The organism is Streptomyces sp. NPDC002403 (assembly GCF_053593015.1).
Genome location: NZ_JBSFBQ010000029.1, coordinates 55,351 through 102,493, shown reverse-complemented (window position 1 = coordinate 102,493; position 47,143 = coordinate 55,351). Strand labels below are relative to the sequence as shown.

The 47,143-nt window shown below is 69.1% G+C and carries 40 protein-coding genes and 5 pseudogenes (1 of these 45 cut by a window edge); 27 read left to right on the top strand and 18 right to left on the bottom strand.

The genetic code is table 11. The features are described from left to right. Positions 1-153: 153 nt before the first annotated feature. Positions 154-1,077 (bottom strand): transposase family protein, encoded by a 924-nt coding sequence (locus tag ACWCPY_RS27675; protein WP_451269372.1) that lies wholly within the window; start codon positions 1,075-1,077, stop codon positions 154-156. A 76-nt stretch (positions 1,078-1,153) separates the two neighbouring features. On the opposite strand from ACWCPY_RS27675, the pseudogene ACWCPY_RS27670 reads away from it, so the two are divergent. The 12 genes and pseudogenes from ACWCPY_RS27670 to ACWCPY_RS27615 form a co-directional block, all read left to right on the top strand. Further along, positions 1,154-1,351 (top strand): annotated as a pseudogene (locus ACWCPY_RS27670) (transposase); the annotation flags it as partial. Positions 1,352-1,444: 93 nt separating this feature from the next. After that, positions 1,445-2,236 carry a class I SAM-dependent methyltransferase gene (locus ACWCPY_RS27665; RefSeq protein ID WP_451269370.1) on the top strand — a complete coding sequence of 264 codons (792 nt, stop codon included), beginning with the start codon at positions 1,445-1,447 and terminating at the stop codon, positions 2,234-2,236. 574 nt (positions 2,237-2,810) lie between these two features. Next, positions 2,811-3,579, top strand: a pseudogene (locus ACWCPY_RS27660) (transposase). Between the two features lie 382 nt (positions 3,580-3,961). Beyond that, positions 3,962-4,366: a hypothetical protein gene (locus ACWCPY_RS27655; RefSeq protein WP_451269368.1), complete on the top strand. Its 405-nt coding sequence runs from the start codon at positions 3,962-3,964 to the stop codon at positions 4,364-4,366. 196 nt (positions 4,367-4,562) lie between these two features. Next, entirely contained in the window at positions 4,563-4,934 is a 372-nt protein-coding gene (locus ACWCPY_RS27650; RefSeq protein WP_451269366.1) for a hypothetical protein, read from the top strand. A 519-nt stretch (positions 4,935-5,453) separates the two neighbouring features. Beyond that, positions 5,454-5,714, top strand: coding sequence for a hypothetical protein (locus ACWCPY_RS27645; RefSeq protein WP_451269364.1), 261 nt, complete (start codon positions 5,454-5,456; stop codon positions 5,712-5,714). Positions 5,715-6,040: 326 nt separating this feature from the next. Further along, positions 6,041-7,216, top strand: coding sequence for a serine hydrolase domain-containing protein (locus ACWCPY_RS27640; RefSeq protein ID WP_451269362.1), 1,176 nt, complete (start codon positions 6,041-6,043; stop codon positions 7,214-7,216). 270 nt (positions 7,217-7,486) lie between these two features. After that, positions 7,487-7,798, top strand: coding sequence for a hypothetical protein (locus tag ACWCPY_RS27635; RefSeq protein ID WP_451269360.1), 312 nt, complete (start codon positions 7,487-7,489; stop codon positions 7,796-7,798). A 210-nt stretch (positions 7,799-8,008) separates the two neighbouring features. Then, entirely contained in the window at positions 8,009-8,509 is a 501-nt protein-coding gene (locus tag ACWCPY_RS27630) for a GNAT family N-acetyltransferase (protein WP_451269358.1), read from the top strand. A 129-nt stretch (positions 8,510-8,638) separates the two neighbouring features. Further along, complete coding sequence (locus ACWCPY_RS27625; RefSeq protein ID WP_451269356.1) at positions 8,639-9,673, top strand: hypothetical protein; 1,035 nt, start codon at positions 8,639-8,641, stop codon at positions 9,671-9,673. 137 nt (positions 9,674-9,810) lie between these two features. Then, positions 9,811-10,618: pseudogene (locus ACWCPY_RS27620) on the top strand (alpha/beta hydrolase family protein). A 280-nt stretch (positions 10,619-10,898) separates the two neighbouring features. Then, entirely contained in the window at positions 10,899-11,852 is a 954-nt protein-coding gene (locus ACWCPY_RS27615) for an SDR family NAD(P)-dependent oxidoreductase (RefSeq protein WP_451269382.1), read from the top strand. Positions 11,853-11,872: 20 nt separating this feature from the next. On the opposite strand, the gene ACWCPY_RS27610 is transcribed toward ACWCPY_RS27615, so the two are convergent. Further along, positions 11,873-12,286 carry a hypothetical protein gene (locus ACWCPY_RS27610; RefSeq protein ID WP_451269354.1) on the bottom strand — a complete coding sequence of 138 codons (414 nt, stop codon included), beginning with the start codon at positions 12,284-12,286 and terminating at the stop codon, positions 11,873-11,875. Between the two features lie 125 nt (positions 12,287-12,411). Here ACWCPY_RS27610 and ACWCPY_RS27605 point away from each other — a divergent pair. Continuing rightward, positions 12,412-12,735: pseudogene (locus ACWCPY_RS27605) on the top strand (NF041680 family putative transposase); the annotation flags it as partial. A gap of 8 nt (positions 12,736-12,743) precedes the next feature. On the opposite strand, the gene ACWCPY_RS27600 reads toward ACWCPY_RS27605, so the two are convergent. Continuing rightward, a complete protein-coding gene (locus ACWCPY_RS27600; RefSeq protein WP_451269352.1) occupies positions 12,744-12,905 on the bottom strand; it encodes a hypothetical protein in 162 nt (53 codons plus the stop codon). Between the two features lie 330 nt (positions 12,906-13,235). Here ACWCPY_RS27600 and ACWCPY_RS27595 point away from each other — a divergent pair, with 330 nt between their 5' ends. Beyond that, positions 13,236-14,285, top strand: coding sequence for a radical SAM protein (locus ACWCPY_RS27595; RefSeq protein WP_451269350.1), 1,050 nt, complete (start codon positions 13,236-13,238; stop codon positions 14,283-14,285). Between the two features lie 506 nt (positions 14,286-14,791). On the opposite strand, the gene ACWCPY_RS27590 is transcribed toward ACWCPY_RS27595, so the two are convergent. The 3 genes from ACWCPY_RS27590 to ACWCPY_RS27580 all read right to left on the bottom strand — a co-directional run bounded on the left by ACWCPY_RS27590 (position 14,792) and on the right by ACWCPY_RS27580 (position 17,870). Continuing rightward, positions 14,792-16,456, bottom strand: coding sequence for an ADP-ribosyltransferase domain-containing protein (locus ACWCPY_RS27590; protein ID WP_451269348.1), 1,665 nt, complete (start codon positions 16,454-16,456; stop codon positions 14,792-14,794). Positions 16,457-16,580: 124 nt separating this feature from the next. Next, entirely contained in the window at positions 16,581-17,249 is a 669-nt protein-coding gene (locus ACWCPY_RS27585) for a macro domain-containing protein (RefSeq protein WP_451269346.1), read from the bottom strand. Positions 17,250-17,453: 204 nt separating this feature from the next. Continuing rightward, the gene (locus tag ACWCPY_RS27580) at positions 17,454-17,870 is read right to left on the bottom strand and encodes a hypothetical protein (protein WP_451269344.1); all 417 of its coding nucleotides are present in this window, start codon (positions 17,868-17,870) and stop codon (positions 17,454-17,456) included. A 559-nt stretch (positions 17,871-18,429) separates the two neighbouring features. Between ACWCPY_RS27580 and ACWCPY_RS27575 the strand changes: the two genes are divergently transcribed. Continuing rightward, complete coding sequence (locus ACWCPY_RS27575) at positions 18,430-19,572, top strand: hypothetical protein (protein ID WP_451269342.1); 1,143 nt, start codon at positions 18,430-18,432, stop codon at positions 19,570-19,572. A gap of 56 nt (positions 19,573-19,628) precedes the next feature. Here ACWCPY_RS27575 and ACWCPY_RS27570 read toward each other — a convergent pair whose 3' ends face one another. After that, a complete protein-coding gene (locus ACWCPY_RS27570) occupies positions 19,629-19,775 on the bottom strand; it encodes a hypothetical protein (RefSeq protein WP_451269340.1) in 147 nt (48 codons plus the stop codon). 129 nt (positions 19,776-19,904) lie between these two features. Between ACWCPY_RS27570 and ACWCPY_RS27565 the strand changes: the two genes are divergently transcribed. Continuing rightward, positions 19,905-20,099, top strand: a complete 195-nt coding sequence (locus ACWCPY_RS27565) for a hypothetical protein (protein WP_451269338.1) — start codon at positions 19,905-19,907, stop codon at positions 20,097-20,099. A 309-nt stretch (positions 20,100-20,408) separates the two neighbouring features. On the opposite strand, the gene ACWCPY_RS27560 is transcribed toward ACWCPY_RS27565, so the two are convergent. Continuing rightward, entirely contained in the window at positions 20,409-21,323 is a 915-nt protein-coding gene (locus ACWCPY_RS27560) for a S1 family peptidase (RefSeq protein WP_451269336.1), read from the bottom strand. A gap of 953 nt (positions 21,324-22,276) precedes the next feature. Continuing rightward, the gene (locus ACWCPY_RS27555) at positions 22,277-23,329 is read right to left on the bottom strand and encodes an alpha/beta hydrolase (RefSeq protein ID WP_451269334.1); all 1,053 of its coding nucleotides are present in this window, start codon (positions 23,327-23,329) and stop codon (positions 22,277-22,279) included. 116 nt (positions 23,330-23,445) lie between these two features. On the opposite strand from ACWCPY_RS27555, the gene ACWCPY_RS27550 reads away from it, so the two are divergent. Then, positions 23,446-24,072 (top strand): TetR/AcrR family transcriptional regulator, encoded by a 627-nt coding sequence (locus ACWCPY_RS27550; protein WP_451269332.1) that lies wholly within the window; start codon positions 23,446-23,448, stop codon positions 24,070-24,072. Between the two features lie 484 nt (positions 24,073-24,556). On the opposite strand, the gene ACWCPY_RS27545 is transcribed toward ACWCPY_RS27550, so the two are convergent. Together ACWCPY_RS27545 and ACWCPY_RS27540 are read right to left on the bottom strand one after the other, a co-directional pair. Next, positions 24,557-24,754: a hypothetical protein gene (locus tag ACWCPY_RS27545; protein ID WP_362453520.1), complete on the bottom strand. Its 198-nt coding sequence runs from the start codon at positions 24,752-24,754 to the stop codon at positions 24,557-24,559. A 335-nt stretch (positions 24,755-25,089) separates the two neighbouring features. Continuing rightward, complete coding sequence (locus ACWCPY_RS27540; RefSeq protein WP_451269330.1) at positions 25,090-25,638, bottom strand: hypothetical protein; 549 nt, start codon at positions 25,636-25,638, stop codon at positions 25,090-25,092. Between the two features lie 641 nt (positions 25,639-26,279). On the opposite strand from ACWCPY_RS27540, the gene ACWCPY_RS27535 reads away from it, so the two are divergent. Continuing rightward, a complete protein-coding gene (locus ACWCPY_RS27535; protein ID WP_451269328.1) occupies positions 26,280-26,864 on the top strand; it encodes a sigma-70 family RNA polymerase sigma factor in 585 nt (194 codons plus the stop codon). After that, positions 26,861-27,625, top strand: coding sequence for an anti-sigma factor (locus tag ACWCPY_RS27530; protein WP_451269326.1), 765 nt, complete (start codon positions 26,861-26,863; stop codon positions 27,623-27,625). Before ACWCPY_RS27535 ends, ACWCPY_RS27530 begins: the two co-directional genes overlap by 4 nt. Before the next feature lie 36 nt (positions 27,626-27,661). On the opposite strand, the gene ACWCPY_RS27525 is transcribed toward ACWCPY_RS27530, so the two are convergent. The 7 genes from ACWCPY_RS27525 to ACWCPY_RS27495 form a co-directional block, all read right to left on the bottom strand. Continuing rightward, on the bottom strand, positions 27,662-28,471 hold the full coding sequence (locus ACWCPY_RS27525; protein WP_451269324.1) for a DUF1295 domain-containing protein: 810 nt from the start codon (positions 28,469-28,471) through the stop codon (positions 27,662-27,664). Beyond that, positions 28,468-29,772 carry a class I SAM-dependent methyltransferase gene (locus ACWCPY_RS27520; protein WP_451269322.1) on the bottom strand — a complete coding sequence of 435 codons (1,305 nt, stop codon included), beginning with the start codon at positions 29,770-29,772 and terminating at the stop codon, positions 28,468-28,470. The genes ACWCPY_RS27525 and ACWCPY_RS27520 overlap by 4 nt, the downstream gene beginning before the upstream one ends. Then, positions 29,769-31,052 carry a class I SAM-dependent methyltransferase gene (locus tag ACWCPY_RS27515; protein WP_451269320.1) on the bottom strand — a complete coding sequence of 428 codons (1,284 nt, stop codon included), beginning with the start codon at positions 31,050-31,052 and terminating at the stop codon, positions 29,769-29,771. The genes ACWCPY_RS27520 and ACWCPY_RS27515 overlap by 4 nt, the downstream gene beginning before the upstream one ends. Beyond that, positions 31,049-31,801, bottom strand: a complete 753-nt coding sequence (locus ACWCPY_RS27510; RefSeq protein WP_451269318.1) for a DUF1365 domain-containing protein — start codon at positions 31,799-31,801, stop codon at positions 31,049-31,051. The genes ACWCPY_RS27515 and ACWCPY_RS27510 overlap by 4 nt, the downstream gene beginning before the upstream one ends. After that, entirely contained in the window at positions 31,798-33,057 is a 1,260-nt protein-coding gene (locus ACWCPY_RS27505; protein ID WP_451269380.1) for an NAD(P)/FAD-dependent oxidoreductase, read from the bottom strand. The genes ACWCPY_RS27510 and ACWCPY_RS27505 overlap by 4 nt, the downstream gene beginning before the upstream one ends. A gap of 187 nt (positions 33,058-33,244) precedes the next feature. Beyond that, entirely contained in the window at positions 33,245-33,895 is a 651-nt protein-coding gene (locus ACWCPY_RS27500) for a fasciclin domain-containing protein (protein ID WP_451269316.1), read from the bottom strand. An 89-nt stretch (positions 33,896-33,984) separates the two neighbouring features. Further along, positions 33,985-35,589 carry a molybdopterin-dependent oxidoreductase gene (locus tag ACWCPY_RS27495; RefSeq protein ID WP_451269314.1) on the bottom strand — a complete coding sequence of 535 codons (1,605 nt, stop codon included), beginning with the start codon at positions 35,587-35,589 and terminating at the stop codon, positions 33,985-33,987. A gap of 508 nt (positions 35,590-36,097) precedes the next feature. Here ACWCPY_RS27495 and ACWCPY_RS27490 point away from each other — a divergent pair. From ACWCPY_RS27490 to ACWCPY_RS27455, 8 genes and pseudogenes are all read left to right on the top strand, one after another. Then, positions 36,098-36,760 (top strand): TetR/AcrR family transcriptional regulator, encoded by a 663-nt coding sequence (locus tag ACWCPY_RS27490; protein ID WP_451269312.1) that lies wholly within the window; start codon positions 36,098-36,100, stop codon positions 36,758-36,760. 537 nt (positions 36,761-37,297) lie between these two features. Beyond that, positions 37,298-38,665 (top strand): GH1 family beta-glucosidase, encoded by a 1,368-nt coding sequence (locus tag ACWCPY_RS27485; protein ID WP_451269310.1) that lies wholly within the window; start codon positions 37,298-37,300, stop codon positions 38,663-38,665. A gap of 14 nt (positions 38,666-38,679) precedes the next feature. After that, the gene (locus ACWCPY_RS27480) at positions 38,680-39,936 is read left to right on the top strand and encodes an MFS transporter (protein WP_451269308.1); all 1,257 of its coding nucleotides are present in this window, start codon (positions 38,680-38,682) and stop codon (positions 39,934-39,936) included. A gap of 207 nt (positions 39,937-40,143) precedes the next feature. Further along, complete coding sequence (locus tag ACWCPY_RS27475) at positions 40,144-42,216, top strand: discoidin domain-containing protein (protein ID WP_451269306.1); 2,073 nt, start codon at positions 40,144-40,146, stop codon at positions 42,214-42,216. A 14-nt stretch (positions 42,217-42,230) separates the two neighbouring features. After that, positions 42,231-42,362 (top strand): hypothetical protein, encoded by a 132-nt coding sequence (locus ACWCPY_RS27470; protein ID WP_451269304.1) that lies wholly within the window; start codon positions 42,231-42,233, stop codon positions 42,360-42,362. 367 nt (positions 42,363-42,729) lie between these two features. Continuing rightward, positions 42,730-42,984, top strand: a pseudogene (locus tag ACWCPY_RS27465) (aminoglycoside phosphotransferase); the annotation flags it as partial. Positions 42,985-43,256: 272 nt separating this feature from the next. After that, the gene (locus tag ACWCPY_RS27460; RefSeq protein WP_451269302.1) at positions 43,257-43,832 is read left to right on the top strand and encodes an N-acetyltransferase family protein; all 576 of its coding nucleotides are present in this window, start codon (positions 43,257-43,259) and stop codon (positions 43,830-43,832) included. 735 nt (positions 43,833-44,567) lie between these two features. Continuing rightward, positions 44,568-47,143: the 5' portion of an aminotransferase gene (locus ACWCPY_RS27455; RefSeq protein ID WP_451269300.1), read on the top strand. It continues 388 nt past the right edge of the window; 2,576 of the gene's 2,964 nt are visible here — the first part of the coding sequence; the start codon lies at positions 44,568-44,570; its stop codon lies beyond the right edge, outside the window.

Genomic DNA, 47,143 nt, shown 5'->3' with positions numbered 1-47,143 from the left:
CGAGGTTCCGCACACCAGCGGACGTGGCGGCCTTCCTCACCCCGGAAGCCGTCCAACGCGAGATCAAATCCGCATGTTGATTCTCTGCACGCCCTAACGAGCTCGTGCACGGTTAGCGGTGGGACGTCGCTGGGTTCGGTGGAGCGTCGGTGCTCACGCCTGCCAAGCTGGGATCCGGTCTGCGGTCTGTTGTTGGGACAGTAGGCTGGCGATTGCTTGGACGGTGTCGTCCATGTGCTCTCGGCGGCCGAGGTGACGGGCCAGCGCCCGCCAGTTCTTCAGGTGGGCGGTGCCGTGTTCGACCCGGATGCGGCGTGATGAGTGGGCCTTGCGCTGGCGTTCGTGCATTTCCTCGTACCAGTCCGGGGCATCCTTCTTGAACTTGCGGTGCGGTGGCGTCACAACGCGTCCGCCGGTCTGCGCTCCGAGTCCTTGATAGCCGGCATCGGCAAGGATCTCGACCCCCGGACCGTCGGCCAGGAACTTGACCAGCCCTAACTCCCGGGCGTGGGTGATGTCCGCGCAGCTGCCTGGTTGGGTCGGGCTGCAGAACAACAGTCGCCCGTCCTCGTCGGTGAGGACCATGGCCTTCACGGCGTTCTGCTTGTTCTTGCCGGAGATGAACTTGTCCCGGTCCTTCCGGCCGACGGCCGGGCGGCGGACACGGATCTCGGTGCCGTCGATGATGCCGGTCTTCCCGGCCTGGCCGAGATGGTCAACGACCTCGGCCCGGGTTCGCAGCCGCACGTCGGGGCTGACCGTGCATCCTCGCTCCGCGAGCAGGGGCCGCACCTCGCCGATGGCCCGGGTGACAGTCGAGCGGTCCATACCGAACCAGCAGACCAGCACGTCATGAGTGACCCCATGGCGAAGGTGCACGAGCGTGGCCAAGAGCCGGTCGACGAAAGCCATGCGGTGCTTCGCACCAGCGCCAACCGCACGCTTCCGCGGCCGGGATACAAGCCTGGCCTGGTGACGTTCATGCAACAACGGCCCCACCTCAGCGACGAGTTCGGCGATCACGGCGGCCGACAAGCCCGTGATCCTCCGGTCGCTGATGATCGCTGTGCGCGTCACGTTCCCCACCACACATCCATGATCAACGATCCAGCGCTCGACGTCCCACCGCTAACCGTGCACGAGCTCGTTAGCCACAACCGTCGAGACATGGTGGCCAGAGATCCTTGCGTTCCTGCACACCGGGATCACCAACGCCGGCTCCGAAGGCGCCAACCGGGTCATCAAGACAATCGCCCGCGACGCCTACGGCTTCCGCAACCCCGGCAACCAGCGCTTACGTACCCGCTGCGCGACCACACGTCGAGCCCGTGGACACCCCGATGTCCGCTAATCCTGTTGAGCCCGCACCCTGCAATCGTGTTGGCTAGAGGCACCGAACTGTCAGTACCGCAGGTGTCCGCTTGGCTGTAGCAGGGAGTTAAACGTGCAGGACATTGCTGTCGACCCGGTTGCCCACAATCGGGCAGCCTGGGACAAGTATGTCCAAGAGGGCAACGAATGGTCGAGGCCGGTGAGTGCTGAGGATGTCGAGCGCGCCCGCACGGGCGACTGGTCGATTGTTCTCATCGGGCGTGAGCCAGTAGACCGCTCCTGGCTGCCGACGGACCTGACCGGCAAGGACGTGTTGTGCCTGGCCTCCGGCGGTGGCCAGCAGGGTCCGATCCTCGCCGCCGCAGGGGCGCGGGTCACCGTATTCGACAACTCACCCCGCCAGCTCGGCCAGGACCAGATGGTGGCGGCGCGCGACGGACTCGAGCTGCGCACCGTCCTAGGCGACATGCGCGACCTCAGCGCTTTCGGCGACGCAACATTCGACATCGTCTTCCATCCGGTCTCCAACCTATTCGTACCAGACTTGGCAGCGGTATGGCGTGAGTGCTTCCGCGCCCTGCGACCGGGCGGAACTCTGCTCGTGGGCTTCCTCAACCCTGATATGTACTTGTTCGACCACGAGGCGCTCGACGAGCGCGGCGAGCTGATCGTCGTGCACAAGCTGCCCTACAGCGATGTCACGCAGTATTCCGCCGAGGAACGCGCCACGAAGTTCGGCGCGGATGCCCCTCTTGAGTACAGCCACACCCTCACCGACCAGATCGGCGGGCAACTCGCCGCTGGGTTCGTCCTCACAGGCTTCGCGGAAGCGCCGCACCAATCCAACGCATCCGCTCAGTACATGTCGAACTATTTTGCGACGCTGGCGGTAAAGCCGGGCTGACCCAGCCGTGGGCGGGCCGAGACGGCCGTGTCTCCGAATGGCCAAGTGGAGTGCTGTGCCAGCCCGCCCCCTCCACTAACTTCGCTGAGCCCGGATGTCGGGATGCCCTGGAGGGGCCCCTGAGTTCGAGGTGGAGGGCCAAGAGTCGCCCGAGCAGACTGCCGAGGGAGATGCCGAGCGCGCCACAGCCCACGAGGTAACGCCACGGAAGAAGGTCCTCCACGCAAAAGGCCACAGCAAAGAAAGCGGCGGCGCGAAAGCGGAAGGGTGCCTGACGCTATCCGAGAACCCCGAGGTCGGTGTCTGGCCGACAGTGCGCTCGCGACCGTGTCCGGCGCCGTAGAGCCCTCGGGCTCGGTGGCCGCGACCGTGTGCCCGTGAGCGGTCCGCTCCCCGCAGCCGTCACCGTCGCAGTGTCGGGCCAAGTCGGCCTCTTCATCCAGCCGTGTGTGGAGGAACGTCACCAGGTCTTGGCTCATGAGGGTCATCCTGGACGATGTGCCAGGCCCGGTCGCCTGATTTCCATGCGGTGGGCCGGACCCAGCCGGCAGGCCGACAGTGGAATGATCTTGCCGTGGCTGGCGTGATCACGGCGTCGGAGCCGTCTTGGATAGCCCCGTTCACCGGGTTGAGCCCCCGTACCTTCAGCAAGTTGGTGACTCAACTGCGGAACGCAGGTGCCGATGTCGGCGGCCGAGGCCGACTGTGGAAGCTGTCGCTGGAAAACCGGGTGCTGCTGGCCGCCTCGTACTGGCGGACCAACCTCACCATGCGACAACTGGCCCCGCTGTTCGGGGGTGTCGAAGTCGGCGGCTGACCGGGTGATCGACCACCTCGGGCCGAAGGTTGCTCTGCAGCTCCGCAAGCAGTTCGCCAAGGACGCTGTGCTGATCGTGGACGGCACCCTGGTGCCCACCCGCGACCACACGATCGCCGAACAGTCCAAGAACTACCGGTACTCCACCAATCACCAGGTCGTCATCGATGCCGACACCCGCCTGGTCGTCGTGGTCGGCAAGGCCCTGCCTGGCAACCGCAACGACTGCAAGGCGTGGGAGGAGTCCGGTGCCAAGGCCGCCGTCGGCAGGACTGTGACGATCGCTGACGGCGGACATCCCGGCACCGGACTGCTGATGCCACACGGCCGCCGGACCGGCGAAGAACTTCCCGACTGGAAACAGGAGCACAATCGGTCACACAAGCAGGTCCGTGCCCGCGTCGAGCACGTCTTTGCTTGCATGAAGACCTGGAAGATCCTCCGGGACTGCCCGTTCAAGGGCGATGGCGTCCACCACGCCATGCTCGGCATCGCCCGCCTGCACAACCTCACCCTCGCCGGGTAGGTGAGCCCGCCCGCCCTGAGTCGAGCACTTCCCGACCAGCCGGAAGATCATTTACGGGACAGCTCCTACGAGCTCGTGCATCGTTGGCGGTGACGATGGCCCTGCCGGCTCGTGGGGCCGTGCGTGGTGGGGATGCAGGCACGTGGGTTGATCAGGTCGGAGCGTCGGGTCACGGGCCTTTCAGCAGCTGTGATTGCTGATCCGGTGGCGGAGTCGGGGCCGGTCCGGCAGGCCCTCAGAGATGCCGCGCTGCTCGACCGACCACGCCGGCGGGCGCTCGGAGCGGGCGCGAAGTGCAAGCTGGTCCTCGTCGACCGGCTCCTGGCCACACTCGTCCATCTGAGGCACGGCGTTGCCCACGACGTGCTGGCCTGCTGGTCGGGTGGACCGGTCGGCCATCACCCGTGCTGTCGGCGAGATCCGGCCCCTGCTCGCCGACCGCAGCTGTCGCATCGAGGGCGGTCTGCGACTGCGCACGCTCGCCGATGTGATCACACATCGCGGCGCCACCGGCCAGGTCGTCACCCCACCGCGCAAACGCCGCGGCAAACACCTCGAACATCTGCAACGGCTCATGGCGCACCACGAAGCCGCACGCTTCGCCCACTCCTCAGCCGGAATCCCCGTCGAACACGGCATCGCCCACCTCAAGAACGGGAGAGCCCTCGCCCGGCACCACACTCGACGAAGCCTGCCCGACACCATCCGAGCCGTCGCCGGACTCCTGACCGACGAACAAGCAACCCACCACACGAAGGAACTCGCACTGGCCACCACACCCGCGTGATCAAAACGCCAACCACAAGATCAACACGCCCTCACCCCAACCATGCACGAGCTCGTTAGTGACCTGAGCCGAAGATTCCCCGCCTGTTCTGGTGAGAATGGACCCCATGGACCATCTTGCTGCAGGGGCTGCTGCGCCAACCTCGTCAAGTACCGTGGCGGCCACTTGAATCGATATGTATCGAGAGGCCGATGCCATGCCCAACGCCAGGTTCTTCTTCGACGCAGGATCAGGCGGCGTCCTTTGGGCGGTCACGCCCGAGGGCAAGGAGGTGTGGGGGTACCCGGTCGAGCTGGACCGACTACCGATCGGTCACGACCTCCGCGACGACCTGCGCAGGTTGATAGATCGCCACGACACGTCGTTGAACTGGGACTACCCCCCGGACCCGGGACCGTGGCGTGAAGCGGAGTGCCACAACTTCAACGAGGCGGTACGCCAAGCGCTCGGCCGCCTTCGCGCTGAGCTGGGCCCGGCATGGCAGATTTACGACGAGTTCGACGCACTCCACGAAGACCCGGACCTCGACCGCTACCTGGCCGACCCAGCCGGTTTCGTTCGCACCTAACTTCGCAGAATGCATATTCGACATCCTGTGAGTTCCTCTGAGCCGCACTGTGTCCCCGGGCGCGTGGCCGGGGGTTCCCCTCCTTCGTGTGCTCTGTTGGCCTGTGACGTAACTTCAGGATTCCTGAAGCATTCTCATACTGTCCGACCGATCCGCAGTCGGGCCGAAGGCGAGGAGGCTCGGGTTCGCGGCGCTGGCAGTCGTACGGGAGCTGCGTGAGCACTGGGCGCCCGCGTCGGCGGAGGAGCTGGAGCGGTTCGAGACCGATGTGGTGTCCGGGTTCGTCCTTGCGGGGGCTTCGACAGGTCTGGCGGAGGGCACCAGCCGCGCTGACGTCGGCCACATGGGTCAGATCAGGTCCGGATTCGGCCGGCCGCTGTGGGACATGGGACCCTCCGATGCGGACGTGTGCTTCGGGAAGGTGCAGCGGCGCTCGCCCGGCGGCAGTCATCACCCAGGCAGCGCGACTCATTCTCGCCCTGGCCGCGGTGCACGCCGCCCGGGTCCGCCCAGATCGGCATGCTCATGCTCGACGACATCGACCTCGGCAACCGACGGCTGACCATCGCCGGACGCGTCCGCCCACTCGACGACCTCACCATGGAACTGCTGCTGGACCGGCTGGAGCACAGGCGAAACCGGTGGCCGAACACCACGAACCCCCACCTGCTGATCAACAATCAGACCGCTGCCAAGACCAGCCGCGCCGGCAACCACTGGATCAGCGCTTCGATGCGCGGGCAGAGCGCGACGCTGGAGCGGCTCCGCGTCGACCGGTAACTCGAAGAGTCCCTGACCCACTGGCCCGATCCGCTCCACCTCGCCGAGGTGTTCGAGCTCGACGAGAAGACCGAGATGCGCTACGCGGCCCGATCCGATCTCGATGCAGCGAGGGAGGCCAACCGGGACCTGACCAGAGTTCTGAACCAATACGGCTGGGCCAAGAGCCGTATCGGAAGGTCTTTCTGCTCTTCAGGAGCATGACCAGACAGGGGAAGCCAGCGGTGGTGCTGGGTGCCGGCCATGATGTCCATCCGGCTGGCACCCGTTCGGGAGGGGGCGCATGCCGGATGGATGGTGACCCTTGCTGTTCCTAGCCTCGGGTCATGATCTTTCGTCGTTTGTGCCTATCAGCTGCGGTGCTGGCCCTGGCCGTCTCATCTCTACCGACCGTCGCGGCTTCGGCCGCGCCACGCCCACCCGGCACGGCGTGGTCCGTGCAGCGTGACGCCGACGTACTGCGGGATGCCGGGGTCACCGGGGTAGCAGTCCGCCTGGAGAGCCCGCGCGGGACGGTCACGGCCCGCTCCGGGGTGGCGGACCTGGTCACCGGCCGCCCGGTACCGGCGGATGGCTACCTGCGTCTGGGCAGTACCACCAAGACATTCGTCGCCACCGTCATGATGCAACTGGTGGGCGAAAAGCGGATCTCCCTCGACCAGACGGTGGAGCAGTTACTGCCCGGGATCGTGTCCGGCGCTGGAAACGACGGCCGGACCATCACTGTCCGCGACCTGCTGCAGCACACCAGTGGCCTGTCCGACTACATCTATGACGTCTTCCCCGACCCCGGTAGCCAGACCTACTTCGCCAACCGGTGGCGTGCCTACAAGCCCGAAGAGCTGGTGGACCTGGCCATGCGCCATGAACCTGACTTCCCGGCCGGCACCCGCTGGGCGTACTCCAACACGAACTACGTGCTCGCCGGAATGATCATTGCGAAGATCACAGGCCGCACCTGGGAGCAACAGGTCCACGAACGCATCCTGCGCCCGCTCGGCCTGCAGCACACCGGCACCCCCGGCACCTGGCCCTTCCTTCCGTATCCGCACACGGCCAACTACCAGCAGTTCACCGTGAACGGCCCGCTGGTCGACACCACGATCCCCTACCGCCCCTTCGACAGCGGGGCCGACGGTACGATGACCGGCACGGCCCGGGACCTCAACCGCTTCTTCGCCGCACTGGTAAGTGGACAGCTGCTGAAGCCCGCCGAACTCGCTGCCATGCAGAACACTGTGCCGGTGCCGCAGGACAGCGGTCACCCGGAAGGCACCCGGGACGGCCTGGGCCTGTTCTTCACACCCCTGTCCTGCGGCGGCGGCTACCTCGGACACGGAGGAAGCGGCTTCGGATATGTCATCCGGGCAGCGACAACCATGGACGGTCAGCACACCATCACCGTCTCCGCGCACAGCCGCGCCGCGGACCCGCAGACCGCGTCCCGCCAGGAAGACGCACTGCGCAACCTCATCGACCACGCCCTATGCCGCACCACCTGAAAATGCACTCGGCACCGCGGTGAAGCTCAGACCGTTCATGCCGGGCCAGGTGACCGCGGCCTACTCTTCGGAGCTGCTACAGCCGCTCCAAACACAAGCAGCGCCACACATGCTGCACACAACAGTGTCGATCACACCGGCGCTGAGCTGCATGGAGTGACCTCCACTCCCCTCACGTCACACGGTCACTGCCAGAGAATTCGGCAGGCTCGGTCGGTGTAGCCGAGCTGATGGCCGTGGAGGTACGCCGCGGCGCGCGGGGAGTCGGGGGTGGACCAGAGCCACGGCGATCACCTCGCCGCCGTTCACTTGCTCGTGAATTTCGATCAGCATGGCGATGGCGTCGGGGTTGTCCGCCAGACCGATTCACTGCCCGAGGGCGGTGGAGTCCGGAACGGCATCGACGCCGGCGTCGAGCACCACGACGCAGTCGGCGTACCTGCCGAGGGCCATCTCCTGCAGAGCCCGGGCCGGTGCGGCGGCCAGGATCTTCAGGGCGTCGACGGTGATCCGAGGCTTCGCCGGGCGGCGTTCGTCGCGCGAGGGGTTCCGGAACTGGCAGGCTCCTGTGAGTCAGCCTGATCCCCACGGAGATGGAGCGCAGCCAGTCGCGGCAGACGCCGGCGCATCTGCTGCGCGTTCCTCGAACGACTCTCCCATGCCCTCGCTGTCCTCCACCTCGGTCGAGGCGCGAGCGTCGGCGTAGGCCCCCATGCCCCAAAGGCGTCCGAGTCACCGTCGCACGTGGCCTCAGCCGCCCCCGGTTCGAGGAGGCGTCGATAGAGTGTCGCCATGCCGTATTCGCCAATGCCGCTCCAACTCGACACCGCTCGGCTGACGTTGCGTCAATGGACCGAGCCCGACATCGACGCCCATCGCGCGCTCGTCGCCGAACGGGGTGGTGGCATGCCGTCGATCGAGGACAACCGGCGGATGATCGATGATCAGCGCGCTGCGGCGGCACTGACAGGGATCGCTCTGCTGCCCGTCATCCGCCGCGAAGTGGGCGACTTCATCGGGTATTGCGGGCTCACAGTCGGTCGGGCTTCCGTTGACGAGCCGGAGATCGCCTACGAGCTGTTCCGGCGCGTGCACGGACAGGGCTATGCCACCGAGGCGGCGTCCGCGGTGCTCGACGCGGCGATCGCGACCGGGCGGAGACGGCTCTGGTCGACGGTGCGTCCCTGGAACGCGCCATCGTTTCGCGTCCTCGAAAAGCTTGGGTTCCAGCGCGACCACGTCTCGGCCGAAGACAGTGGCGAACTGGTTTGGCTCACCCGTTCCCTGCCGTAGGAGACGCGCTGCGGTCAGTTCGAAGTGGCTCCGCCACGTCGGAGGCACCACCGCCGAGCCGGTTCTCCTCGTTCCGGCCCCCTGTCTCAGTTCGGGTTCGGCGGGCAGGATGATCGTCGTGATCCAGCCTTGGACGATGCCCTGTCATTCCACAACCTGTTCGCCACACACCTTCGCCTGACCGATCTGGTCCTGGCGCCCGACGGAACGCGCTTGGTCGCGTCCGTGCAGATCATCAACGACCGGGGGACCAGGCACGTTTCGAGGTTATGGGAGGTGGATACCTCGGGGGAGCGCGAGAGCCGCCCCATGGCCCGGACCGTGCAGGGTGACTTCGCTCCCGCATTCACTTCCGACGGCACACTGCTGTTCCTCTCCGGCCGCGAGAAGACGGATTCCGCAGCTGAAGAGAGCGAGAGCCAGGGTGTGGGACTCTGGGCACTGACGGACTGCGGCGAGGCCAGGCAGATCACCCGCCACCCGGGAGACATATCCGCCTTCGCCGTCGCCAAGGACGCCCGCACGGTCGCCTACACCGCTGATCTGCTGCCTGGCGCGGTGAATGCCGAGGCATACTCCGATCTCCGCCGTGAGCGCGAGAGCGCCATGGTCAACGCGGTTCTGTACGAATCGACCACAACGTGCCCCTTCGGCGCAGGCCTCGGCCCTGACGAACCCCACACCTTCGTCCTGCACGCCGACGGAGCTCCGGTGAGCGCCGGCAGCCAAGGTCTGGCAGGCACAGGAGATATGGCGCTCTCGCCGGACGGAACGCTGGTGGCCTACACGCGGGCCGCGACGGGCCGCGCTCCCGACACGAATGCTGTGGTGGTTGCCGACGCTGCCACTGGCGCCGAGCGGCACACGTTCTCGCTCCCTGGTCAGCAGTACTACCGCCTGGCGTTCACGGCCGATGGCTCGGCGTTGGTCTGCCAGCGCCAGCGAGAGGAGACCTACGACACGGAGTGGCGAGTCACGCTGGTCGCGTTCGATCTGGCTTCGGGTGAGGAGACCGACCTCCTGCCTGGTTCGACAACTGGCCTTGGCCGGGACGGGCCGTCCTCTCGCCGACCCGTGGGGATGCCACGCTGTGGTTCACCGGCGACGAGCGGGGCCACTGCCCGATCTTCCGCCGCGATGCGGACGGCACGATCACCCGCCTGACCGCCTCCGGCGCCTACGCCTCCCTCTGCGTGTCGCCCGATGGGACCACCCTCTATGCACTGCGCAGCACGATCGACAGCCCGCCTCGAGTGGTTCGGCTGGATGCCGTCACAGCCGATCAACACCCCGCCTTCCTCATGGCCCCGGGCGACCTCGACTCGCTTCCCGGCACGCTCACCGAAGTGCACGTCGAGGCGGACGACAGTTTCCCGTTGCGCGCCTGGCTCGCGCTGCCCGAGGGCGCCTCGGCCGGGCGCCCAGCGCCGCTGATCACCGCCCCACACGGTGGACCACAGATGTCCTGGAGCGCCTGGACGTGGTTGTGGAACCCATGGCCGTTCGTGGCGCGCGGCTACGCGGTGCTGCTACCGGATCCGGCGCTGTCCACCGGCTACGGGCAGGGCATGCAGGAGCGCGGCCGGGGCCAGTACGGCGGTCAGCCCTACCGTGATCTCATCGCGCTGACGGACGCGGCACTGGCACGCGATGACCTCGACACGACCAGGACCGGCCTCGTCGGCTGGTCCTACGGCGGCTACCTGGCCAACCGGGCCGCGACCCTCACCGACCGGTTCAAGGCGATAGTCACCCACGCCGGGATGTGGAACCTGGAAGCGTTCCAGATCGACACGGACATGCACGCATACTTCCGGAAGATCTTCGGCGATCCGCGGACGCAGCGCGAACGGTACGAAGCCAACTCGCCCCACTTCCAGGATGCTGATCGTGCACGGCGGCAAGGACCACCGCGTCCCGATGGGCCAGGCGCTGAGCCTGCACAGCGATCTGCAGCGGCTCGGGACGCCCGTCAGCTTCCTGCACTTTCCGGACGAGGGCCACGGTATCGGGGCGCCGAACCATATTCGCCTCATGTACGAGACGGTGCTGAACTTCCTCGACCAGCATGTCCTCGGACAGGAGTGGCGGCGCCCCGGCATGCTCTGACTGATCATTCGAACGCGCCAGAGCCCTTCGCGGGTGGCGTCCCGGTCCTGCATGTCGGCCTGAGCGTCCCAGTTGGCCATTGCGCTTTTCGGTTGGCCAATGTGCCCCTCAGCGGCGCGGTGCGGCGATGGGCAAGCACCGTGTCGGGGGGATGTCGGCCGCCCGGTGGGACTGCCTGTGATCCATAGGCAATGTGTCGGTGGCCGCTGGAACCGTGGGTGTCGAGTTCCCCAAAGGGAACAGCCGCAGCCGCCTTCAACAGCAAGGGAACCCCGTCGCCATGTTGTCCATATCCGCCTCCCCGCCCTGGAATGTCCAAAGCCTGCCCAGTGCCGATGGCCGCGTCTTCCTGGTCACCGGCGGCAATGCCGGCATCGGGTACTTCGTCGCGGAGCAGTTGTCGGCAACCGGAGCCACCGTCGTACTCGGCAGCCGGAATCCCGCCAAGGCCGAAGTCGCCATGGCCTCGATCCGTGCGCGTGTCCCCGATTCGCGGGTGCGAGCCGTACGGCTGGACCTCGCCGACCTCTCGTCGCTCGAAGCAGCGGTGGAAACGCTGGCACTGGAGCGCCTTGACGCGGTAGTCCACAACGCCGGCGTCGCGCTTGACGACCCGCCGCGCAAGGAGACCGGGGACGGTCACGAGCTCATGTTCGGCACGAACCACCTCGGGCACTTCGCCTTGACCCAGTGGCTGATGCCGCTGCTCTCGGCTGCGCCGGCGGCCCGCATTGTCACCATGGGCAGCTTCGCGGCAAAGTCCGAGCGGCTTGACCTGGACGACCTGCAGTCCTGGAAGGAATACCAGCCCAAGCGCACCTACGGCCGCTCCAAGTTGGCACAGATGTACTTCGGCATCGAACTCGACCGCCGCCTGCGCACTGCTGGCAGCACGGTGGCAAGCGTGGTGGTCCATCCCGGCGGCGCGTTGGACTCCCTCACCCCGTCACGGCCACCGGTCCATGTGCGAACTACCGGCGCACGGCTCAGCGCGGCACCTGCGGGCCTCCTCGTCCAGGGCAAGCACGCCGGCGCATGGCCCGCGGTCCGAGCGGTGCTCGACCCGGCCGTGCGTGGAGGCCAGCTGTGGGGACCGCGCGTCTTCGGCCTGCGCGGCGAGCCCCGACGTGAACCGGTCTGGAACCACCTCGCCGATCCCTCCGTCGCGGTGCGGTTGTGGGACGCAAGCTGCGCTCTGACCGGTTTCGCCGACCCCAGCACCATCTCCGGATAGTTCAGGCACGCGCGCGTTGGTCAACAGCCTGGATGCGTGGGCGCGAGCCGTCCAGGTCGAGAATGCCGCGTGCGGCTGCCGGGCCCGTGCAGGCGGTCGCGGATGCCTTCGACCCGGACGGCTGTGGGCGGCGGCCCGTTGTTGAGGGCTGCCGACCACGGGGTCACCTCGACGTCGAAGCCGCTGTGTGCGTCGGGTCCGTGGACGTGGACCGGTCGACCGGACAGATAGACGACGTCGCCGGTGCGGAACGTGCCGGTGTACGCACCGAGGCGGAGGTGGATGATCCGGCGGGCGAACACGGACGGCTCGTCGACCGTGGACTCCGTGACCGTGTCCACCTCGATCCCGTAGAGCGCCGGGGTGACCAGTTCCCCGGAGCGATCCGTGATCCGGGCAAGGACGGAGAGCGCCTCTGCTTCGTTGGCGACCACCCCGGCGAACAGTGCTTGCGCCGCCTCGTAGCCGCGCGGCCCGTAGCAGACCAGATCGATGTCGATCGGGCGTTGCAGGCGCCGACCAGGAAGGACGCGGTTACGCCGATGACGTCCGCAGCGGATGGACCTGGCTGGTCCTTGTGGTCTTCACCCAGCTCCGGCTCGCCCGCCCACTGGCGGGCGACCTGCACCGACCATGGGAGAAGCCCAGTCCCACGGACAGACTCACTCCCGCCCGAGTCCGCCGCGATTTTCGGCACCTCCGCCCGAAGACCGCCTGCCCCGCCGGAGTACCGAAATTCTCTCGGCCAGGCCCCGGACGGCCGCCTGGCCGGAGGAACAACCAACCCACTGCACGCTATGACGTGCACACAGTCGGCAAACCAGGCCCCGCGAAACGACGGACGAGGAAGTCAACGACCCCGCGTCCGCGCCGCACAGGTTAAAGATCAAGTTAGGCGCTGCAGTTCGGGAAGGTCGGCGTCGGCTCATCGGCGGTGGCAAGCAGGTCCAGGAGGTCTTCCTTGGCGTTCCACGCGACGGTGATCGACACGCCGATCACCGTGGGCAGGTTGGACAGCTCGTCGAGGAGAGCGTCGACGTGCTCGCCGCGCATCCGGGCGGCGGAGCGGGTGAGCCGGTTGCGTAGTTCCCACTCGCGGTTGCCCTTGCGGCCGCGGTGACCCGGCGGCGGACTTCGGTGAGGGTCTGGTTCGCCAACTGCACCAGGTGGAAGTGGTTCACGACCAGGGAAAGCCAGGCCGCGTCTTGTGGCTCACGCCGGGCTCGTGGCAGCACACCGCGCCCTGAGGGGCGTGGCGCAGAGTGCTGCTGCGAAACACCCGTCTGGCCGGTACATGTGCGCGGACCGCGGCGGGAAACCAGTGGGACAGTGACACGGGTGTGGGCCGGAGGCGGGTCCCGACGTCAGGGAGTGTGGGTCGAAATGAGCGGTCAGGTCTGCGCGGAACCGGTCCGCGAGGAGCAGTCGGTCTGGCTGGACTTCCTCTGGCTGGAGCTGACCAATCGCTGCAACCTGCAGTGCGTGCACTGCTACACGGACTCCCACCCGCAGAGCGGCCACCGCGACCTTCTGTCGAAGGACCACTACGACAAGGTCATGACGGACGCCTACGCGCTCGGGTGCCGGAAGGTACAGCTCATCGGCGGGGAGCCGCAACTGAGCCCGCACTTCGGCCACCTCTTGGCGAGGGCGAAGCACATCGGGTACGAGTTTGTTGAGGTGTTCTCCAATCTGACGCACCTCAGCGACGAGACGCTCGACTTCGCGGCGGAGCACGACGTTGCCTTCGCGACGTCGGTGTACTCGCACGACGCCGCGGTACACGACCGCGTGACCAAGGTGCGGTCGAGCCACGAGCGCACTGTCCGGAACCTCCGCAGGCTCGTCGAGCGCGGAGTGACCGTCCGCGCCGCGGTGATCGCCATCGACCAGGGCCAGGACGGCATCGACCGCACGAAGGACTTCCTGCACGGCATGGGCGTCGGCTCCGTACGCGTGGGCGACATCCGGGAGTTCGGCCGCGCGCAGGACGTCATGTCGCAGAACGCGCGGCTCTCGGGTTTGTGCGGCCACTGCTGGCGGGGACGGCTCTGCGTGAGCCCCGACGGTACGGCGTACGCCTGCGTCATGGCACGGGAGTGGCCGGTCGGCAACGTCCTGGAGGATGAGCTCGCACAGATCCTCCGGGGTGACCCGCTCGACCGGATGCGTCAGACCATCCGCGAGGAGGTATGGGTTCCCCGGGCGCAGTCCCACGCAGGCCGCTCGAAGACCTGCGAACCGTCAAAGCTCCACGAACCCGATCCGTACTGCTCACCGAACGTCGGGCCCTGCGGGCCGGGCGACTGCCCGCAGAGCGGTGACCCCACTCCTGCGTGCGTGCCCCAAAGCTGTCCGCAGAGCTGCGAGCCGGACACGTGCCCGCAGAGCTGCGAGCCCAACCCGCTCTGCGGACCGGACTTCGAGGAGTAGGGAAGAGCAAGCACGGGCAGCGAGGAGCAGTACGGGGTGGTCCGGATCACCGCGGCAGGAGAAGTTGACCAACCCGTCCAAGCACCCCCAAGACTCGTTCGCGGCGGATGACGCGGCCGTAGCAGCTCACGCAATAGCCGCGGGTCGCGAGGTCGTGGAGTGCGCCGATATCGGTGATCCGTGCGGGGTCGGGAAAAGGTACGGCGGGTGGAGACCCATGACGCACATGTCCTGACAAGCCGTCAAGAGGTCCGTTCCACTTCCAGGAATGTGGAGCGCTGTCAGCCCATGGGTACTACTTCGCAGCCACACCCGGAAGAGGTACTCCGCCTGTGGGCCCGTACGTCGCCGCGTACGGGCCCACAGGCCTGTGCCAGGGCCCCTACCGTGTGCGCAGCACGCCGTCTTCCGCGATGCCGCGCCGGGTCTCGAAGAAGTCGGGGTTGGCGAGTTTCATGTCCGTCGCGAACGGGGCCGGCAGCCCGAGTACGCCTGGCCCGGCGACGTCACGACACCATGCCGGCCCCCTCCAGTTCGGTCAGCCGTACGGTGCACAGGCCCCCACGCTCGGCCTTCACCTCCGTCACCTTCAGCTGTGTCCCCGGCGCGAGGATGTACTCCTCCTCACCCGTGAACGCGGAGAACCGCCGGATCCCCACCGCCCGTGCGGGTGTCACCTCGAACAGCGTCCGCCGGCCACGCCCGCCGAGGAACGCTCGGGCCACACCCAGCTCGGACGTGCACGACGACACGCCCCACCACGTCACCGTCCGCTCCAGCGGGTACTGGGACCGCAGATCCAGCGCCACACCACGCCACAGAGGCCGCGTCTGCGCCGGCAGCGCCTCCATCGCCGAGAACAGCAACCGCAGGTACGGCAGGTACGGCACCACGCGCTCGCGATCCGAGGAGCGCAGCACGGCGTTGATCTCGCGGTAGAAGCCCGACTCGCACGTGTACAGGTAGAGGGCCGAGATCGCGTCGGCCGACAACGCACCCACGGCCTCCCCGGACAGTGCGCCTGCGGACGCCACCTCCGCGGCCTTCGTCTCCCCGAAGCGGCACGACAGATCGATATGCCGATCCAGGTGCGCGAGCACCCGCGAGACCGGCTCGACGGCCTTCCGGAAGTCCATCAGCGGCGTGTCGAACACCCCGGTGACGGGCGGCAGGACGAGGCCCTCGTCCTTGACGCTGGTGAGCCGCTCCAGATACAGCTGGTGCAATTCCATCGTGGACGCGATGAACGCCCCCATCCGCTGCGCGACACCACCGTCCTCCGGCCCGCCGGCCTTGCCCGTCCCCCGGTCCCAGCCCTTCTGCGGCAGCCAGTCGACCGGCTCGGCCCCCACCACCGCCAGAGCATCGTTCACCTGGGCGAAGTGGTCGCCCTCGCAGAACAGATCCCCCTGCGCGGCCGGATTGGCGTGGTCCAGGTGACGGACCTGCACCCCCGGGTACTTCTTCTCCAGCCGCTGGACGACCCTCTTCAGACTCCGGGCGTGCGCACCCCACCAGGCGAACACCACCCCCCGGTCGTCCTCCTCCACCGCGTCCTGCTTCGCCCGGAGGATCTCCTCGACGATCTGCTCGGCCACGGGGCGCCAGAACGACGTGTGCCGATCGGTCGCCATCGCACCGTCCGCGCTCGCCGTGAGGGACGCGTTCAGCAGCAGCACACCCTGGGTGAGCATCGCCTGGAACCACTCGGGCGGCTGAACCGTGCCCTCCTTCTTCAGCAGGGCGCGGACGTCGGCGATCGGTGTCTTCTTGACGATGCCGTACTTCCACATCGCGGCTGCCTTTATGAGGCAGCGGATGCTGACGACCCGGCCGAACTGGCTGTCCTTCCAGTCGTTGAAGGTGTTGTCGAACATCGCGATGCCGGTCGCGCTCTCCGCCCGCGGATAGGGGTTCTGTCCGAAGACGACCACCTTCCATTTCTCCGGCGGATGCGGCTTCAATGCCTGGAACGTCAGCTCGCGCACCGGAACGACCTCCGGGCTGCGCTTCGGGCCGATGAAGTCGGCGGCTCCCGGCTGCGCCTCGATCACCGGTCCGAGCAGCGGCAGCCACGGCTCGCCGCCACCGGTGAACAGGTCGGCCAGGCCCAGCGGATCCCCGGCCGGGGATCCCGCATCGCCTGCGGCCGTCACGTCGACATCACTCACGAGGGTGGCACTCCCGATATTCGAACCGGACGCCTTCAAGGGCGCCCCGGCATGCTGAACAGATGCGGCAGGGTCGTCGCCGGTGTCCGCGCCCTGGGCGGAACCGGCCTGCGAGGTCTTCGGGTCAGTGACGAAAGGAAGGCCGCTGCGGCACGTTGATCCGGACCCGCCGTGCGGACCCCGCTCCCTCGATGTCGTCGAGCTGCCCCAGGACGGCGGCCCGCAACTCGTCGTAGTCCGCGAAACCGTGGTCGTGGAAGAGGGTGTAGCCCGTCCACATCAGGTTGGCGCACACCTTCGCGGGCACCTGCCCGGTCTGCGCGCCCATCCCGACGAGGGCCACCGACCGGATGCTGCCCGGCTTTGCCCGGTTCTGCAGATGCACCGCCTGGAAGGCGGCCGCGCAGGCCAGGGCCACGTTCATGGTGTCGCTGACGTTCTGCGACGACTGGCGCATGGTGGGCGTCGAGATCAGGTACCGGGGTATGTCCGCCCCGGACGGGACGCACACCGCGCTGCCCACCGGCAGCCGTCCGCCGAACCGGTCGCGGATCGCCCTCTGCACCCGCACCTGGATGCCCGCACCGAGATACCGCTTGACGACGGCGTCGACCCCACCGTCCATCCGGCCACGCTCGTTGGTGGGAGAGACCCAGGCGTCGGCATCCACATCGAGAAGGGAACCTCGCCTGATCTCGACCTCCGGAGTATCCGCGAACGCGGACCGCCAGGCCGTCACCACCTCGTCGTTGACATCGACCAGGACGACGCTCAACGCATGCCTGAAACCCACGAATTCACCCCTCTCACCCCGTGATCTCCAACAGTCCCGAAGCTACCGCGCGCCACTGACAACGCCGTTCGACAGGGCTGCTCGAGCAGGACAGCAGGGGGAGGAAAAACAGCACCAGACAGGTGAAGGTGACGGGGCAGTGGTGCCGGCCGCCGCCCTGTCCCTGCTCGGACGGCTCGCTCGATCCGGTGTCGTCGTGTCGGGTCAGTCGTCCATGTACAGGTGTGTGCTGGTCTCCCGCAGAGCGGATCGCCGGTCGGCGATCCGGACGTGCGGTCCGCCATCGGCCCGGTGATGAGCCAGGGCTTGCCGCACCCTCTGCCGGACCCACTCAATTCTGTCCGTGCCGCAGTCGGCCAAGAGCTCGTCGACGACGTCGCTTCCCTCCGCAGCCGGGAACGTCCTGCACGCCTCCAGCGCGGAGACCATGTACCGCTCCAGGACATTCGCGGCCTGCGCGAGTTGCACCTCGGCAACCGCCGCGCCGTCCAGGCCCGCGGCCGCCGCACGGTCGTAGAGGCAGGCAGCCAGCAGAATTACGCTCCGGGTCCGTGCCGGCTCCTGCAGGATGTGCGGGGCCGTGCGCCCATGCCACAGCACCAGCTGGTTCGCGGCGGACACGCAGTACTCCCACCGGCCGATCGGAGCCCTCGGCCCCCGGTCCTGTCCAGCATCTGCCACAGCAGGTCCACCTCCGTCGCGGTCGTTACGCCGTCTGTGCCGCCCCGCAATGCCCGGTGTCCGTCCTGGAGGACGACCCAGCAGATGCAGGAGGCGAAGTGCCGGGCCGCCAGGGCGCGGGCCCGGGTCACGGACGACGCGGCCCGTGACGCGCGGCCCCGAGATCGAGCCGGCCATCCCACCCGATCGCCGCCTCCCCGTCCAGGACCGTGCCGGGGCCAGTTCCATCTTCTCGTGGGGTCGGACTGTTGCACGGATTCGGCAGGGGCGGGTCTGCGCAGATCATCGCTGTTTCCATCCACCGTATCGAGTGCAGCAGGTGTGGTGCTATCCCTGGTTTGGGTGGTGCCGGCGCCTGATGAGGGTCGCGACGCCCTCGCCGGCAGGATGACGAAGCCGCAAGTTGCCGGGGTGCTTGCCAGCGGCGTTGTGCTGGCGGGACGCCGCTCGGCGCAGAATGTTCTGAGTAATCTCGGCCCGGCCGTGCGAGGATCCCCCGATGCCCTCACCTCTGGACGTCGCTCTTCCCGCATCCGCCGAGATCGAGGCTCTGCTCACGGCCTCTGTGGGCGCCCGGACCGCCGTCGAGCGCGTCGAGCCGCTGCACCATCCCTGGGTGCTGCGCGCCCATCTGGCGGAGGCGACCGGACTCCCCGACACGGTCATCGTGAAATGCCGCCGCCCCGAGGGATACGGTCTTCGCTCCGCTGAGGAGCTGACGCGGTGCGAGCACGCCGCGCTCGCCTTCATCGCCGACGACCTCCGCCTCGACCTCGCGCCAGGCCTGCACGCCGCCTCGCCGGACTCCCGCCTGCTCGTGCTGGAGGACCTGTACCCGCGCACCGAACTGGCCGAGCTGCTGCACCGCGACGGCCACACCCCGGCCCTGGACGCCGAACTGACCGCCTTCGCCTCCTCGATGGGCGAGCTGGCTGCCGCATCCGTCGGTCGCGCAGCGCTGTTCAACGCCCGCCGCACGGCACTGGGCACCGGCGCCGACCGGTTGGGCGACTGGGAACACGCGTACGCCGGCCTCTGGCGGAACGGGCTCGCCCGGGCCGCCGCCTTCGGCGTCCCGCTGCCCGCCGCCGCGGAACGCGATCTGGAATCGGCCGTGGCCGAGCTCGCAGATCCCGGCCCATTCCTGGCCCTGACCAGCGGCGACACCGAGTCGCACAACTACCTGACCGGGCCGAGCGGCGGCGGCAAACTGATCGACTTCGAAGGGGCGGGCTTCCGCCATGCCCTCACCGCCGCGACCAGCTTCACAGTGCCCGGCCCGAACTGGCTGGGAGTATCGGGGCCGGAACAGGTCGAGGCGTTCCGCCGAGCCCTTGCCCGGACGGTCCCCGAGGCCGAGGACGACCAGCGGTTCGGCTTCGGCCTGGTTTCGGCCTCCATGGTCTGGGTGATGACGCGCACCGACCGCCTCAAAACGCTGGACGCACGCAGCCCCGGCGACGACTCCCGCACCCAGATGGTGGCCCTGCTGGAATCCGGAGCCCGCGCCGCCGAGGCGCACCGGGTACTCCCCCACCTGGCAGCCTGGTGCCGGTCCACAGCGGCCCTGCTGCGCCGCCGCTGGCCCGAAACCGACATCGACACCGCCGCCGTCGCCCCCTACACCTGGCGTGAACGCTAGGACGGAGGGCCAGGCGGCCATCGCCTTGGAGGTGCTGATCATTCGGTCCAAGTTCCCTACGCACCTGCACCGACCCATCGGTGCGGAAGTGCCCGCAGCCGACGCAGCTTGTCCGCGTCGTGGGGGAAGATCGCTGTCGGTGATTCCTTGGCCTCGTACTCCACTACCGGGTCACGGACCTCCGAGGCCAGGACCTCGGGCATGCTTGACGTCTGATCACCGCCTACTCGCTGGTGGCGACCCGATGGCAGGTCGATCGCGCGCAGCTCCGCGGCGACCGGACTTCCTCCACCACGCCGGATCGCGCCCTCCACAAGTACATCCCGGCATGGGTGAGGAACTTCGACACGACGCCACCGGGCATCGCTCGTGCATGGCTGACCCAGGCCGAGCTGCCGATCCACTCCGGCAGCAAAGCGGTCAACAAGCGGCTGTTCCACCTGCCGACCGCGTCGAAGAACGCGGCCGGCCGCGACCCGGACGACAACCGCGAGGTGATCTGCCCCGACGGGTGGGCGGCCACGTAAGGCAACCCGGATGCCACCCGCTGGCGCAGGAACGGGTTACTCCGCGGCCCTCTTTGCTCCAATCACCGCCGTTCCGCCTCGCCCGCCGGCCTTACGGCCCCGGAGCGGTTGCTCGCGGTCGCCTCCTCCTCCGGCACTGAAGACGCACACGCCAGGACGCGGACAGACCCGGACTGTCCAGGACACTGCAAGATCTGACGGGACACCACTGGCCCGGAACAGCCGCCCCTCCGGCGGTGTGCCGGCTGCAGACGATGCGGTGGCCCGACCGACCGGGGACGAGGCCTGCCCTCCCCCTCAGGTGTCAACTCAGCGTGCCGCCACTGCTGTCGGCTTCGCGAGCGTGCAGCCTGTGGCCGACAGGTTGAGCTTGTTGCCCGTCGTGAAGCAGGCAGGGATCCCGTAGGTCTCCTGGGCGTACCCGGTTCCCTGGCGGATGGTGACGGCGCCCTGCTCGTTTACCTCGCAGGGGTTGTCAAGGGTGCAGCTTCCGCCGTTCTCGTTGATGGTGTTGTTGATCGCCGTGACCTGCCCGGTCGTCGTGTCGATGACCGGGGAACCCGAGGTGCCCCCGATGACCTGGCATTCCGGGGTGTAGCGGACGGCGTCCTTCCATGTCCACTGGTCCTCCTTCAGGCGGTACGCGAATCCGTCGACGGAGCAGGAGTAGACCCGCTTCCAGTAGCCGGAGACCACGTCGATCGCGTGCCCCTGGACCGGGTGGCTCGCGGACAGCGTCAGCGGCGCGATTCCCGTGGACTGCTGTATCTGGGCGTAGGTCTTGGTCAGTTGGTAGAGCGTGACGTCCGTGTCGGTCATCGTCGCGTAGACGACCTTGTTCGCCTTGAGTGTTCCGGCGCTGCCGGCCGAGGCGTTGAGCAGCGTGAAGCTGCGGGTGGAAGACTGGTTGGTGATGACCTGACCTGCGCTCGGGAGGCCGGTTTCGAGGCAATGGCCGTTCGTCATGACCAGTCCTGGGTCCGTCGCCTGCGAGTTCGGCATGCGGATCAGGGAGCCTGAGCAGTTACTGAGCGCCACGGTGCCGGCGAAGGAGGAAGCTGTCACCGAGGCGGGCGTACTGACAGGGCGCACGGCGGCCGTCGCAGCAGTGCGGGCCACCCCGCCCACGTGGTCGGGTGCTGCGGCTGCCGTGCCCGTTGCGCCTGTCAAGGCGGCGGCGCCGAGGGCAACGGCGGTGAGGGTGGCGAGGAGAGGCTTGCGCATGGTGATGGTCGGTCCTCTCTGTTCGGTCCGGGAGTTCGGTGACCCCTGGACGGTGAAGGGTGACCACATTGTCGGCGTACAGCCAAGTTCTCCGCTACCTCGCAGCTCCTTCGTGGCTCCTTTCGCCCTCTTGACGGCCACCGCGCCGGGACTGCCTTGGTCATGGGCACACAAGCAGGAAGCGGTCTGGGCAGCCGGGCTCGCCGTCGCCAAGGAGTACGCCGCGGTGCACGGCCGGCCCGTTCCGTCGGCAGCCGAGGCGAAGACCTCGGACGCTGGGTGGACGCGCAGCGCACCGGTGGGAACAGCTCCCGCTCACACAGCAGCGGCTGTTGGAGAACACTCTCGGGATCGAGACGGCCGGAGGAGAGGAAGCGGCCGGTGAAGCGGACGCGGGACGACATGTGGGCCCTCTACCTGACAGCTGCACAGTAGTGCCACGCGCGCGACGGGCACCTCAGAGTTTCCCGGAAGCACATCGAAGACCTCGATGGACCGGTGGAGGGTACGGCGGGCCCGTCGAGCCGTCAGAACGGGGCCGACGGGGGTGTGGTGGTCAGGCGGCACATGGCTCGCCGACGGGCGGAAACGCGCCGACAGGCTGACCGAACAGCGGCGTGCGGGTCGCGGTCACGCCCGCCGGGTGCGGACCGTCGGCCCTGGGTACTCGTCTCGCCGAACCGGAGTGGACGCCGGCCCTCCAACTCCCGTTCACCTCCGACCCGGGCAACGGCGCCGCTCGGGAAGAGGAACACCACCGCTCCGGCCTTTCGCAAGGTCCGGCGCACGATCCCGTGTCTCATCGGCGACCACTGCCGAAGCCCCGGGGGAGCCCACCACTCCAGTGGGCGGCGATGCGGACCCGTGAGCGCCGCGCGCGAGCGTCTCCTCTCGGTGACGCCACGCACAGCGCTCACGGGTCGGCGGCTTCGTGTCGCGGCAGGATCGTCGGATCAGCCGACCAGGGTGTCCTTCAGCCAGGGGGCGATCACGGCCATCGCATCGCCAAAGCGTGAGATGGCGCAGTGGCCCGTGTCCGGGATCAGTTCGACCCGGGTGTCCCGGCGGCCCTCGAACACCAAGGTGTCGTCCAGTGGGACGTGGACGTCCTCGGTGCCGTTGACCACCAGCATCGGGCCATTGACGTTCTGGTCCAACAGCGGGCGCAGGTCGAAGGCCGCGAAGGCCTCCTCGCGCTCGGCCGTGCTCGGCATGGCGTCGAAGCCGAGGGCGTTACCGACGATGCCCTCCATGCCGAAGGCGAAGCCGCGGTCCGGAGCGAAGGCGCGCTCCACCGGGCCGCCGAGCACCACCGAGGCGTCCACCGCCCCGGTCAGTCCGGTCCGGGCTGAGTAGTAACCGCCCATCGAGATGCCGAAGTGGCCGACCTTTCCGTTGCCGATCGTGCGGGCGAAGGAGACCAGTCCGGCAATCACCTCGGCCCCGCCATCCGGGGTCATCGGCAGGTGGGCGGTCTCGCCGGTGCCGACGATGTCGAACAGCAGCAGCCGTACCGGCAGTGCGAGCGCGAGCTGCTCCCACATCCCGTGCAGGTCGGTCTTCCAGGAGTCCACCCCGCCGCTGGCCAGCACGACCGGCGCGTCGGCGGGCAGGCCGGGGGTGGCGATCAGATGGATCGGCAGAGTGGCCTCGCCGCCGCGGTACGGGACGGTGAGCGTGCGGCGCTCGAACTCCACCGGGAAGCCGGGGGCGGCAAGGGCGTACTGCTCGACCTGGCGGGCGAGCGCGGTGCGCTTCGGGTCGTCGGCCAGCGAGGGGAACTTGGCCCAGCCGTACGCCTGGGCGGCCAGGCGGTGGCGCCCGGCCTCGGCGTGCCGGGCGGCGAGGGCGGACCACTCGAACACCCAGCCGCCGGGCCGGTCGGGCCACATCTCGGTGACGGCGGAACGGACCGCGTCCACCTCATCGGCGGGGAGGCCGAGGGTCATCTGCGGGTAGCGCTCGACGAACAGGTCCTGCGGGTCCAGGGGCCAGGTGAAAGACATGGTGGTGCCTCCTGCTGCACTTAAAGCCGGAACTCTTGCATTAGCGACTATGCGCCTGGGTGACGCTTAATGCAAGCCGCCCTGCGTTAAGATGATGGTCGAGGTGATCGACAAACATGACCGAGGAAGAACCGGAGCCGATCCGACGCCGCCCCGGCGGCCGCGCCGCGCGCGTACGCCAAGCCGTTCTGGCAGCCGCCATGGAGGTGCTGGCCGAGGAGGGCATCGCCCGGCTCAGCATCGCCGAGGTGGCGGCCCGCGCCGGAGTCAACGAGACCACGGTGTACCGGCGTTGGGGCAGCCGGGAGAAGCTCGTGCTGGACGCCATGCTGGTCGGCAGCGACGAGGGCATCCCCGTCCCCGACACCGGGGCCGTCCGCACCGACCTCGCCGCCTTCGCCCGTGCATTGGCCGAGTACCTGGCCACCCCGACCGGCCGCTCCGTTGCCCGGGAGGCCTCGCTCAGCTCCGAGGACCCGGACCTCGCCGCGGCTTGGCAGACCTTCTGGCAGTCCCGCCTCGATCAGGCCGGCACCATCGTCAGCCGGGCCGTCGAACGTGGAGAACTCCCGGTGGGCACGGACGCGGCCCTGGCTCTGGAACTGCTCTGCTCCCCGCTCCAGACGCGCTCCCTGCTCGGCCACCGCCCGATCGAGCCGGACCTGCCGGAGCGCTTGACGGACTTGGTGCTGGACGGCCTGAGGGAGAGGAAGCAAGGGCCGCCCCCGCGGAGACGCGCCTGATCGGTCACGGTCGCGGAGAGGGTGTCGCCCCCGTGAGTGACATCGATGCGGAACCGGTCCGTGTCATCGCCTGGTGCGTACAGCGTCCGCGGCACGCGCCGGTGAAGCGCTCTCCGCAGGCCCAGCTATGCAGCAGCTCACCGGGCGGTGAACCGAGGTCGTGGTCGGACCAGGCGGTTCCGGGGTTCTCGTCGCGGCCGTGGCCGTGCGGCGTGACACGACGGCCGCCCGTGCCGGAGGGTCGGTGCAGCCTGTGATCACCACGACGGCGACACCGGGCGGACCCGCCGCCGCGCCATCGCCGCTCCGGCCGTCCCTCCGGACGGCTACCGCACCGGCCGCATCCCCGCCCGTGCCACGCACCTGTACCGGTCGGTCCCCGCCCAGCACCACCGCGAGCCCGCCGTGCGAGCCCTCCACAACGCCCTCGCCCGAAGCCCGCACTGGTCTTCCGTGTCAGGAATTCTGCTCAGCAGGCAGGTACTCAGGTGTTCAGCAGTCGGTTGAAGAACGACCGGTAGCGTTGCAGAGCGACACGCAGTTCCTCGGTCGGTACTTCCTCGCCGCGCTGCCACTGCCCTTCCAGCCCTTGCTTGTGGTCGGAGAAGGTCCGGGCGAGTGCCTGCATCACTTCCGCGACCAGGGTGTCGGCAGCACTGACCGCTTCCCGGGGGTCATCCACGAAGTCGCCCTGGATCCGCTGCCACCGGCTACGGAACGCATTCTGTTCGTCACCGAGAAGCGGCTCATTCGCGTCCCCGTCCGCGTCTGTGGTGGCGGCCGCGTCGGGCCCGGCGGCGGACGCCGGAGCGTGCCGTGTGCCGTCCTCGCCGCCCGGAAGGTGGCTGGGGTCGGCCGTCGTGGCTTCGCCCGGGAAGGTCGGTGGAGCTTCGGCCGGGGCCTCGTGGGCTTCCGGTGCGGGGGCGCCCCCGCCGCGTAGATCGTCAGTGGACAGTTTCCCTGCATCGGACCCGCGTGGGTCCCGGCGTCCCGTCGCCATTGCGCTTCCTCCATCCGTTACTCCCGCGGCCGCCCGCCGTTGTGGAGCAGTTCGTCGAACAGAGCCCGGTAGTGGACCATCGCGCCCCGTAGCTCTTCCGTGGTCGCCTGGTGACGGCTGCTGCGGTCGCTGACCTCGTGGGCGGTGCGGTAGCTCTGCAGAGTGCGGCCGTGCTCGACCGACAGATCACTGGCCTGCTGCTCGAACCCCTTGGTCGGATAGCCACGCTCGCTCATCAGCGCGGTCACGAGCCGGTCGGCTTCATGAACCGCGTCGTCGGGGTGGTCGACGAACCGCTCCTGCGCCTGACTCCAGCCCTGGGAGTACTTCTCCCGGTCCGCCGCCGAGAGCGGCTTGATCTCCAGGGCGTCATGGCGCTGTTCCCGCTCCCGCAGTTCGTGTTCCGCGGCCGGGCGGCTCTGCTTCTCCTCCACGAGCCGCTCGTACTCCGGGCCGAACTGCTCCTTCAGATGGCGTCTGCGCGCCACCTGCCATGCCACGAGTGCGCACAGCAACAGGACGACAACCACCGCGACAATGATCGCTATGAGAGTTCCGGTCGACATTGCTCCTCCGCTCGCCGATTGCCGAGAACCGAAGAATTGCCGGAGCCGCAATGCCTCCGTCACCATCTCCAGCGGAGACCGGCAATGGGTCAGGCCTACGGACCACCGGCAGCCACGAGCGACTGCACGGTCGTTCTACCAGCAGCGCCATCGCCGGGAGACCGTGCTCGCCTTCGTCCCAGGCCCGGATCGGCACGGCAGCGGCACACTGCCATCTCGTGTGTCCTCCTCTTCAACTGTGTCCCCCGCGAGCCGGCGCGGCAACTGCCGGTCGAGGCAGGCCCCTCTCGCGCTCCGAATGAATGCCTCCGACGCCTGGGCTCTCAGGCCCCCGCCCGTGCCGTTGCCGCCGCATCCGGACATGACTACGGCTCCAGCCCCAACCGCGAGGTAGCGCAGCAGGTTGCGCTACCCCACAGCGCGCGCAAGCAACCGAACAGACATCCCACCCCGTCCCCCGACAACAGTGGCCCGAGCACAGCCCATTGAGTGCCGGCCAACAGGCCCCGGGCACGGGCTACATCGGGCAGCCGGTACGCGTCCGCGCAGCTGATGCCTTTGCGGCGCGACCAATCCGTACGGGTTGTGGCCTCGGATTACGCAGCGAGATTCCAGCCTGTCGCACCTTTGGAAGGATCCTTGTGAAGGAAGCCGTGCATATCGGAAGAAATCCATCGGCCGAACCTGATCTGCAGAAGCTGCTGCACGAGGTGGCGCTGGGCGATCAGGAGGTTTTCGCCGCGGTCTACGACGCGGTGGCCGACTCCGTGCTCGGTGTCGTCCGCGCGGTACTGCGTGACCACGCGCAGTCGGAGGAAGTGGCCCAGGACGTGCTGGTGGAAGTGTGGCGCACCGCCCCGCGCTACCGTCCCGAGCGTGGTACGGCGATCAACTGGATCCTCACTCTGGCTCACCGGCGTGCGGTGGACCGGGTCCGCTCGGTGGAAGCCGCCGCGGCGCGCGACACGAAGGCCGCGCTGCTGGAGCGGACGCCCGAGTACGACCAGGTGGCCGAGCAGGTGGAGACCCGGCTGGAGCAGGAGCAGGTGCGACGCTGTCTGCGCACACTGACCGAGTTGCAGCGGCAGTCGGTCACTCTGGCGTATTACCGCGGCCTGACCTACCGGCAGGTCGCCGAGTCGCTCGCGCTGCCGCTGGGAACGGTGAAGACCCGGTTGCGCGACGGTCTCATTCGGCTCCGTGACTGCCTGGGGGTGACCGCATGACCATCGTCGATGTGCACAGCATGACGGGTGCGTACGCGCTGCACGCGCTGCCGGACGACGAACGCGCCGCCTTTGACCGGCACCTGACGCAGTGTGAGGGGTGCGAGCAGGAAGTCGCGGAGTTCTCGGCCACTGCGTCCCGGCTGGCCCTGGCCTCGACCGTGACGGCTCGCCCCGCGCTGCGGGAGCACGTCCTGCACCGCATCGCCACCGTGCGCCAGGTGCCGCCCGGTGACGCGCCGCTGGAGCGGGTCCGCCTCGGAGTGCCGCGCGGACGTGCCGTGACCCGGTGGGCCCTGGCTGTCTGCATGGCTGCCGTGGGCGCGTTCGGGGGTGCGGCGCTGTGGCAGTACGAACGCGCTCAGGACGCCCGGCAGCAGGCGGCGCGGATGGAGCGACACACCGAAGAAGTCGCTGGGGTACTGGCCGCGCCCGACGCCAGATCGCGTTCGACGCGGGTGGCGGGCGGGACGGGCACGCTGGTGGTCTCCACCGACCGCGACCGGGCCGTGTTCGTGGTGTCCCGGATGGCGGAGCCGCCGGACGGAAAGGTGTACCAGCTGTGGTTCGCCGACGGAGGGAGAATGCGCTCCGCCGGGCTCATGGACCCCGACCGCACCGGCCAGGCCGTGCTGATGCAGGGGGCGGTCGACGGCGCATCGGGGGTCGGCATCACCGTGGAGCCGGCCGGTGGCTCCCCACGGCCGACTTCGGCACCGATCGCCCTGCTGGACATGCCGACTGTGCAGACGACGGCGTGAGGTGGAGAGGGGCCCACCTCGCAGTGGGCCCCTTGCTCATCCTTGACCGCGCGGTGGTCTGGGGAAGAACCCGCTGGTCCGTGCCGCATAGGCGGGCCAGCCCGGCCGCGTTGCCATGTGCCGCTCCAACAATCGCTTCCCGCTGCCCTTGATCAGCAGCAGGCTCATGGCCAGGGGGGAGAGGACCGACACGGCGGCGGGCTGCCATCCCGCGTCGCAAGCGACGAGGAACAGTCCCCACCAGACGCAGAAGTCACCGAAGTAGTTGGGGTGCCGGGTGTAACGCCACAGCCCGCGGTCCATGATCCGGCCGCGGTGGGCAGGGTCGGCTTTGAAGCGTGCCAGCTGGGCATCGCCGACGGCCTCGAAGAACAGCCCGACGGCCCACACGCCCGTTCCGGCCCAGGCCAGGGCGGACAGAGGAGCGGGCGTGTACTGGGCGGCCTGTACGGGCAGCGACACCAGCCAGACCAGGGCTCCCTGGAGCAGATAGATCATCCGCAGGGCGTAGAGACTCCGGTTGCCGGACGCGCGGGCCATCATCGCCTCGTAGCGCGGGTCCTCACCGTGACCGCTTCCCCGGCGGGCGATGTGGGCTGCGAGCCGTAGCCCCCATACGACGGTGAGGCCGGTCACCAGCAGCCGTCTTGCCGGATCACCATGACCGGCCGAGACGACGAAGGTCACCACGGCCACTGCGGCGAAGGCCGCCCCCCAGGCGACATCGACGACCCGGTGCATGCCCCGGGCGAGGGCCACGGTGAAGGTGATGAGCATGACGGCCAGGGCGGTGGCCGCGGCCCAGCCGAGGTTGGCGGCGAAGGCGCTCCAGGCGAAGGCGTTCACCGAGTTGTCGGCTTCTGGTGCCAGCCGGCTGTGTTCGCCGGTGTCAGACCGCTGTCGCCCAGGGGTGTCGGGCGGACGGCGAGCAGCTGGTCGACGCCCATGCGGCGCTCCTCGAAGGCCAGGGCCCCGCCGATCAGGTACAGCCGCCACACGCGGGCGGTCTCCTCGCCGGCCAGCCGTACGAAGTCGTCCCAGCGTTCCTCCAGTGTGCGGTGCCAGGCCTTGATGGTGCGCACATAGTGCTCACGCATCGACTCCACCGAGCGCACTTCCAGACCGGCAGCCTCCAGCACGCCCACGGTCTCGCCCAGGGGGCGCATGTGCATGTCCGGGGCGATGTACGCCTCGATGAACGCCCCGCCGCCGGGCGCCTTCGCTCCCCGGGACATCTGCTGGACCAGGACACGCCCCCGCGGGCGGACCATCCGGTACAGGGCCGCGGCGAAGGCCGGGTACTCGGCGTCTCCTACATGCTCGCCCATCTCCACGGTGGCGACGGCGTCGTAGGGACCTCCGGTGATGTCCCGGTAGTCCTGGCCCACGACCTGGACCCGGTGCTCCAGCCGCCGCTCGCGCACCTGTTCCTGTACGTAGGCGGCCTGCTCGCGGGCCAGGGTGACGGCGGTGACCTGCGCGTCGTGCTGCTCGGCCGCGTACAGGGTGAGCGAGCCCCAGCCGCAGCCGATGTCCAGCAGCCGGGAGCCGGACACGATGCCGAGCTTCCGGCAGATCAGCTCCAGTTTGGCCCGCTGGGCATCAGCGGGGCCGAGAGCAGGATCGTCGTCGGTCCAGTAGCCGCAGGAGTAAGCCATGGTCTCGTCGAGGAGGAGGCGGTAGAAGTCGTTGGACAGGTCGTAGTGGTGACTGATCGCCGCATGGTCGCGGGCCCTGCTGTGCAGGCCACCACGCAGCCTGGCCTGGGTGACGGGGGCGGGTGGTCGCGGGCCGAGGACTCCGAGCCGTAGGGCCATACCGGCCGCGCGCGCCCAATCGGCCGACGAGAGCCGGGGGGCGTGCAGGCCTCGCTCCCGCGCGGTGGTCCACATGGCGCGCAGCCCCTGCGCGAGGTCGCCCTCCACGTCGAGTTCGCCGGTGACATAGGCCTGGGCCAGGCCCAGTTCGCCGGGCTGCCACAGCAGGCGGCGCAGTGCTCGCCGGGAACGCACGACGACCAGGGGGGCGTCGGCCGGGCCGGTCTCGCTGCCGTCCCAGGTGCGCAGTCGCACCGGCAGGGGGCCGCCGAGCACCTCCTCGGCCAGTGCGGCGAGCCGCTGGGCGGCACGGGGCCGGGCTGTGGTCATCGGGCGGGCTCCTTGGTGAGCAGGTAGTGCTGGACGTCGAGGTAGCCGGAACGGAATCCGGCCTCGGAGTAGGCCAGGTAGAAGGTCCACATACGGCAGAACGTCTCGTCGAAGCCGAGGGCAGCGATGCCGTCCGCATGTTCGGTGAACCGCTCCCGCCACAGGCGCAGGGTCTCGGCGTAGTGCGCGCCGAAGGCGTCGCGGGCAACGGTGGTCAGGGTGGTGTGGTCGCGGACGGCCTCGTCGATGGCCTGGACGGAGGGGATCATGCCGCCGGGGAAGATGTACTTCTGGATCCAGGTGTGGGTGTCGCGGGTGGCCAGCATTCGCTCGTGGGGCATGGTGATGGCCTGCAGCGCGGCCCGCCCGCCAGGTGCCAGGCGCTCGTCGAGGACGCGGAAGTACACGGGCCAGAACTCCGCGCCGACGGCTTCGATCATCTCGACGCTGACCACGGCGTCGTAGGTGCCGCGGGCCTCGCGGTAGTCGCACAGTTCGATCGACACACGGTCGGCGCATCCGGCCTGGCGTACGCGTTCCAGGGCAAGTTCACGCTGTTCCCGTGAGAGCGTGAGTGAGGTGACGGTCGCGCCGCGGGCGGCGGCCCGCAGGGCGAGTTCGCCCCAGCCCGTGCCGATCTCCAGCATGCGGGTGCCTTCCCGGACGTGGGCCAGGTCGAGCAGACGGTCGACCTTGCGCTGCTGAGCTGCGGCCAGCAGGGGCCAGTGGGCGGGAAAGCCCCGGAAGACGGCTGCGGAATAGGTGAGGGTCTCGTCCAGGAACAGTGCGAAGAGGTCATTGGACAGGTCGTAGTGACGGCTGATGTTGGTGCGCGACCCGTCACAGGTGTTGCGCTGCGCATCCGGCTGTCGCTGCGCCCACAGGGCGCGCAGCCGCTGCAACGGAGTGGGGATCAGATCCGCCGCGTGCGCGGCCAGCACGGTGAGCGCGCCGACCAGGTCCGGGGCCTCCCACTCCCCCGCCATGTACGACTCGCCGAAGCCGATCAGACCACGGGTCCCGATGCGGGCGTGGAAGGCCTTCGGATCACGCACCTCGATCAGCGGGCCGCCCAGACCGAGGGTGGCACCGCCGGCGAACCTCACGCGCAGGGGCAGTCGCCGCAGAGCATGCCCCACAACGGATGCGGTCACGGTCCGCGCCGGCCAGGACGCCCTCGGCACGGTGGCCACATCAGGCCAGCGGGCGGGGTCGGCCGGGGCGACCCGGTGGCCGACGGTCCGGTGGCGGGCGGTGGAACGGGGTTCAGCTGTGGTCATGACGCACTCTCCGGGTTGCGGCGGCCCGGGCGCGGCTGTACGGGCAGGCCCCGCAGATACAGGCGGATGCCGTGGAAGCGGATGGCGGCCGACACCGCCAGGGTGGACCAGGGGTGACGCAGGGCCTGGCACAGCAACGCGGCTGCGGTGGCCTCGCGCCGTCTGCCGCGGACGGCGGCCGTGAACGGTATGCCGCCAGCACGTTCCAGACGCACAGTCAGGTCCAGGCGCTCGTGCGGCAGTGGGAGGCGCATGTGGTAGCGGCCGTCGACGGGGAAGAACGGCGAGACGTAGAACTCCTTGTCGACGTGTGCGGTTCCGGCATGATCGGGGTGCAGCAGGTAGGTGTGGCGCTCGCCGTAGGTGTTGTGGACCTCGGCGACCACACAGCGCGGGGTGCCGTCGGGGTCGTGGCACCAGTAGAGGGTCAGCGGGTTGAAGACGTGTCCGAGGACCCGGGCGTGCGTGAGCATGAGGACCGGCCCGTGCTGCAGGTCGATACCGTGTTCGCCCAGGAAGCCGTCGAGCGCGGCACGGATCGACGGGGCACGCCCCGTGAAGTGGTCGCGAGCACGGAACCGGGCGAGTGGTCGGAGCGGAAGCGGCAGCGCGGGCAGGCGGTCGGGGTCCACCAGCCACATGTAGGTGCGGTGCCTCAGTGCGTAGCGCTGTGGTGCCGTGCGCGCGTGGGTGATGGTGCACGGGTAGAGGGCGGGGGGTGCGGGCCGCCGGGTGGAGGGAACGGTCACCACCTCACCCCCAGGGCGGCGGCGGCCTCGGCTCCACTGCGGCAGCCGTCTTCGTGGAAGCCCCAGCCGTGGTAGGCGCCCGCGAACACGGTGACCGCCGTGTTCAGTTCGGGCAGCCGGCGCTGGGCGGCGACCGACTCGGTCGTGTACGCCGGATGTTCGTACGTCATACGCGCCACCACCCGGGCCGGGTCGACACGGTCTTGGCCGCCGAGGGTGACGATGTATGTCTGTGGTGCCTGGAGTCGCTGCAGCCGGTTCATGTCGTAGCTCACCCGCACCCGGTCCGCGCCGGCCGTGCAGGACGGCATCAGGTAGTTCCAGGAGGCGCGGGCGCCTCTCGCGACCGGGAGCAGGGTGGTGTCGGTATGCAGCAGGGTGGTGTTGCGGGAGTAGCGGAACGTTCCGAGGACCTCCTTCTCGTCCGGGGTCGCGTCCCCGAGCAGCCGCAGTGCCTGGTCGGGGTGTGTGGCCACCACGACGTGGTCGTAGGCGGCCGTGGTCCCGTCGTCCGTGGTCACGTCGACGCCGTCGGCGTGCCGGAACACGGCGCGTACGGGGGTGCTGGTGCGTATCTGATGCAGGCCGGCCGCGATCAGGTCGACGTAGCTGCGGGAACCGCCGGTGACGGTCCGCCACACGGGTGCTCCGCCCACCGAGAGCATGCCGTGGTGGGCGAGGAACCGGAAGAGGTAGGCGGCGGGGTACCGCAGGGCTGTCTCCGCGTCGCAGGACCACACGGCCGACACCACCGGTGTCATGAAGTGGGCCCTGAAGTAGGGCGAGAAGCCCTCGTCGTCGAGGAACCGGCCAAGGGTGAGAGTGGCGTCGGACCCGCCCCGGTCCAGCAGGCGGCGGGCGGCCCGGTGGAAGCGCGGCACCTCCGCGAGCATGCGCAGGTACGCCCCGCGCAGGGCGTTGCGCGGCTGGGCGAGCAGTCCGCGAGGGCCGCGGGCTCCGGCGTATTCCAGGCCGCAGCCCTCGCACCGCACCGACATGCTCATCTCCGACTCCTGGGTGGTGACTCCGAGTTCGTGAAAGAGGCGCAACAGGTGCGGGTAGGTGCGGCGGTTGTGCACGATGAACCCGGAGTCGACACGGTGTGTGCGCCCGTCGGGCGACGTCAGGTCGTGGGTGTGGGCGTGGCCGCCGAGCCTGTCGTCGGTCTCGTACAGGGTGACGTGATGTGCGCGGCCCAGGATGTACGCGGCGGTCAGTCCCGCCACTCCGCTGCCGATCACGGCAGTGCGGCGCACGGTGGGCCGGTGGCTGCCCGAGCGCGGCGATTTCCCGGCGCTGCGCCGGCCAGGTGGTCCGTGCATGGTTCTTTCCTTCCGAACGGGCAGTGGGCAGGTGGCGGGCCCCGACCGCGATCCGGGGCGGTCGGGGCACACAGGCGAGCGTCTGCCGGTCCCGGTGGGGGCCGGCAGACGCTGCGGGAGGTCACATCTTGGGCATCAGGACGGTGTCGACGATGTAGACGTTGGCGTTGGCGGTCTTGACGTTGCCGCAGACCACCTTCGCGGAGTCGTTGACGGTGTAGGACTCGCGCGAGCCGGAGGTGGTGAGCTTGGACTGTTCGAGGGTGTCGAAGGAGCCGTTCTCCAGGTCCTTCGGAGCGAGCTTCTGGCCGACGACGTGGTAGGTGAGGATCTTCGTGAGCTCGGCCTTGTTGTTGAGGACCTTGTCCAGGGTCGCCTTCGGGATCTTGTTGAAGGCATCGTTGGTGGGGGCGAACACGGTGACGTTCTGCGCGTTGTTGAGGGTGTCGACCAGACCGGCCTTCTTGACCGCGGTCACGAGCGTGGACAGCACGGGGTTGTTCGAGGCTGCGGTGGCGACGGGGGCCTTGGACATGCCGTCGAAGGAGCCGGCTCCGTTCTTCGGCACGGCCGAGCAGGCCGTGCCGAAGGGCTGGTCCATGCTGCTCGAACCACCCATGTCGTTGCTGCTCTTGACAGCCGGAGCCGAGGCCTTGTCGGGAGAGCCGGACTCGGCGGAGTCGCTGCTGCTGCCGGAGCAGGCGGTCAGGGCCAGGGGCAGCACAGCAGCGGCGGCGAGGAGGCCGAGGGTACGGCGGGTGGGGGTGTTCATCATGTTCTCCTGTTGAGATGGGCAGCAGGGTGCTGCGATCGCGGGAAACGGAAAGCGGTTCAGAAAGGGGCGGAGCCCCTATGCGGTCGTCATCCGACGGTCACGACCACGGAGTGCCGTCCACTGGCACCGTCGGGGATGGTGCGGGTACGTTTTCCTGTCTGTATCCGCCCTGTGCGGTCGGTGGCGCGCACGGTGAGGGTGTGGCCGCCCGGGGTGGCCTGCCAGGGGAATGACCACTGGCGCCAGGTGTCGCGGGTGTCCTCGGCCGCCAGGTGGGCTTCGCGCCAGGGCCCGTCGTCGATCCGGACCTCGACCTTGTCGATGCCGCGGTGCTGGGCCCAGGCGACCCCGGCAACCATCACCGTGCCTGCCCTGGGCCGGGCGAACGGCTTGGGGGTGTCGATACGCGACTGGGTCTTGACCGGGGCTCTGCGGGCCCAGCCGCGTCTGGCCCAGTACGGGTCGTAGGAGTCGAAGGTGGTGAGCTCGATGTCCTGGATCCACTTGCAGGCCGACACGTACCCATAAAGGCCGGGCACGACCATACGGACAGGGAAGCCGTGCTCGAAAGGCAGCGGTTCGCCGTTCATGCCGATGGCGAGCAGCGCGTCGCGACCGTCCATGACGTCCTCGACCGGGCTGCCGATCGTCATGCCGTCCACGGAACGGGACACCAACTGGTCGGCCGGGCCACCGCGGGAGGGAGGCTTCACCCCGCACTCGGCGAGCAGGTCCGCCAGTCGTACGCCGATCCAGCGGGCGTTGCCCGCATACGGGCCGCCTACCTCGTTCGACACGCAGGTCAAGGTGATGTCCCGCTCGATCAGCTCCCTGCGCAGCAGGTCGTCGAAGGAGTAGCCCGCCGGCCGACGCACCCCTTTGCCGTGGACACGCAGCCGCCAAGCGGTGACGTCGACCCTGGGCACCACGAGGGCGGTGTCCACTCGGTAGAAGTCGTTGTTCGGGGTGACGAAGGGGCTGATCCCGGCGATGCGCAGCTCGGCCCTTTTCGGTACTGGTTGCGCCGGTGCCCCGGGGCGCGGCAGAACGACCCGCTGCCGCGAGGCGATGGCGTCGCGACCGCGCGAGCCGTTCAGCAACCGGCCGGCCGCGCCGACGCCGGCGGAGACGGCCGCTACCGAGACGGATGCCAGGACGAAGCCCCTGCGATCCCACTCTTCAGGCGCAGCGACGACAAGTACCCCACCGTCGGTCTCGCGTTCGCGCTCTGTGGCGCGTGAGCGCCTCGCCGCTGCCAGGAGGCCCACCAGAACATGGAGGAGCAGCGCACCGATCACGGCGCCCACGACAGAGGGCACGGCGTCGGGGAGGCCGGTCGAGTCGGGCCGGCTCAGGGCCGCTGCCGCTCCGAGCGCCCCGAAGAGAAGGACCCCGGCTGCCCCGACCCGTCGGCAGCGCCTCGCCAACACGCCAAGAGCCAGGGCCAGCACGCTGATCACGGCAAGAATCCCGAGCTGCAGAACCAGCTTGTCATCGGTACCGAAGTGACGGATCGCCCAGTCCTTGACCGGTGCAGGCGTCGCGTCGATGGCAGCGCCTCCCACCACGACGACCGGGCTGGACTGCGGACGTACTCCCGCCGCCACCAGTTCGGCCACCGCCAGCGCCGCGAAACCTGCCAGCACACCGCTCAGCGCGCCCAGCACCAGACGCGGCATACCGGGCCGCATCTGCGGATCCTTCTCTTCATCCCTCACGCAGGGAATCCGGTTCCGCCTGCGTTGCGGATTGGTGACACCTACGATCAGGGGAAAGAAGGACGACGCACCAAGCCAGTACCGATTCCGCTACGAATTACGAGGTTCGGGCCAGTCGCCGGTGTATCGGCCGGCACGACCGGAGCAGTCCGCGAGGGGCCGCGTGGTTGCAAGACCCACACCTGCGGTGTCGAACGGCGCCGCGCCCGCCCTCGGGAGCGGGCCGTTCCTCGTCCGACGACGTCAAGTCGGCCTCCGGCCGCCTCGCCCCGTAGACCGCGTGCATGACGCGCTTGGGCTCCTTGCTGAGGGTGAAGGTCGGCTTCGACGCCTCCACGGCCCGCCCGGCGGAGAACTGGACCGGCCCGACAACCGCGTGACCAGGAGTCTCGCAGCCGACGCACGGAGCGGGGGACCAGCATGGCCGGCCCCCGCTCCGCGACCGCGTGCTACGTTCGCGTCATCGGACGACCGGGGGCACGTGGTGACGGAAGCAGGCAGGCCGCAGCCGACATCGCGGGCGCGGCTACAGAGGCAGCCTCAGCAGGCACGCAGCCGGGCCCGGGTCGAGGCCATCCTCGCCGCGGCCGACCGGATCCTGTCCCAGGAAGGGTACGAGGCGCTGACGATGCGGCGGATCGCCGAGGAGGCGGGCGCGCCGGTCGGCAGCATCTACCAGTTCTACCCGGACAAGAGCGCCGTCGTGGACGCGCTGGGCCAGCGGTACCTCGGTGCCTTCAAGGCCGCCATCGACGAACTCGTCGACCGTACCGTCGAGGGCGAACTGACCGACCCGGTCGGCATGATGGTCGGCGTCTACGCCGAGCTCTTCCGGTCCCAGGCGGGCGGCATGGTTCTGTGGGCCGGGCGGCACCTCAGTCCCGAGCTCGCGCGGGCCGACGAGGCGAGCAACACACACATCGCCGAGGGCCTGCAGCGCATCGTGGAGCACCTGACCGGCGGACCCGGCGGTCACCGGGCGCAACGGGCAACGCGGATGGTGGTGTGGGCCGCCAACGCCGTACTGCACGAAGTGTTCAAGAGCGACGGCGAGCCGGACCTGGAAACCGTGGACGAGCTCAAGCGGATGCTGAACACCTACTGGGAGGACCTGCGCGGCCGACTGACGACCGCGGAAGGGTGAACCGAGGCGTTCAGCAGCTCGCCGGCCCTCGGGCCGTCGGCCCGGACTGTCGGACCGACCGGAACCGCCGCTGACCAGCCCGCGCCCTGGGCATCGTGACACGGGCAATCATCCCGGCCAGGCCCTGCCCGGCAAGTCGCGTCGGCCGGGCCCAGCCCCCGAGGTCCCCCTGCCGGGGCCGACTCCGAGGGCTCTCCGAGCCGGCCGCCGAGGTCCGCCGCCATCCGAGGTCCGCCACCGCGGACCGTGGTCCCGGCCTCGACGCTCGCCCCCAGGTCCCGGCCAACGCTGCTGCCGCCCGAGCAGCACCCCCTCCGCCTCCTCGCCGACCAGGTCGCGGCCAGGCCCGACCCATAGAACGTGAACGCGAGTTCATGTTACGGTGCGGCCCACCCTGGACGGCGTGCCCCGGTCACGAACAGCCGCCCCCCAGGCTGCCGTTGGGGCGCGATGAGCGGCCGTCGGCGGAATTTCCGGAGCCGCGCGCGGACGACCGAACCTGGGCGACTCGCGCATCACGAACGAAGGCAGGCGCCAGTGACGACGAGCCCCACCGATGCCACCCGACTCCCCCGGCTCCCGGCCGGCTTCGTCTGGGGCGCCTCGACCGCCGCGTACCAGATCGAGGGCGCCGCCGACGAGGACGGCAAGGGAGCGTCCATCTGGGACACCTTCGTACGGCGCCCCGGCGCCGTACGCGACGGCCATACCGGCGACATCGCCTGCGACCACCGCCACAGGTTCGACGAGGACGTCACGCTGATGCGCCGACTCGGGCTCGACGCGTACCGCTTCTCCGTTTCCTGGCCCCGCATCCTGCCGACCGGCGCGGGCAAGGTCGAACCGCGCGGACTGGACTTCTACGACCGTCTGGTCGACGCGCTGCTCGACGCAGGGGTCGAGCCCACACCCACCCTGTTCCATTGGGACCTGCCGCAGGCCCTGGAGGACACGGGCGGATGGCTGAACCGCGAGACCGCCTATCGGTTCGCCGAGTACGCGGCCGTGGTCGCGGAACGGCTGGGCGACCGGGTCAAGCGGTGGATCACCCTGAACGAGCCCTTCGTCCACATGTCTTTCGGCTACGGCTTCGGCGTCCACGCCCCGGGCCACGCACTGATGCTGGACGCACTGCCCGTCGCACATCACCAACTGCTCGGTCATGGCCTCGCGACCGCTGCGCTGCGGGCCACCGTTCCAGGTGGGCAGATACTGATCGCCAACAACTGCACGCCCGTCCGTCTGCGCCCCGACGCCCAGCAGGACAAGGACGTGGCGGCGGCCTTGGCCTATGACACCCTGCACAACCGGCTCTTCAACGACCCGCTGCTGCTGGGTAATTATCCCGACCTGTCGGCCTACGGCATGACCGACCCGAGCTGGGGAGGAGTGGTGCGCGAGGGCGATCTCGCCACGATCGCCGCGCCACTGGACGGGCTGGGCGTCAACTACTACAACCCCACCTGGGTCACCGCCCCGGCCGATCCTGCCGCCGCGCTTCCCTTCGACCTGGCCGAGCCTGCGGAGCCGTACGAGCGAACCGCGTTCGACTGGCCGGTGGTCCCCGATGGGCTGACGGAGCTGCTCACCGATCTCAAGGCCCGCTACGGCAACGACCTTCCCCCGGTATGGATCACCGAGAGCGGCTGCTCGCAGCCGGCCGGGCTGCACGACCAGGCGCGCATCGAGTACCTCGCCGGACACATCACCGCGGTCGCCCGCGCCGTGTCCCGCGGGGTGGACGTGCGCGGATACTTCACCTGGTCGTTGCTCGACAACTTCGAGTGGGCCGAGGGCTATCACCAGCGCTTCGGCCTGGTCGAGGTCGACTTCACCACCCGACGTCGCACGCCCCGGGCGAGCTTCGAGTGGTACCGCGGCCTGATCGCCTCGCAGCGGTCCTGAGCGACGGAGTCGTCATGTCCCACGCCCCCGCAGCGGACGACGCCACCGTCTTCGCCGAGCCCACCGTCCGGGTCAAGGCCGGCTGGACGGTGAACCTCTCGCTGGCCACGCTCGCCGTCTTCATGGCGTTCATGACCCCCATTCAGATCCTGCTGCCACTCCAGCTGGAGCACATCGACCCGCACGGCAAGAACGATGCGCTCTCGCTCGTCACCGGCCTCGGCGCGCTCGTCGCGGTGCTCGCCAACCCACTCGCCGGCGCGTGGTCGGACCGCACCACGAGCCGGTTCGGCCGCCGTCGGCCCTGGATTCTCGGCGGCGCCCTCGCCGGGGCAGGGGGGTTGGCGCTCACCGCCACCCAGCACACCGTGGCCGGGGTCGCCGTCGGCTGGTGCCTCGCGCAGGCAGGCCTGAACGCGATGCTGGCCGGGGTCACCACCCCGATCGCCGACCGTGTACCGCTCACCCAACGTGCCCAGGTCTCCGGCTGGACCGGCCTCATGCAGTCCTTCGGCCTCGTCCTCGGCGCACTGATCACCACATTGCTGATCACCGGCGTCCGCTCCGGCTACGGCATCCTCGCCGTGCTCACTGTCGCACTCGCACTCCCCTTCGTGCTGCGCCACTCCGAGCCGCCCCTCCCCCGGGCACTGCGCCCCGCCTTCGACGCCCGCGCCTTCGCCCGCTCGCTCTGGGTGAGTCCCCGGCAGCACCCCGACTTCGGCTGGGCCTGGCTCACCCGGTTCCTGATCAACCTCGGCAACGCCCTCGGCACCCTCTACCTGTTCTACTTCCTCGCCGACGCCGTCCACTACGGCGACCCCGGCACCGGCGTGCTGATCCTCACGGTGATCTACACCCTCTGCGCCGCACTCACGGCCATCCCCGCCGGTGTCCTGTCCGACCGCATTGGACGCCGCAAGGTCTTCGTCGTCCTCTGCGCGCTGGTCATGGCCACAGCGGCAGGGCTGCTCGCCCTGCTCCACACCTGGCCGTCCGCCCTCGCCGCCGCGGCCGTTCTCGGCGCGGGTTACGGCATCTACCTCGCCGTCGACCAGGCCCTGGTCACCCAAGTCCTGCCCGAGGCCGCCGACCGTGCCAAAGACCTCGGCGTCATCAACATCGCCAACTCCGGTCCGCAGGTGCTCGCCCCTGCCCTCGCCTCGCCGGTCATCACCCACCTCGGCGGCTACACCGGTCTCTACACCACCGCGGCCCTGGTCATCCTCATCGGCGGCCTCCTCGTCAACCGCATCCACAGCGTGGCCTGACGAGTGGCCCGGACGAGCGGGCATGCCCGTTCGGGCCGCCCACCTCCCACCACTCGGTCGACCATCAACTGACGCCGAACAGAAAGGAGTTCACAAAAGCTGAGGACTTCTCATGTTTTTCGGCCCGGACCGTTGACTCCACCGGCGGTGGTCGCGATTCTGAAAACTCGTCAGTAACTTGAGTGCACATGTCAATCAAGGTGAGTGATGACCATGGCTCAACCTCCACGTCGCAGACTCGGATCCCTCACGGTGGTGTCACTGCTCCTCGCCGTGATGTCCCTGGTAATCGGCCCGATGCCCAGCTCCGCGGCGCAGCCCGACCCCGGTTGGTGGACCCCGACCGCGCGGCCCACGCCCGACGCGCAGATCGACGTCACGGGCGAACCCTTCAAAGGCACCGACGCCCAGGGACGCGTAAGAGGGTTCGTCGACGCCCACGATCACATCATGGCCAACGAGGGCTTCGGCGGCCGGCTGATCTGCGGCAAGCCGTTCTCGGAGCAGGGCGTCGCCGATGCGCTCAAGGACTGCCCCGAGCACTACCCCGACGGCTCGCTCGCCATCTTCGACTTCGTCACCAAGGGCGGCGACGGCAAGCACGACCCCGATGGGTGGCCCACCTTCAAGGACTGGCCCGCCCACGACTCGCTGACCCACCAGCAGAACTACTACGCCGAAATCGAGCGGGCATGGCGCGGAGGCCAGCGGGTGCTGGTCAACGACCTGGTCACCAACGGCGTGATCTGCTCGGTCTACTTCTTCAAGGACCGCAGCTGCGACGAGATGACCGCCATCCGCCTTGAGGCGAAGAAGTCGTACGACATGCAGGCCTTCATCGACAAGATGTACGGCGGCCCGGGCAAGGGCTGGTTCCGGATCGTCACCAACAGCACGCAGGCCCGCCAGGTCGTCGAGCAGGGCAAACTGGCTGTCGTCCTGGGGGTCGAGACGTCCGAACCGTTCGGCTGCAAGCAGATCCTGGACATCGCGCAGTGCAGCAAGGAGGACATCGACCGCGGCCTGGACGAACTGCGCGAACTGGGCGTGAGCAGCATGTTCCTGTGCCACAAGTTCGACAATGCCCTGTGCGGGGTTCGCTACGACTCCGGCGCCCTCGGTACGGCGATCAACGTGGGCCAGTTCCTGTCGACCGGCACCTTCTGGAAGACGGAGACCTGCCGCGGCCCGCAGCACGACAACCCCATCGGCAACGCGGTGGCGGCGGAGGCGGAGAAGCAACTGCCGAGTGGGGTGGCCGTCCCCTCGTACGCCTCCGGCGCGCAGTGCAACACCCGCGGGCTGACCAGCCTGGGTGAGTACGCGGTGCGCGGGCTGATGAAACGCCACATGATGCTGGAGATCGACCACATGAGCGTCAAGGCCGCGGATCAGGCCTTCGACGTCCTCGAGTCCGAGTCGTACCCGGGCGTCATCTCCTCGCACAGCTGGATGGACCTGGGGTGGACCGAGCGGCTCTACAAGCTCGGCGGGTTCGCCGCCCAGTACATGAGCGGCTCCGAGGCGTTCAGCTCGGAGGCCGGACGCACGGACGCGCTGCGCGAGAAGTACCAGGTCGGCTACGGCTACGGCACCGACATGAACGGCGTCGGCGGCTGGCCGGGCCCGCGGGGCGGGGACACCCCCAACCCGGTGAAGTACCCCTTCCGCAGTACGGACGGCGGCTCGGTGATCGACAAGCAGACCACCGGCGAGCGCACGTGGGACTTCAACACCGATGGCGCGGCGCACTACGGCATGGTCCCGGACTGGATCGAGGACATCCGGATCGTCGGCGGCCAGAAGGTCGTGGACGACCTCTTCACGGGCGCCGAGTCCTACCTGCGCACCTGGGGGAACTCCGAGAAGCACAGGTCCGGGGTGAATCTGGCCTCGGGTGCGGCCGCCTCGGCGTCCACGTCGGAGTGGTGGAACCCGTTCGTCAGCTTCGCTCCCGGCAAGGCCGTGGACGGAGACAAGGACACCCGCTGGGCCAGCGAATGGAAGGACGACCAGTGGCTGGAGATCGACCTCGGAGCCGCGAAGCCGGTCAAGCGTGTCACCCTCGACTGGGAGGCGGCATACGCGAAGTCGTACCGCATCGAACTGTCGCAGGACGGCAGTAACTGGCAGACGGCATGGTCCACGGCCGCTGGTGACGGCGGCCTGGACACAGCGTGGTTCGCCCGAACTCCGGCGCGTTACGTACGAATCCACGGCCTGGAGCGTGGCACCGAGTGGGGCTACTCGCTCCGAGAGGTCGGCGTCTACAGCGACTGACGGCACCGGTTGCGGTGCCCGGGACCGAGACCGGCCGGATCAGCTCGCCCGATCCGGCCGGTCTGACGTCCCGGCACGCCACGAAGAGCGCAGGCGCCCTGCCGGTGGCCTGGGGCAAGGTCGCCGACCTCGCGCACATCACCTGAGCGGCCGTACAGGGCCCTTCTCCACGTCCCGAGTCACGGCCACCCCAGGGGACAACCCCGCGATCACCGCCTCCACCGAGGTGATCGGCACAGACCGTGGGCACACTCTTCGACGGGCTCACGGCCGGTCACGTGCTGCGACTCCGCCCGTCGACCGTGGCGGCACCCCAAGCCCTGACTCGTTCCGCAAACTCTTGGGCGGGGAAAGCCCCGTCGACAGCGACGTCTTCGATCGTGACAGCGAAGCGGGGCGGCGCGTCATCGGTTCGCAGCTCGATTCCCTCTTGAGCCGGTGGACGTCGAATCGACGCGGCGCCGCCTGGAGGCCGAAGCGGAAGCGGCTCGTGAGCCGACAGGCCACACGCGGGTTCTCGACGTTGGCGGCTTCGGGCCGGCCGACCCTTCTCCGGATCTCGTGAGCGCGTGGCATTTGCTTGAGGCTGGGCCGCGGCAGGTGCTCCGCGATCACCCGAGTTGCGACGACCTGGAATGGGAGCGAGGCAAGGCGTGGGCTGTAGTTCAAGCGAGGGGGCTGGTCCGGTACTACGCCGACAGCAACCCTGCCATGAGTCGGACGGGTCAACGATCCCTGGAACACGTGCTTGCAGACAAATCGCCTTGATCGTGGGAGTTGAGGCAGCCCGACACGGGCAACTCCCACGTCACGGACACCTGCGCAACGCATCAGTCCAGGTCAGCACTGATCCAGACACTCCGAGACCCGGTGAGATCGACGGGCAGGTCACCCCTCCTGGGACCGGCTGCGTCCCGGCCTCGCACCGGACGGCGTCACCTGGCCCGGGCACTTTCTAGCACTTCCGTACGGCGCTGGACCGGCGGTGCGGTCACGATGCGGGGCCTCGTCCGGGCCTTGGGCTGGCTAGGCTGCTGGTCATGAATCCGGTCCTGACCGGCGGCGTGACCGCTGAGCCCGTCATCCTCGACGCCATGGAGCTGACTGCCGATCCGGGGCTGGAGGCCCGGCTCGCGGAGTCGGCCCACCAGATCCTGTCGCACCTGGTCAGTGGAGGTGCCGCACTGGGCTGGGTCGAACCACCCTCGCGCGATGAGGTGGCGGAACTTCTCTACCACGTCCTCTCTGCGGTGCGGGCCGGGGATGCGGCCCTGCGTGCCGCCTACCTCGGCCGCCGGCTTGTCGGGTTCGGCTACTGGCTCCGATACGCCCGACCGACCCATCGGCCACACGCCGACCTGGAGAAGATCGCGGTGGACGCTGGTGCCCACGGTCGTGGCGTCGGTCGGGCGCTGACCACTGCCTTGATCACCGACGCCCGGGAGGCGGGGATCGAAGTCCTCACCCTGGACGCCCGTGGCGACAACACCAATGCCCTGCACCTCTACCGGTCGCTGGGCTTCACCGAATACGGCCGTCTGCCCGACTTCGTCGCCGTCGGCGAACGCCGCTACGACAAGGTCTTCTGCATGCTGGACTTCCGCCGACAAGGCTGACCGCTGCCACGCACGAAGCCCCGCCGACAACTCGCCGTGGAGGGCATCCCCGCCACGGCAGGCTTCGGTGTGCCGTACAAACGGCTGCACGGCATCGACGAACGCGCCCACCTCGCCGAGTTGCCGCAGGTCTGCACCGTCGACCAGCGGGCCGTCCTCGGTCTCCTCGGAGACCGAGGTCCCAAACCCGTCCCGACTTCTTCCCAGATCCACTCCCAGCGATTCCACAACTCCGTCTCTGGGAGCAGATCTTCGATCGCGGTGACATAGAGGGAGCATCACCTCCGCATTCACCGATGGCAGGGAAGGACGATCATGACCGCGCAGATCACCGTCACCACCCTGCCCACTTTCGAGGACAAGCCCGCCACGGCTCCGAGCACCGGCGGCTTCGCGCCGCGGATCAGCACCCACCCGGCAACGCCCCTGACCCTGGGCCGCCACACGTTCTTCTCCGCAGCACTGTTTTCGCACAATAGAGGCACTCCAGACAGCAGGCAGCGACCAGCTGCCCCCGGTACACCTCTGGACCTGTCGGCCGACGCCGCCGCGCACGCCGGGAACCTGACGGCGCGAGGCCGCACGAGAAGGGTGCCACGGCTCGCGATACGACAGATTCTGTCGTCACGACGGTTGATTCAAGCGTGCGAGTCGGGCATTGTGCTTGAAATACCTTCCTGGATCACTGTTCAAGCAGAGGACTTCCACACCGTTGCCCGGACCCGAGGACCCCGCATGCCGCACGACGAGTACCGAACGATCGACTTCTTCGCCGAGGACGCGCTTCCCGCACCGCGGGTGACGCCGGCCGAGGCGGAGCGCGTTGGCACTGAGCTCCTCGGCCGCTCCGCCTGCGCGGAAGCGTTGGGCAGCCAGCAGGATGCCAACTTCCTGCTCCGCGCCGACGACGGGAAGGCTCTGGCGATCCTGAAGATCGCCAACCCCGCCTTCGGTGCCCTGGAGATCGAGGCCCAGGACACGGCCGCGGACCTCATCGCGTCGGCCCACCCGGAGCTGCGCGTCGCCACCGTCCTGCGCCACCCCGACGGCTCCCCCCGCCGGACGACGATGGACGCCGACGGCAGACCGGCCGTGGCACGCCTGCTGCGCCACCTGCTCGGTGGCCCGCTGTCGGGACCCCGGCACCTGTCCCCGGACACCGTGGCGGCCATGGGCACGATCGCCGCGAAGGTCAGCACCGCCCTGCGCGACTACCGGCACCCGGGCCTCGACCGCGTCCTCCAGTGGGACCTGCGCCACGCCGACCGCGTGGTCGCCGGGCTCGCCGAGCACATCGATGGGCCCGAACAGCGCACCGCCGTGCGAACCGCGACCACCGAGGCCTGGGCACGGATCCAGCAGCTCGCCGACATGCTGCCGTCGCAGGCCGTGCACCTCGACCTCACCGACGACAATCTGATCCGCCGCCCCGACGCCCCCCTGCCCGTTCCCGACGGCATCATCGACTTCGGTGACCTGACCACGAGCTGGGCGATCGGCGAACTGGCCGTGTGCCTCTCGTCCGTGCTCCACCACGACGGGGTCGAGCCGCACCACGTGCTGCCCGCCGTCCGTGCCTTCCACGCGGTCCGGCCGCTCTCCCCGGCGGAGGCGGAGGCGTTGTGGCCGCTGGTGGTCCTGCGCGCCGCCGGTCTGGTCGCCAGCGGGCGGCACCAGGCCGCCGTCGACGCCGGCAACGCCTACGTCACGGCCGCGCTCGCCCGTGAATGGCGCATATTCGAGCAGGCCACCGGGATCCCGCTGCCCGTGATGACCCTCCTCGTCAAGAGCGCGATCGGTATGGCCGAGACGCCCGGGGAGGCAGATGCGCCCGTGTGCCCCCTGCTACGAGACCTCCCGGCCGACCGCGTCGCCCTCTGCGACCTGTCCATCGACGCGGACTCCATGGACCACGGGGCCTGGCTCGACGCCGACACCGAGGACCGGCTGGTGGCCGACGCGCTCGCAGGCGGCGCGGTCGCGGCCGCCACCGCCTACGCCCGTGTGAGGCTTACGCGGACTCCGGCGCTCTCGGCCGTCTCCGCCGCCACGGTGCCCACCGGCGTCGACCTGCGGCTGGGCCGGGCCACCATGGCACAGGCCCCCGTCGAGGGAAGGGTCCTCACCGCGGTGCCGGGCCGGGTGGAGATCACCTACGGACCGCGGGTACTCACGCTGTCCTTCCCCCGTACGATCCCTCCGCTGGTCTCCTCCGGCACACCGATCCAGGCCGGTGAGGAACTCGCCCACTTCCCTTCCGGGGCCTCGGTCCACGTCGCGCTCCGCGATGTCGGCGGCCCCGCCGTCCCTCCCCTCGTCCGCCCGGAGTACGCCGCCGGCTGGCTTGCTCTCACCGCCGACCCCTCCTCGCTCCTGGGCCTCCCGGCCGCCGGCGGAACCGACCGCAACGACCTGCTCGGCCGGCGCGAAGCCGTGTTCGCCACCGTGCAGGAGCACTACTACACCAACCCTCCCCGCATGGAGCGTGGTTGGCGCCACCACCTGCTGTCCGCCGACGGCCGCTCGTACCTCGACATCGTCAACAACGTCACCCCGCTGGGTCATGCCCACCCTCGCGTCGAGCGGGCGGTCTCCCGCCAGTTGCGCCGGCTCAACACCAACTCGCGGTTCCACTACGCCTCGGTGGTGGAGTTCACCGAACGCCTCGCGGCCCTCCTCCCCGATCCCCTGGACACGGTGTTCCTCGTCAACTCCGGTTCCGAGGCCGTGGATCTGGGTCTCCGGCTGGCCATCGGCGCCTCGGGGCAGCATGACGTCGTCGCGCTGCGCGAGGCGTACCACGGCTGGACATACGCCTCGGACGCGGTCTCTACCTCGCTCCAGGACAATCCGAACGCGCTGGCCACCCGCCCGGGCTGGGTCCACACGGTGGACTCGCCCAACTCCTACCGCGGCCGGCACCGCGGACCGGACGCCGCACAATACGCACCCGAGGCCGTCGCGGTGATCGATGAACTGGCCGCCTCCGGACGCCCGGCGGGGGCCTTCATCGGCGAGACCTTCTACGGCAATGCCGGAGGCGTAGCGCTGCCCGACGGCTATCTCGCCGAGGTGTACGCGGCGGTGCGCCGTCACGGAGGTCTGGCCGTCGCCGATGAGGTCCAGGTCGGCTACGGCCGCCTGGGGCACTGGTTCTGGGGCTTCGAGCAGCAGCGGGTCGTGCCCGACATCGTCTGCGTCGCCAAGGCCATGGGCAACGGGCACCCGCTCGGCGCTGTCATCACGTCCAGGGCGGTCGCCGACCGCTACCGCGACCAGGGCTATTTCTTCTCCTCCACCGGCGGCAGCCC

Excerpts from the sequence above, each read along its gene's own strand:
- ACWCPY_RS27530 (WP_451269326.1), top strand. The coding sequence starts at position 26,861 with ATGACCATCGTCGATGTGCACAGCATGACGGGTGCGTACGCGCTGCAC.
- ACWCPY_RS27555 (WP_451269334.1), bottom strand. The coding sequence starts at position 23,329 with ATGTCTTTCACCTGGCCCCTGGACCCGCAGGACCTGTTCGTCGAGCGC.
- ACWCPY_RS27460 (WP_451269302.1), top strand. The coding sequence starts at position 43,257 with ATGAATCCGGTCCTGACCGGCGGCGTGACCGCTGAGCCCGTCATCCTC.
- ACWCPY_RS27570 (WP_451269340.1), bottom strand. The coding sequence starts at position 19,775 with ATGCCCGAGGTCCTGGCCTCGGAGGTCCGTGACCCGGTAGTGGAGTAC.
- ACWCPY_RS27645 (WP_451269364.1), top strand. The coding sequence starts at position 5,454 with ATGCTCATGCTCGACGACATCGACCTCGGCAACCGACGGCTGACCATC.
- ACWCPY_RS27515 (WP_451269320.1), bottom strand. The coding sequence starts at position 31,052 with ATGACCACAGCTGAACCCCGTTCCACCGCCCGCCACCGGACCGTCGGC.
- ACWCPY_RS27520 (WP_451269322.1), bottom strand. The coding sequence starts at position 29,772 with ATGACCACAGCCCGGCCCCGTGCCGCCCAGCGGCTCGCCGCACTGGCC.
- ACWCPY_RS27550 (WP_451269332.1), top strand. The coding sequence starts at position 23,446 with ATGACCGAGGAAGAACCGGAGCCGATCCGACGCCGCCCCGGCGGCCGC.
- ACWCPY_RS27540 (WP_451269330.1), bottom strand. The coding sequence starts at position 25,638 with ATGTCGACCGGAACTCTCATAGCGATCATTGTCGCGGTGGTTGTCGTC.
- ACWCPY_RS27650 (WP_451269366.1), top strand. The coding sequence starts at position 4,563 with ATGCCCAACGCCAGGTTCTTCTTCGACGCAGGATCAGGCGGCGTCCTT.
- ACWCPY_RS27630 (WP_451269358.1), top strand. The coding sequence starts at position 8,009 with ATGCCGTATTCGCCAATGCCGCTCCAACTCGACACCGCTCGGCTGACG.
- ACWCPY_RS27475 (WP_451269306.1), top strand. The coding sequence starts at position 40,144 with ATGACCATGGCTCAACCTCCACGTCGCAGACTCGGATCCCTCACGGTG.
- ACWCPY_RS27595 (WP_451269350.1), top strand. The coding sequence starts at position 13,236 with ATGAGCGGTCAGGTCTGCGCGGAACCGGTCCGCGAGGAGCAGTCGGTC.
- ACWCPY_RS27575 (WP_451269342.1), top strand. The coding sequence starts at position 18,430 with ATGCCCTCACCTCTGGACGTCGCTCTTCCCGCATCCGCCGAGATCGAG.
- ACWCPY_RS27500 (WP_451269316.1), bottom strand. The coding sequence starts at position 33,895 with ATGAACACCCCCACCCGCCGTACCCTCGGCCTCCTCGCCGCCGCTGCT.
- ACWCPY_RS27640 (WP_451269362.1), top strand. The coding sequence starts at position 6,041 with ATGATCTTTCGTCGTTTGTGCCTATCAGCTGCGGTGCTGGCCCTGGCC.
- ACWCPY_RS27615 (WP_451269382.1), top strand. The coding sequence starts at position 10,899 with ATGTTGTCCATATCCGCCTCCCCGCCCTGGAATGTCCAAAGCCTGCCC.
- ACWCPY_RS27560 (WP_451269336.1), bottom strand. The coding sequence starts at position 21,323 with ATGCGCAAGCCTCTCCTCGCCACCCTCACCGCCGTTGCCCTCGGCGCC.
- ACWCPY_RS27480 (WP_451269308.1), top strand. The coding sequence starts at position 38,680 with ATGTCCCACGCCCCCGCAGCGGACGACGCCACCGTCTTCGCCGAGCCC.
- ACWCPY_RS27600 (WP_451269352.1), bottom strand. The coding sequence starts at position 12,905 with ATGCGCGGCGAGCACGTCGACGCTCTCCTCGACGAGCTGTCCAACCTG.
- ACWCPY_RS27495 (WP_451269314.1), bottom strand. The coding sequence starts at position 35,589 with ATGCGGCCCGGTATGCCGCGTCTGGTGCTGGGCGCGCTGAGCGGTGTG.